Genomic DNA, 57671 nt, shown 5'->3' with positions numbered 1-57671 from the left:
CGGGAAAAGATTGACGCAATTCGTCATTTGCTGCCTGACGATGTAGAACGCATTTTGGTCTTTAAATTCAACACCAACGATATGCCGATTTTCCAATTGCGTGTATCCAGTGAACGCGATTTGTCAAACGCTTACGATTTGCTTGATCGCAACCTAAAGAGGCCGATCGAACGGGTTCAGGGTGTGTCTAAAGTAGAGCTGTATGGCGTATTAAAGAAACACATTGTTATTCGCATTGATCCAGAACGTGTCGCTTCACTCGATGTGAATCCTACCCAATTGTCTGAAACCTTGCAGAACGCGAACTTTTCAATTAATGCAGGGCATTTTTACGACAATGGACAAAAAATAACGCTCATGCCGCAAGGTGATTTTCGTAACCTTGACGATATTCGCAACTTGATGGTGGACAACGGCGTTCGTCTTAGTGATATAGCGACTGTTGGTTACGAAACCCCAGAACGAAATGAAGGCCGTCACCTCGATCGTACTTATGCGGTTGGCTTCAATATCTACCGTGAATCCGGTAGTAATTTAGTTGAAGTATCCGAACGCGTAATGAAAGTTATTGAGAAAGCGAAAACGGATCCCGCCTTCAATGGTATCAGCCTTTTTGTGATGGACGACGTTGCTACCAGCGTAACAGAATCATTAAGTGATTTGATCGCCGCCGGCTTGTTAGGTGCCGCCCTCTCAATCGCAATATTGTTTGTATTTCTTCGACAAATCACGACCACATTGGTTGTTGTGTTGTCTGTGCCTTTTTCAATTTGCATTACCCTTGGCATGATGTACCTATTTGGCTATTCCTTAAACATCTTGTCATTGATGGGACTCATGTTGGCCGTCGGGATGCTAGTCGATAATGCCGTAGTAGTAACAGAAAGCATATTTCAAGAAAAAGCCAACGAATCTGACACAACCAAAGCGACGGAAAAAGGCGTAGGCAAAGTCAGTTTAGCGGTTATCGCGGGTACGACCACTACGGCCATTGTATTTTTGCCTAATATCGTCGGTGTCAAAATTGATGTAACCGTATTTTTAGAGCATGTCGCAATCGCCATTTGTATTTCATTGTTTGCATCGTTGCTTATCGCACAGACGTTGATCCCACTATTAGCGAGTAAAATTAAACATGTGCCGAAAGCCGTCAGCGAGAACAAACCGGGCAAGGCGTTAGCGTTTTATCGTCGTACGTTATCATGGACGTTAACCAACCCAGGTAAAGCGTCATTAGTGGCCATTTTATTATTGGTCAGTACTGCGATCCCAATGCAGTTTGTGACACAAGATGGTGAAGGCAATAATAACCAAGAAAGGATCTGGTTAAACTACCACATTCAAACGAATTATCGCCTTGAAGAAGTCGAAAAGACGGTGAATAAAATGGAAGAATACCTTTATGCAAATAAAGAAGCCTTCCATATTAAACAGGTTTATACCTACTATAATCCGGGCCATGCAGTTTCTGGCATTACGCTGAATGATGACTTGCCGATTTCTGTCAGCGAATTAAAAAAACAGATCCGCGAAGGAATGCCGCAATTTGTGCGCGCACGTCCCTCCTTCCAATGGGACACGGATAACGGTGGTGGTGTGAGATTAACCCTACTCGGCGAATCCTCAGAGCGTTTACTGACGTTGGCCGAGCAAGTGGTGCCGGTACTGAATGCGATTGAGGGATTGTCTGACGTGCGTGCAGATACTGGCTCAATGCGAGAAGAGCTTCAAGTACGTGTAGATCGTGAACAAGCGTTTAAAGCGGGTTTAAGTACTGGTGAAATTGCCGATATCGTAGGCACTGCATTGCGCGGCTCACCACTGAGAACTTTCCGACATGATCCTTCTGGCGAGATCGATATTCGTTTGATGTACGGTGAAGATCTGCAAAATTCTCTTAGTCTGCTTAAAGGTCTGGTTATCCGCCGTGATGGCACGCGACAAATAACGCTTGATCAAGTCGCTGATATCAGTGTTAAGCAACAACAATCTCAGATCAGTCGCAGTTACAGACAAACCGCATTAACCATTGGGGCTAATCTTGAAGATGGCTTAACGATAGAACAAGCGCGCGACCGCATAACACAAGTGATGGATCACCTCACCTTCCCTACGGGATACCGTTGGACTTTTGATGGTGCCTTTAATCGTCAGGATGAAGCGGCTGCCGTTATGCAAATGAATATGTTGCTAGCGGTATGCATGATATACATCGTGATGGCAGCCTTGTTTGAATCGCTACTCCTTCCAACTGCGGTAATAACGTCGTTGTTGTTCTCATTTACCGGTGTGTTCTGGGCATTCTTTGTCACCGGCACACCGATGTCCGTCATGGGCATGATCGGTATGCTGATCTTAATGGGAATTGTGGTGAACAACGGTATCGTATTGGTAGATAGGATTAACCAGCTGTTAAAGCAAGGCAATGAGCTGTTTGATGCGGTTGTTGAGGGGTGTAGCTCTCGAGTTCGCCCGATTCTCATGACAGTGGCAACAACTGTGCTTGGTCTGGTTCCACTTGCGTTTGGCACTACGCGTATCGGCGGTGACGGCCCTCCATATTCACCTATGGCCATAGCCATTATCGGTGGCCTGATCTTTTCAACATTGACCAGCCTAGTATTGGTACCACTAGCGTATGTACTATTACTTAAAATGCGTTTCCATTACGCACGACTCTGGCGGCAGTGTCGCGAATACATTAGCCGCTGGGTAGCGGCCTAATAAAAAAGCCTGGCAACGCCAGGCTTTTTTAATGTCGATTTCTGTTATTCGTATTTCCGTTCGACTTTCGTTTCAATTGCGTCAATGTAGGCATGCCAACTAGCATAACCAATCAGTGGCATCAAAAAGATAAAGCCGACGAAACCTGTCACAAATCCCAACGCAACCGCCGAAAATATAATGCCGCCCCAAATAAACATGGGGACTTTATTGACCCACACCGCATTCATACTGGTCAGCACTGCAGTAGCGATATCAACTTTACGTTCCATCAAAATAGGCTGAGTAAATGCGCTGATGAAAAATACCAACATAGTAAAACCCGCACCGACAACAGTACCAAGGGCTAAAAACGGTAACAAATTCTCTAACGTCGTATCGAGGTAAGGTGGATACAGGGCGTGAATGAGAGCTGCAACTCTTAACCAGAAAATCATCATAACCAGCAACAGAATGCCAAACCCCCATTCATTTACTGCGTTACGTGAGATCGCGCGCAACGAGTGACGCAATGAGGGTTTGTGGCCCTTCTCCAATTCCCAACTGACGTCATATAACCCAGCGGCCAGAAAGGGTCCAATCAACATGAAACACACGATGGCCGGCAAAATAATCAAATGCCAACCCGTTAATTGAACGAGATAGGCAATAAACCACGGAATGATGGCGAATATCACCCCATAAAACACACTCAACCCAGGCGTTCTAAAGAAATCACGTAATCCCAGCGATAGCCACTTGATCGGATCACCAACATCCAATTCTTTACACGGTATAACACGCGCTATCTTACTTTCTGTAATGGCATTTTGGGGCGTTTCTTTGAAATGTTGCGACATAGTAAATTCCTTATGAATTCTATCGAACTGCATAAATTTTATGCATACGAACACTTGTACTATCAAAATACGAACCTACCAAGCAGGAAAGTTCACATTCTGTTAACAAAAGTATAGAGGAAGATCAGTGAATTGCTATGTAGCGATAAAAAAATGAATTAAATATCTGCAGGTTGCCAATAGAGGGTTGTGCCATACAGTTCGCATAACTTCTCATTGAGTTCGGCAAAACGGGTTACCGGTTCATCTCGTCCTGACACGCAATGGTGGGTAAACCGGTGACAATTATTCTCAATTAAATCGTATTCAGAGTAATCAAAAACTCGGTCTATCGCGCGTTTTGCCACTACGTCCGAAGACAATGCAGAGCGCGAGTGATCGCAGGCTACATATATACGATTACCACTGCGATCATGGAGAAACCTTTCAGGTGAAATCGCACGGATCAATCCATTCCCGCGCAATTCAACAATCTGGTTATCGACCCAAATGCCGGTATGCTGAAACACTTCATAGATCCCGCAGCACACAACTGCGCCATTTTGTGGCGTGACCAACTGAGCACACTCCCCCGGAAAGTGGTTAATGTGACCCTTGCTGACTTGCATTTCTCGCGTTAATTTAGTGCCAGCATACAAAGCCGCAGCACCGGCGCCTATCCATAAAAGTGGTAATGGCATATCTACTTCTCATTTAACTATGCTCATATGTCAGTCTAGTATTGTTTAAAATCTACACAAGTTGAAAAATGTAACGGTTTTTTACTGGCTTTATCGAATATTCACTTAACACTACCCACTTGCCTGTATTACTCTGTACACCTGAGTTAAGGGCGGTTATCACATGAATAAAGTCGGAAAATCACGTAAGTTAGATAATGTTTGTTATGACATTCGTGGACCTATAGCAGAACGAGCTCGAAAGCTCGAGGACGAAGGGCATCGGATCCTTAAATTGAATATCGGTAATCCAGCCCCGTTTGGCTTTGAAGCACCTGATGATATCCTAAAAGACGTGATCCGCAATTTGCCCAATGCGCAAGGCTATTCTGATTCAACTGGAATATACGCCGCTCGCGTAGCGGTCATGCAGTATTACCAATCCAAAGGGATAAAAAATACGGCTATCGAGGACGTGTTTATAGGCAATGGTGTCAGTGAGATGATCATGATGTCGATGCAAGCCTTGCTGAACACTGGGGATGAAGTGTTACTCCCCTCGCCCGATTATCCGCTTTGGACAGCAGCCGTTAGCCTCTCCTCAGGTACGCCGGTTCATTATCGCTGTGATGAAAGCAATCAATGGTTTCCCGACCTTAATGATATCGAAAGTAAAATAAATGAGCGCACCCGAGCCATTGTACTGATCAACCCCAACAATCCTACAGGCGCGGTTTATGACAAAGCGCTTTTACAATCCATAATTGAACTGGCACGTAAGCACAAGCTTGTCATTTTCAGTGATGAGATTTACGACAAAATATTGTATGACGGAGCTCAGCATCATTGCATTGCAGCAATGGCTGATGATTTAGTCATTTGTACCTTCAGTGGACTATCTAAAAATTATCGTGTCGCGGGCTTTCGCGCTGGTTGGTTGATCGTCAGTGGCAATAAGCTTGCTGCACGTGAATATATTGAAGGCTTGACCATATTGTCCTCTATGCGCATGTGTGCCAATGTGCCGTGTCAACATGCGATACAAACGGCACTGGGCGGTTACCAGAGTATTAATGAATTGATCCACGATACCGGCCGTCTAAAGATCCAGCGCGATCTCGCAGTAGAAAAGCTCAATGCAATAGATGGCGTTACCTGCGTTGCCCCTGAAGGTGCGATGTACTGTTTTGCCAAAGTCGATCATGAAAAGTTTGCTATCACCAATGACGAACAAATGATCATGGATCTGCTAGACAATGAGAAAATTTTGCTGGTGCATGGGCGTGCATTTAATTTAAACGAAGGTGTTTATTTCCGCTTAGTCTTTTTACCGCATATCGATGAATTAAGCCTCGCATTAGATAAAATTGCTAACTTCTTCAGTTATTACAAGCAAGGGTAATAGTAGTGAAACAAAGTACCTTTCTCGCATGGATATTGCGTATGCCACTGATCAAACGGTGGGCGCTAATGCATTCCGTTAAGAATGAAAATGTAGCCGAGCATTCCCATCAGGTCGCTGTGATTACTCACCTATTAGCGGTGATCAAAAACCACTATTTCAATGGTGACATAAGCCCAGAAAAAGCTGTGACCGTCGCCTTGTACCACGAAATTTCAGAAACCAAGCTGCAAGACATAAATCACGTTACCAAATACCATAATCCAGAATTAACCAAAGAATTCAAAAAGCTAGAAGAGATAGCCGAATTAGAGTGCTTAGAAACATTACCCGAAGCATTACAGGCACAATTCAAGCCTTTAATTGTGCAATCGGCAGTGGATCCTGAGTACAAGCGTATCGTAAAAGCTGCGGACCTGATCGCAGCTTACCTTAAAGCCTGTGACGAAATTGCCTTCGGCAACCGAGAGTTTCACCACGTTAAAAAGCGACTCGAGGCGATGTTAGCAGACTATGTTGATACCATGCCTGAAGTGGAATTTTTTCTAAAAACATTCAAAGATAAATGCCTAGTCAGTGTTGATGAACTTTCCGAGTAAACAAAGTGCGTGCCCTTGCGGTTCAGGCAATACTTTTTCAGCATGCTGTGAACCATTAATAAGCAAACAGGCAAAGGCCACCACACCAGAAGCCCTTATGCGCTCCCGTTATACCGCTTATGCGGTTAAACAGTATGATTACATCTTAGAGACCTACGTAGCCTCAACGCGCCCCTCAATATCTCCTGAGGAACTTGGCGCAGACAACACCAACACCCTATGGCTTACATTAGAGATAACGGATTCCGAGCTGTCTCCTGAGTACGGCTATGTGTCCTTTCGCGCATTTTATAAAGACAAAGCGCATGCCTATTGTCTCGCAGAGAAGTCAAGGTTCGTAAAACAAGACGAAGAATGGTTTTATGTAGATGGTGACATTCTCCCCGCTTCTGGAAAGGTAAAAATAGGTCGAAATGATCCATGTTTATGCGGTAGCCAGCAAAAATCCAAACGCTGCTGTTTCAAATAGTTTGCGAACCCTAAAAGTATTCTTTCTCGTCATCAATGTGGTTGTCATACAGCCAAACCCAGGGTTAACTTTCATTCAATAAACAATTGCCCAGCCTTATAAGGTCTATTATTCTGACACTATCCTGCTATATGAAAGCTAAGGAATTCAATTGACAGACAATCACGCTATTACAAACGGGGTTTGGCACGAGCGTCGTCTGCCCAGAGTTGAAAACAGAGATGGGGACCACCGTAGCCCGTTCCAAAGAGACAAAGCTAGAATATTACATTCAGCAGCCTTTCGCCGATTACAAGCGAAAACACAAGTCTTAGGTGTCGGGTTAAGTGACTTCTATCGTACGCGCCTCACACATTCTCTCGAAGCTGCGCAAATAGGTGTTGGTATTTGTGCGCAACTAAGTTTCAAGTACCCTAATGAAGCACAGTCACTAGGGCTAGACAGTCACTTAATAGAAGCCTTATGCCTTGCCCACGATATCGGTCACCCCCCTTTTGGTCATGGCGGTGAAATAGCCTTAAATTACATGATGAATTCACATGGTGGATTCGAAGGAAATGGCCAAACTTTCAGAATTGTTACTCAGTTGGAGCCCTATACTGAATTTCATGGCATGAACCTCTCAAGACGTACCGTACTTGGGCTAGTGAAGTACCCCAACTTTTTATCGGCGTTACGCGTACCCCAAAAACACACGATTTCTGACAGTCAAAACCTTCGCACTGTACAAGCCAATGAGTGGCACCCTCCTAAAGGGTTATTTGACTGTGATAAGGATATATTTGATTGGTTATTAGCACCGATTAGTGACGCAGACAAAAGTACTTTTATGTCGGCCTCTGCCTATGATAAGAGCCAACATCGTCATGGTAAGACACAATATAAATCGTTGGATTGTTCGATCATGGAACTGGCTGATGATATTGCCTACGGCGTACATGATCTTGAGGATGCAATCGTTATGGGTATGGTCAATGAAAATGATTTTACTGAATTTATGCATGAAAAGGTCATCGCATTAGAAGTCCCCGGACTATCAGATTGTTTTGAAGTTCTGACTCAGAAACTGTTTAGCCATCAGCATTATGAACGAAAAAATGCGATTGGGGCGTTGGTGAATTTATTTATTACTGCTATCACACTAGACAAACAAAACCTGTTTAAAGAACCGCTGTTAGACTTCAATGCGAGGATGCCAAGCCAGTACGCGAAAGCACTTGGTTTATTTAAACAGTTTGTTTATCTCAAAGTGATACAAAAACCAGAAATACAATTACTCGAATATAAAGGCCAACAAACAGTCATGGAGTTGTTTCAAGCCTTTGCGTCGGATCCTGAGCGGCTACTCCCAGACAACACCAAAAAGCGTTGGCTTGAAGCACAAGAAAAAGATCTCGGCTATCGAATATTGGCCGATTATATCAGTGGCATGACGGATGAATTTGCCTCTCGACTGTATTCCAATATGTTTGTGCCCAAGCGCGGTGGTACTCATGATACGTTGTCGTTGTAAAAAGCATGGTGAAATAAATATAGTCAATATGCGGTCAATCTGAGTATAAGTACAAAACCATCATGTTTAATTCCTATGCTGATCAAAAAAACGGACAAAAATGCCGTTACCGAAAATGACGTAACCGATGAAAGCATCTATCATGATCGCCGCAATATTCTGAAAGGTTTAGGCTTCATTGGCGCTGGTAGTTTATTAACACAATCGGCCCATGGTATGGGCTGGTTCGATGACGAAGAATCCACTACATTCAAAACCAGAGCGTTGGAATATGAACAAAACCCAAACTATCGCGCAGTAGATGAACTGACACCAGAGCGAAAAGCTACCAGTTATAACAACTTCTATGAGTTTGGTACGGGTAAAGGGGATCCAGTAGAAAATGCTCAGGCTTTTAAGGTAGAGCCGTGGTCACTGCGCATTGATGGTTTAGTAGAGTCCCCTATTACACTCAGTTACGACGATCTCTTTAAACGCTTTCCACTACAAGAGCGCATCTATCGTTTCCGCTGTGTTGAAGCCTGGTCTATGGTGATCCCCTGGATAGGCTTTGAACTAGGCAAAATCATTGCTCAAGCCAAACCGCTAAGTAAGGCCAAGTTTGTATCCTTTCAAACGCTATACGATCCCGAGCAAATGCCCGGACAACGCAGTCGTTTTGTCGGCGGTGGTGTTGACTACCCCTATGTCGAAGGCTTGAGACTGGATGAAGCACTACATCCTCTGACATTACTATCGGTCGGTGTTTACGGTAAAACCCTACCACCACAAAATGGTGCACCAATAAGGCTCGTCGTGCCTTGGAAGTACGGTTTCAAAAGTATTAAATCGATTGTACGTATATCTTTAACTGACTTTATGCCACCTACGACTTGGAACCGTTTAGCACCTCAGGAATATGGGTTTTATGCGAACGTCAATCCACAGGTTGATCATCCACGCTGGAGTCAAGCCAGAGAGCGTCGCATAACGCGCGGCGGTTTATTTTCGCAAGAGCGTATCGATACGCAATTGTTTAACGGCTATGAAGACGTTGCCCCTCTCTATTCGAATATGGATTTAAGGCAGTTCTATTGAGGCACGAGTAAATGCTTTCAAATGCGTGGGTTAATTCCCCGATAAAAATAAGCCCTAAAGCCATTTTATTAATCAAGGTTGTCATACACACGTTATGCATAGGCCTGCTAAGTAATATATTGTATTTGGCAATAACCGATCAGATCAGCGGTGATCCTGTTGATGCTCTGCTTCACTTTACAGGGATCTCAGCCGTCAATACGTTGTTATTGTGCTTAACATTATCGCCAATGGCACGGCGCCTTAAAATGGCTGCCTTGATCCAATTTCGAAGGCTCTTAGGGCTGTATGCATTCTTCTTTGCATCGTTACATCTCATGAGCTTTGCTTTTTTTGAATTACAATTTGAATGGCGTCTTATTGGTGAAGAAATTATAAAACGACCTTTTATTACTGTCGGTATGGCCGCTTGGATTATTTTACTGGCGTTGGCGGTAACGTCTTTTAAGCGTTCACAAAGAGCACTTAAAAAACGCTGGCAGCTCATTCATAACTGCATATATGTGGCTGCGCCGTTAGTCATTATCCACTTTTATTGGTCTGTAAAATCAGACATTTATGAACCATTACTATACGCGGCTGTTTTAGTGGTCCTGCTGTGGTTACGCCGGGTTCAGTTAAAAAACATCTTTTTTCGTTAACCGTCAATCACACATACCGGTTACGAATACTATTTTGCCAACACGACTTTATTTCGCCCTGTTTCTTTGGCTTTATACAACGCTTGGTCAGCCCTTTTGATAATAGACTCTAAGGTTTCATCTGCTTTTTTATCAGCTACACCAAAACTTGCTGTAAAACGAATAGTATCATTCTCATAACCGATTGAATGTTGCTCAATAATATGTCGAAGTCTTTCAGACATATCCATGGCTTCTTGGCTCGTTATCCCTCCCATAAGAATAATAAACTCTTCTCCCCCTAATCGACAGCAAACATCACTGTCGCGCATGTGAGCTGCGAGTAATTGACCAAAATCACGCAGTACTAGGTCCCCAGCTTCATGACCAAATGTATCGTTAATCGATTTAAAATGATCGATATCTACGGCAACACCATGCATGGTCTTTAACAATGTAAATTCACTCGCATACTTTTGCGCCATACCACGTCGATTATATAAACCGGTTAAGGGATCTTTTATGGTTAGATCCGATAACTTCTGCTGTTCAGCAAACAACAAGCTTGTTGTGATACCTATCCCTAGCATGACGAACCCCAACGCCTGTCCAATAATACTCGCAGCATACAATATTGGAGGATTGATACTGACCGAGACAAAGATGAACTGCAGCACAGCAACGGCAATAATGATCGTCAACGCGATAAAGATAAAACCATTACCATAGTTAAATTCAGTTTTATTTTGTCGTATCAATTGCCAGAGAGTGTAGGGAAACAAAATCAATATGAATAGCGCCTCTAGCATGGCCAGTCCCCGTAAAGATGGGACAATAAAGGTTGCTGTAAAAAACACTGTAACCAAAACATATACCCACCGTTGGGGCTGATACACCGTTTTCTGAAAATTACTTAATGCAACAAAAAGAAAAGCACCAGCGGCAAAGAACGCCAATACAGAAATAGCAACTAGATTTTCTACTCCTTCAACAGCGAGCCATATTGCAGAGAACCCGATAGCGCTGGTGATAAAATAATATTTAAAAAAAGGTAGAGAAACGTCTTCTTGGAATGTTTTTGCCACGTAACCGAGCAGAACGGAAATCGTAATGACAAATGTCAAAATCAAAATAAAGAAGCCATAAACATGTATATGGCCAAATGCAGAAACATCCATACGTTTATAGCATTGGTTAATGAATGATAACGTCAGCTTAGACTATAAACACCATTTTACCTACTAATACAAATTTTGATTAAACCCTATAAAACAACAAGATCGACCACATTTACGTCAAAACAAGATTAAAAAAACGTCATTTTTTTTAAATTAACACTTGCATGTTGTTTTATACAGTACTACTGTATACCTATACACTGTATAAATATCAGGTAAACGTAATGAAAACAGCAACACCTATTAATGCCAATAATATTGTTCCTCTACATCAACCTCGCACGCAGCCAGGTTGGCATTACCTCATTGCCGATAACGTGGTATTTGATAAGTCCTTTGGTCACCAATATGGGCATGGGATCCGCATCCAAAAGCCAGATGATGCCAATGTTCCAACATGGATTAAGCGCTTAATTACATCGGGTAAATGTGAGGCAATTTACGTAGAAAACCTCAACCTTAACGATGATGACAAACTGGTTATACAGGCACTGTGCTCACAATACTCTGTATCGCTTATTGGACTCACAGTGAATGATGGTCACGCGAATAATGTAATCCAAGGGCCTTGGTAAGGTTGACTAAGGTATTACGGGAGTGGCGCGCCACTGTGTGCTGGATTTTCGATATAGTGTTCGGTCTTGTGGGTTGCCTTTTAAATTGAGGTAGTCCACGGATCTAACATCGACAACAATCAAGCCAAAATGGTCAGGCGGCCCTGCGTTTAATAAATGTTTATCTACCTGCAGATTATCGCCAGGCTCGCGCTTCGATTTAGGCTCACCCCACAAAAACTGGCGTTTTGCCGGTGCTGAGAGTTGTTGCCAATGATGTACGCGTTGATGCTCATATTCATGTTCAGGATCAATGATCAGCTCTGCTCGCCCCTCAATGCGATATTGTTCTCGCGTCGTACTAAAATACCAACACAACGCGATCCATTTATTCTGGCTAATCTCGTTCCATTTATCCATTCTAGAGTCACTGATAATGATGATGCGGTGCATATCATCGAAACCGCGAAAAACGACAGTTCTGTTTTTAGGCATCCCGTCTTTTGTCACAGTCGCCAACTGCATATACCGACATTCAGGCACATTCTTTGTTTTATATAAACTGCGTGCCAAAGGCTGACGCCATAGAGGTAATGCATCACGATCATCCTGAGCCTTAACAGTTTGGGACATTTATGGTTAAGCCATTGAGTGCCGTTCGATGCGATCAAACAGTGTGAAAAAATTATCTGAAGTAGCTTTGGCAATTGTATCTACGGAAACCCCACGCAGCTTCGCAATGCATTCTGCCACCTCAACTACGTAGCCCGGCTGATTCTGTTTCCCTCTATGAGGAACAGGTGCTAACCAAGGAGAGTCAGTTTCTATAAGCATGCGTTCTAACGGTATTTGTTTAGCCACCTCACGCAGTTCTTTTGCACTATTGAACGTTACAATGCCTGAAAACGAAATATAGAAACCTAAGTCGATTGCCGCCAATGCCATGTCTAAAGATTCGGTAAAACAGTGCAAAACACCTCTAGTGCCTTCTGCTAGGTGTTGACGCAACGTATCGAGAGTATCTTGGCGTGCATCACGGGTGTGGATGATCAGCGGCTTTTTAACGGCATTTGCGACATGGATATGGTCAATAAATGACGCCATCTGCACGTCACGTGTATCTTCACTGTAATAATAATCAAGCCCCGTCTCACCAACCGCGACTACACGTGGATGTGAACAAGCCTCTAACAATATGTCCCGCTCACAACGATCGTCTTGATGTAAAGGATGCACACCACATGAAGCAGAGACGTTGTCAAAGCCATCAATTGCCTGCAACATTGGCTCAAAGTCTTTAACGGAAACTGCGACACATAAAAAATGTTCCACACCACGTTGTCTCGCAAACGCTAAGGTTTGCCCTAACTCATCTTTCGATTGTCCCAGCCTGTCTAGATGGCAATGTGAATCAATAAACATGTAGAACTAAAATTCCTGTAAAAGTGTAAAGGTTTGCACTAGCAGTAGAACCTTGTTAACCCCTGCATGGCGCGCTGTTTCAGACAGCGTATTGAGCTGATTCAGTACGTCCCAGCGAGCCTGATCGAGGGTTAAACCGTCGCGCTTAATCTTATCTTGTAGATATCGCTGCGCCCATGCAATAACTTGCTGATAAGTTGAGTGCCACTCCTCTGCTGCCGACAATGCGTCGACTCTACCGCTGCACAATGATTCAACCAGCACATTAAAATCATCGAAGGCTTTCGAATCTTTGTCGCGCAAACTGCGAAGCACCGCAAACGGCGCATTACCGTATCCTTTGAGCAACGCTGGCGTTAATGCATGCTCAGAACTCTCGCCATTCAAAGTATGTGTCAACCATTCGATACTGTCCTCTACCGCAGGAGTCGGCAGCAAACATTTCTCACATCTCGATAAGATCGTAGGTAGTAAACGATTTGGCTGATCAGTAACCAACAACAAATAGGTCGATTGTGTCGGTTCCTCCAACGTTTTCAACAAGGCGTTCGCAGCTGACTCACTAAGCAAGTCTGCATCTGCAATAATTAAAACTTTATTATGGTTTAACTGTGCCGTTTGACTCAGCGACTGAATAGCGCTGCGAATAAGATCAACACCGATTTGAGATTTATCTGTTTCCAGCCAGTAATAGTCAGGATGACTGCCCGCTTCAAATAATTGACATGATTGGCATTCACCACACGCCTCACCATTAACTAACGACTTACACAGTAAACTACGTCCAAGCGCTTTGGCATATTGGTGTTTACCGATATCCTTAGCACCACTTAGCAACAACCCATGGTGAAGACGTTTCTCTTCTGCCCTTAAGGCATGTTGATGCAAAATCGCTTTAAACCATGGCAAATTCATGATGAAAAATACTGCTGCAATGATTGCGTAACTTGTTCGTGAACATCTGACATAGATTGCATAGCATTTATCGTGACTACACGTTCATTGTTTAAGGCTTCTTGTTGATAAGCTGTTCGCACTCGCTCAAAGAAATCGAGCCCCTCAAGTTCAATGCGATCTAATTCTCCACGCCCGCGCGCGCGTTCTAATCCTACTTTAGGATCAACATCTAAATATAACGTCAGATCGGGAGTAAACCCTTTTAACGTTACGTCACGGATCACATCTAATAATTTACGGTCAATCCCTCTACCGCCGCCTTGATAGGCTAACGAAGACATATCATGTCGGTCGCCAACCACCCAATCGCCCGAGTCTAAAGCAGGAGTAATCACATTAGCGATAAGCTGTGAGCGCGCCGCGTACATGAGCATCAATTCAGTTTCAATTGTGACGGCTTCCTGCCATTGCTGCTTAACACAATCACGTAATGCCTCGGCCATCGGCGTTCCACCGGGTTCACGCGTTTGTGTAACGCTGTGTCCGTGTTGTTTTAGGAACTCGACTATGGTTGCTATAACTGAGCTTTTCCCTGCTCCTTCAAGACCTTCAACAACAATAAATTTACCTGATTTCAATGCTGCCCCTTTAAATGCGACGGGTTTCTACTTCTTTAGTTGGTATTGTCGCACAGCTTCATTGTGTTGTTCGAGTGTTGCAGAGAAAAAATGCGTTCCATCTCCTTTAGATACGAAATACAAGTCCTCTGTCATCATTGGATTAAATGCAGCCTCAAGTGCAGCTTCACTGGCCATGGCAATGGGAGTTGGAGGAAGTCCCTTAATAACGTAGGTATTATAGGGTGTTGGGGTTCGCAGGTGTTTACGGGTAATATTGCCATCGAAGGCTTCTCCTATCCCGTATATAACCGTTGGATCCGTTTGTAAACGCATATTGAGATTTAACCGATTCACAAACACCCCCGCAATATGCGAGCGTTCATGCGCTACACCCGTTTCCTTTTCTATGATTGATGCCATTATCAAGGCCTCATAAGCATTTTCATAGGGTAGTCCTGGGTATCGCGAATCCCAAAACTCTGTTAACCGCTCATGCAAGGCATCATGGGCACGTTGTAGGATCTCGATAGCTCTGGTGCCATGGGTGAACGCATAGGTATCCGGCATCAACCAACCTTCGGCTGAATTGCCCGTAAGTTGATTGTCTGCTATCCATTGTTTCACCTGAGCTTCAGACACGGGTTCGATTAAATTGGGATGCTCATTGATTTGTGCTAACCATTGCTTAAAGGTAAGCCCCTCTATCAACGTAATGCTAAATTGCTTTTCTTCACCTTGATAAATTTTTTGTAATAATTCAGGCAAAGGCGTTTGTGGGCTTATTTCGTATGTGCCAGCCTTTATCGTGGCAACATTAGACTGTAACTTTAGCGCTAGCTTTAACCAATCACTTTGCTTATACAACGCTAATTGATCAAACTGCGCCATTAACTGATACAAACTAGTACCCGGCGACAAGGTAAATAAAACAGCTTCGCTATTCTGGGAAACTTGGTTCATTGCCTGATTAGACTTGTGCAACACAAAAAGACCGCTAAAAACGGTTATCGCCAGCAAAATCGCGACAATGGGGAAAATCTTACGCATTCAGCTCAATCGCCTTTTTAACTTTTTCGCCAAGCATGATGATAGGTTTTATATCCAATGTACGTTTATTGCCATCACCCATCCTAAGTGATTTAACTGGCATAATCTGCATTAACGCATTGCATATAAACGCACTCTCTATGCTGTTTAAACGCTCTACAGTGAAGTTATCTACCTCCACTGGAATTTCTTGAGCTCTAAAATATTCAAGCATAAATTGGCGAAAAACGCCGTTTACCCCCGCATGAGAGAGCGCAGGTGTACACCAGCGATTATCCTCATCCAACCAAAATACATTTGCAGCAGAGGCTTCTATCACACAATCATCTTGGTCACACACGAGATAATCATCAACGTCACTTTCAAGACTTAACTCTTGCTTTATCAACACCTGCTCTAGTCGGTTAAGGTGTTTTATACCGGCTAAATAAGGCTGCCTTGCCAACTTGAACTGCGCGACGGCAATATCTATCCCGCGTGCGCACATCTGCTTATATTCTGCGGGAAATGAATGAACGGTTAGCATGATTGATGTTGAATCACAGCCGACAGGCGAATAACCGCGGCCACCGCGTCCTCTCGATATTAACGCCTTAACCACTAGGTCTTTGGTCGCATGCACCGAAAGCACTTGTTTAATCATTGCTACGAGCGACTCTTTCCAATTCGTTGTTTGTATTGTTTTTACATCGTGTTGATATTGCGGTACGACGACAGATACGTTTTTGAGACTGATGTTTAATTTATCAGCATCATGTGCCAAACGTTGGAAATGTTGGGTAAGTAATTCAGGTTTAGCATCAATAACAGCGATGGTTGTAAAACAACCATCGCCATAATTTAACGCTCTATCGGCAAAACCGAAAGGTAAGTCTGATTCACTCAAAGTCGATCGATCATATTAATTGGGATGAACCCAGTTTAATCATCTAATCGTTTAAACACCAGAGAACCATTCGTGCCACCGAAGCCGAATGAATTACATAATGCATAGGCCTGTTCGAACGGTTTAGCATGGTTCGCTACCAAATCTAAATCACATTCTTCATCTGGCTCATCTAGGTTAATTGTCGGCGGAGCTAATTTATCGCGTAGCGCCAGCAACGTGAAAATTGCTTCTACAGAACCGGCAGCGCCCAATAAATGGCCGACCATTGACTTAGTAGAGCTAACCATCACTTTGCTGTCATTACCAAACACGCTTTTCACCGCACGTAGTTCGGCAATATCACCGGCAGGCGTGGAAGTACCGTGAGCATTAACATAGCCAATAACACTTGCATCAATGCCAGCATCTTTGATCGCATTGTCCATCGACATTGCTGCACCTTCACCGTTTTCCGGTGGAGACGTCATGTGGTATGCGTCGCCACTCATACCAAAGCCAACAAGTTCGCCGTATATCTTGGCGCCTCGCGCCTGCGCGTGCTCAAGCGACTCAAGAACAATAACACCAGCGCCCTCGCCCATGACAAACCCGTCACGGCCTTTATCCCAAGGACGGCTTGCCTTTTGCGGATCGTCGTTACGAGAACTCAACGCTCTTGCCGCAGCAAACCCAGCCATACCTAAAGGGGTAATTGAGGCTTCAGCACCGCCAGCAACCATCACATCTGCATCATGATATGCAATCGTGCGCGCAGCAATACCAATATTGTGTACACCCGTTGTACAGGCGGTAACAACATTCAAATTCGGCCCTTTTAATCCTTCCATTATCGACAGGAAGCCTGAAATCATGTTGGTGATCGTCGAGGGTACGAAAAACGGCGATACGCGCTTAGGACCACTGTTTTCTAGCTTTGTGTGGTTCTCTTCAATAAGTTTCAAACCACCAATACCAGAACCAATGGATACACCCACGCGATTAGCATTTGAGTCGTCCACAACCAAGCCAGAATCTTGAATAGCTTGTTTCGCAGCAGCGATACCTAACTGGATAAATCGGTCCATTTTTTTGACATCTTTGGCCGGAATATATTCAGTTGGGTCAAAATCTTTAACTTCACCCGCAAAACGGGTTGAAAGCTGTTCAGGATCGAAGTGCGTGATGGGACCGATCCCACTCTTTCCTTCTAGGACTGCACTCCAAGTATCATCTACGGTATTGCCAAGCGGTGAAAGCATGCCCATACCGGTTACAACAACGCGCCGTTTGGTCACTTTGCCCCCGATATAATCTTGATACGAATAGGTTGAAACAGAAACGGCTCTGAGCAGAGCCGTTTTGAAGATAAGGACTTAAGCGTCTTTATTTGCGTTGATGTAATCAATCGCAGACTGAACAGTGGTGATCTTTTCTGCTTCTTCATCTGGAATTTCAGTGTCGAATTCTTCTTCCAACGCCATAACCAGTTCAACAGTGTCAAGTGAATCAGCACCAAGGTCGTCAACAAAAGAGGCTTCTGATTTTACTTCTTCTTCTTTTACGCCAAGTTGCTCAACAATGATTTTCTTAACGCGTTCTTCAATGTTACTCATAATTCTAGATTTCCCTTAACGTCACTAGATAAAAATTGCGGCTAGTTTATTCAGCCTCAAGACACCTTGCAAGCTTCAATCGCTCAAATCGGTGAGGTCGAACCAGCTAACCAAGAAAGTGTATCAACAAATAGTTAACAATCAAGTCGGTGATTACTTTAATCACCGCTTATTGCATGAACATGCCACCATTAACATGCAGCGTTTCACCGGTGATATAAGCTGCAGCATCACTCGCTAGAAAGGCTACCGCCGCTGCAACTTCAGCAGGTTGTCCTAAACGACTGGCCGGAATATCCGCAAAAATAGCGGCTTTTTGATCGTCTGTTAATGACTGTGTCATATCTGTATCGATAAAACCAGGTGCCACTACATTTACCGTTATGCCACGGCTGGCTACTTCACGAGCCATCGACTTAGAAAAACCAATAACGCCTGCTTTTGCTGCAGCGTAGTTGGCCTGCCCTGCATTACCTGCACTGCCGACCACTGAGCCAATACTGATTATACGGCCATTGCGTTTCTTCATCATGCCGCGCATAACCGCTTTGGATAAGGTAAAGATAGACTTAAGGTTGGTGTTAATAATGTCATCCCACTCACTGTCTTTCATACGCATCAGCAAATTGTCACGTGTAATACCCGCATTGTTCACCAACACGTCAATCGCACCATATTGCTCGGTAATCGCAGCCACTACAGTAGTGACAGAATCAGCGTCGGTTACATTTAAGCACATTCCAGTGCCGTTCTCGCCAAGATACTCAGCAATAGCGGCAGCTCCACCGTCTGATGTAGCAGTTCCAATAACAAAGTGATCAGCCGCTAGCGCCTCAGCGATCGCTTTACCGATCCCGCGACTAGCACCTGTTACTAAGGCAATTTTTTTAGTTTCCATCTTAATTCCTAGGCCTGAGTAAAATGCTCAGGTTCGTTTAAAGCTGACGCATCGATAGACTTATCAATACGCTTAATCAGTCCAGTTAATACTTTACCCGGCCCAACTTCATATATTGTTGTCACGTTTTGAGACGCTAGATACTCAATCGATTCAGTCCAACGTACTGGGCAATACAATTGACGTACCAGCGCATCTTTTATTTGTGCAGGGTCTTGAGCAATTGCAACATCAACATTATTCACTACCGGAATGGATGGAGCAGTAATACTTAATGTGTCTAATAAACCCGCTAATTTTTCTGCCGCAGGCTTCATCAGTGCACAATGCGATGGGACGCTTACAGCCAACGGTAACGCGCGCTTAGCCCCCGCTTCTTTACAGGCTGCAGCGGCTAACTCTGCTGCATTTGCAGTACCGGCAATAACCACTTGCCCGGGTGAATTGTAATTGACTGGCGCAACAACTTGACCCGTTTCACTTGCCACTCGTTCACAACAAGCAATGATATTGGCGTCATCTAGCCCAATAATCGCATACATAGCGCCTTCACCTGCAGGCACAGCTTGCTGCATAAATTGCCCGCGCGCCTCTACTAATGCAACGGCATCTTCTAGCGACATTGCACCAGCACATACCAGCGCTGAGTATTCACCTAAACTGTGGCCTGCCAAGAAATCAATCTTACCGAGGTATTCGTGCGCCACTTGCCACAATGCAACACTCGCTGTTAATAACGCAGGTTGTGTGACATCCGTTTGGTTGAGACGATTTTCAGGATCGTGTTGTACAACATTCCACAAGTCATAGCCTAAACGGCTAGATGCCAAATCGAATGTTTGCTGAATTTGAGGATAAGCGCCTGCCATAGCGGCAAGCATTCCTACGCTTTGTGAGCCCTGACCGGGAAACACGCACGCAATCACTGACATAGCTTTTCCTATTGTTAATATTTGACTAACGCAGAAGCCCAGGCAAAACCACCACCAAACGCTTCCAGTAATAGATTTTGACCGCGTTGAATACGCCCATCACGGATCGCTGTATCCAAAGCCGTTGGAACGGTCGCAGCTGAAGTATTACCATATTGCTCGAGTGTCATAACGACCTGATCGAGGCTCATATCCAACTTCTTGGCTGTTGCTTTAATAATACGGAAATTAGCTTGATGCGGTACTAGCCAGTCTAAATCTGACTTTTGCATATTATTCGCAGCAAGTGTTTGCTCAACCACTTCGCTTAACTTGGTTACCGCGACTTTAAAGACTTCATTGCCTTTCATCACACCCCAGTTTTCATGCACTGAAGCCTCGTCACCACGGGTCGGATTCCCCACATAAAGTAGGTCACCATAGCTACCTGCGGCATTAATGTGGGTTGAAAGGATCCCAGGTTCGTCACTGGCTTCAATAATAGTCGCGCCAGCGGCATCGCCAAATAAAATCACCATACTGCGATCAGCGGGGTCAATCAGTCGACTTAAACAATCAGTACCGATAACCAATATACGTTTTGCCATCCCAGATTTAATATACTGATCTGCGACACTTAGCGCGTAACAATAACCTGCACACGCAGCTGCCACATCAAACGCTGGAATCCCATCAAGGCCCAATATACGCTGGATTTCGCACGCAGTAGAAGGTAACGCGTAACGCCCGCTAGTGGTTGCGCATACAATCATATCGATGGTTTTGGGATCTATGTCTGCAGCTTCAAATGCTTTTAAGCTTGCCTCGGCCCCCATAGTAGCAGCCGTTTCTTCTGCGCCGATAATACGACGCTCTTTAATACCCGTACGGTCTGTAATCCACTCATCTGATGTATCTACCATCAGTTCTAGATCTGCATTACTACGGACTTCTTGCGGATAATAACTACCCGTACCAATAAATCGTGAATACATGCTTAATGATGCTCCAACAATACCTGTTCTATTTTGTTTTTTATTCTCTCAGGAACTTGCATCCGCGCTTCATTAATAGCCTGTGTAATTGCATAGTAAAAGGCATCCGCTGAGGCGTTCCCGTGGCTCTTAACCACAATGCCGCGCAATCCTAACAGACTCGCACCGTTATACTGGTCGGGGTTCACACGATTATAAATAGATTTTAATAAAGGAAGGGCAATTTTGGCGACCAATCGGGTATACCAATTTTGCTTTGATAGACGTTTAACTTCATTTACCACTAATTTGGCAAGGCCTTCACTGCTCTTTAATGCAACGTTACCAGTAAATCCATCCGTTACGACGACATCAGCAACGTCGGTGAAAATGTCGTCACCTTCAACGTAGCCGATATAATTAATTGATGCTGCATCCTTAAATAGCTGATCAGCATATTTAACCTGTGCATTACCTTTTATGTCTTCTTCACCCACGTTAAGCAAAGCGACTCTAGGCGATTCAATTCCTGCACACTGTTGCGCAAGTACTGTCCCCATCACGCCATATTGGAACAATGCTTCAGAATTACAGTTTACGTTTGCGCCCAGATCTAATAAAAAAACGCGGTGATGGCTGGCTGTTGGCATTGCGGTGACCAATGCTGGACGATCGATGCCGGGCAATGTTTTCAACACGTAAAACGCCATGGCCATTAGCGCCCCCGTGTTACCCGCACTAACACAGGCACTAGCTCGTCCATCTTCAACACATTCGAGTACACGGCGCATGGACGACTGCTTTTTATTACGCAATGCTTGGGTTGGTTTTTCATCCATACCCACGACCTGATCGCAGTGCTCTATTTGCACACGTTCACGCTCTGATGGATCGAGGGATGATAAAGATGTGGAAATAAGCGATTCGTCACCACAAAGAATAAAGTGACATTCGGTATGCGTTTTGATGGCGCGGATTGCTGCGGTAAGAATAACTGGGGGGCCATGATCGCCCCCCATAATATCTAACGCAATGGTTAGCTGTGCCAAGATAATTGACCTGCGTTACGCAGTAATCTTATGCACCAACAACTTTTTTACCACGGTAGTAACCGTCAGCGGTTACGTGGTGGCGGCGGTGAGTTTCACCAGATGTTGAATCGACAGACAAAGTCGCGCCTGTCAATGCATCGTGTGAACGACGCATACCACGCTTAGAACGTGTCTTACGATTTTGTTGTACTGCCATAAATTACTCCTGATCTCGCTTAAGTTCTTTCAAAACCGCAAATGGGTTTTCGCGCGTAGGTTCCTCTGCTATCTGACCAAATGTCATATCTTCAGGCTTTACTGAACACTGCTCCTCTGCATGAAGCGGCACCAGCGGTAGACCTAAGATCAACTCGTCTTCTAGCAACTGAAATAAATCGATTTCTCCATATTCGTTTACTTCAATTGGTTCATACGCTTCGGGTATCTCGTCTGCCTGTTCTACCCCCTGCACCGGGCTAAAACAAAACGACAAATCAAGAGAGTGAGCAAGCTCACCGTTACACCGTTGACAGCTAAGTGACACATCGACACTGACACTTCCGTGGAAGATGACAAGACCCTGCGCGTCTTTTTCAAACTTCACTTTAACGTTGGCGTACTCATCGCATCGAATGACTGCATCCAAAAGACGGACCATATCCTTAGTGGCGATCACACCAACGTAGTCGGAGCGTTTTATCGCACTTTTAACAGGATCAATATTCTGGGGCAGTTTCACTTTCTGCATAGCGCGCGCATAATATAGAGAATATGCCCTATAGTCAAAGTTTTAATTAAATATCCATGTCTAAACAAAGCCCTGACATCTCTTCACATCAAAACTTAATTCTAGCGTCTACGTCAAAGTATCGCGCGTCTCTTTTAAGACGGCTCCATTTAACCTTTGACACAATTGCTCCTGACGTCGATGAAAAACCTTTAATTAATGAAGCCCCTGACACATTAGCCATTCGGTTAGCAAAGGCCAAAGCCTTAGCCGTCGCCAAACATCACAAAGGTTTGGTTATTGGTTCCGATCAGGTAGCTGCAGTCACCACATCAACAGGACAACAAGTGTTACTGGGTAAACCTGGCAATAGAAAGGCCGCGATTGAACAGCTGTCTATGTGCAGTGGACAAACGGTCCACTTTTATACTGCCGTTGCGCTCGTAGACTCCGAATCGATGACCGCAAGTTATCACCTTGAACCCGTTACTGTTCAATTCAGGGGACTAACAGCACAACAAATAGCGCGCTACGTTGATATCGAACAACCCTATGATTGTGCCGGTAGCTTCAAATCTGAAGGATTGGGGATCAGGCTTTTTACAGCCATATCGACAACCGATCCAAACTGTATTATCGGTCTTCCCATGATTGGCCTTATAAACTTGTTGCTAGAACGTGGCATAGATCCACTCTTTGCACCACATTGAACAACTTAATGGATCAAGAATTGATGCAGCTGAGCAACACTTTCTGCCACCAGTAGTGGCTTGTGTTGCAATAATTTGGATTCATCATGTACGCCGTAGTTGACCCCTATCCTTGCCATGCCAATACTTTCTGCCATTTGCATGTCGTAGGTCGTGTCTCCAATCATGACCGCTTCTTCTGCAGAATATCCACTATTAGCTAAGATCTGTTTAAGCATATCGGGTGAAGGTTTCGATTCAGCTTCGTCAGCACAACAGGAAAAACTGAAAAATGCCCCCGTCTGCGTCTGCTCCCAGGCTCGATTCAAACCACGACGCGCCTTACCTGTTGCCACGGCTAACGTTGTACCTTGTTGTTGAAGTGCACTAAACAGTGGCATTACGCCAGGAAATAAAGGACAGGGCGTTGTATCCATATTGAGGTAATTAAATTTGTATCGTTCAACCAATTGATTGATCAGTTTTTCATCACTGATCTTAAACAGCTGTGCAATTGCCGGTCCCAACGAAATACCAATAATGTGTTCAACCGCTTTTTGTTCTGGTGCAGGCAATCCGCAATCTAGTGCGGCCAGTTGCATACACTTTGAAATCTTGGCAGCAGAATCCATAACTGTGCCGTCCCAGTCGAATATAACCAGAGGAAACTTCATCGTAATACCTTACTCTTCTAGTTTTGCTAATACTTGAGTCAACGCGGCATCCAGAGGTGCTTCGAACCTTACTTGCTTCTCAGTTTGGGGGTGAATAAACGCAATTGAGCGAGCGTGCAAAAAAAGCCGATCTAAACCCAGTGATTTCATATGTTGATCAAAAACAGGATCACCATATTTAGGATCGCACGCAATAGAGTGACCCGCATGCTGACAGTGCACTCGGATCTGATGAGTACGCCCTGTAATAGGTGATGCTTCTACTAACGTACATTTTTCAAACGCAGATAAAATACGGTAACGTGTTTCTGAAGGTTTGCCCTGTGGGTTCACAAACACCATTCGTTCACCTGATTGCAAGACATTCTTATGCAGCGGTGCTTTTACCTTAAATCGATTGTCTGGCCATTGACCGGAGACCAACGCCCAATAACGCTTATCAACGTGCTTATCTCTAAGTTGTTGATGTAAATGTTTCAATGCAGAGCGTTTTTTGGCAACCAAAATACATCCAGACGTTTCTCTATCCAGACGGTGCACTAATTCCATAAACTTGGCCTGCGGGCGCAACGCTCTTAACCCTTCAATAAGGCCAAAACTTAAACCGCTACCGCCATGTACAGCGAGTCCACTGGGCTTATTTATCACCATCAATCGATCATCTTCATACAAAATAAAACTTTCGAGATTAGCGACTTTATCTAATTTTACTGAAGGTAACGCATTGGGCTCAGATTGTCTTACCGGTGGAATACGTAACGTATCACCTGCCTGCAATTTATACTCTGGTTTAACCCGCTTTTTATTTACCCGTACCTCGCCTTTACGCACAATGCGATAGACCAAACTCTTAGGCACACCTTTCAGCTTAGCCAGTAAATAATTGTCCACGCGTTGTCCTTGATGATCTTCATCAATTTCATGAAACTGGACTTGGTTGTTAGGATTTGAGTCTGCTTGCATGGCGCGCAGTTTACCTCAATTCCGCAGCAAACCCATTATTATTTTGATTGCTTGCTACTCAGGGTAAAAAAAGCGATAATACGCCGTCCGAAGCAAGCGTCCATACAATACAAACGCTCAGACTTCATACGGACCGAGTATCGCGTAGCGATAATATTAACGCACGCTAGAGATACAAATTTCAGCAAATGTAATTGAGAATACACCCCGGCCACGGCTAATACAGGGGGCATTTGCTAGCGATAAACATAGAATATCGCCGATAAATACAAATACAGAATTGGATAAGTACTAAGCACGTAACCAACGCTTAGTATTAGAAAATAAAGAACTTAAGGGACTCGCCTCCCCGACACTCAGATTAGGTGAAATACACGGCCTGCCTGAATATTAGGTCGCACCTCAGAGTTAATTGGCTTCTCGCGCTAGCGCTCGTCGTGATGACGTCCCGTACAGTCGTGCGGTCCTGCTGTGTGTCTTTATCGGTGAAGAACTGAGAAAGATGAAATGAAAAGAATGTTGATCAATGCAACTCAGCAAGAAGAGTTGCGGGTCGCCCTTGTAGATGGGCAAAAACTCTACGATCTCGATATTGAAAGCCCTGGGCACGAACAAAAAAAGGCCAACATTTACAAGGGAACCATTACCCGCGTTGAGCCAAGTTTAGAAGCTGCATTTGTCGATTACGGCGCAGAACGCCACGGTTTTCTTCCCCTCAAAGAAATTGCCAAAACTTATTTCCCTGAAGGTTACAAGTTCGATGGCCGCCCTAGCATCAAAGATGTGATCAAGGAAGGCCAAGAAGTCATCATCCAAATTGATAAAGAAGAGCGTGGCCAAAAGGGTGCGGCGCTAACGACCTTTATCTCACTTGCAGGTAGTTACTTAGTACTGATGCCGAATAACCCCCGTGCAGGCGGTATATCTCGTCGTATCGAGGGTGATGAACGTACAGAGTTAAAACAAGCACTTAACCAGTTAGATTTACCAACCGGTATGGGTCTAATTGTACGCACAGCGGGTGTTGGAAAGTCCTATGAAGAGCTAGCATGGGATTTAAGTGTGCTGATCACGCACTGGAATGCCATCAGTAAAGTCGCTGAAGAGCGCCCTGCTCCATTCCTTATCCACCAAGAAAGTAATGTCATTGTACGTGCTATCCGTGACTATTTACGTCGCGACATTGGTGAAATACTAATCGACAAGCAAAGCGTATACGAACAGGCCTTGCAACACATTCAGTTGGTTCGTCCTGATTTTGTGAACCGGGTTAAGCTATATAAAGGCGAAGTACCGTTATTTAGCCATTATCAAATTGAAAGCCAAATCGAGTCAGCTTTCCAACGTGAAGTGCGTCTGCCATCTGGTGGTTCAATCGTGATTGACCCAACTGAAGCATTGACCTCAATCGATATTAACTCAGCCCGTGCTACTAAAGGCGGTGATATTGAAGAAACAGCACTAAATACCAATTTAGAAGCTGCTGATGAAATTGCCCGTCAACTTCGCTTACGCGATTTAGGTGGTCTCGTGGTTATCGACTTTATCGATATGACACCTGTACGCAATCAGCGCGAAGTAGAAAACCGTATGCAGAATGCGGTAGGTCCTGACAGAGCGCGTGTACAAATTGGTCGAATTTCTCGATTTGGGCTACTGGAAATGTCTCGCCAGCGTTTGCGCCCTTCACTGGGTGACTCGGCATATAACGTATGTCCTCGTTGTAGCGGTCACGGCACGGTTCGTGGTACAGAATCTTTAGCATTGTCTATTCTTCGTATTCTTGAAGAAGAAAGCATCAAAGAGAACACACATCAGTTGGAAGCTCAGCTCCCTGTCAGTGTTGCAACATACTTATTGAATGAAAAACGCAAAGCGATCCAATCAATCGAAAAGCGCCACAATGTTCAATTACTGTTGTTGCCAAATCCGAATTTGGAAACGCCACATTATAAGATCGAGCGTAGACGCGTTGATGATCAGATCACGGATGCCAGCTATTCTGTTGAATTAATCGAAGTTGCCTCAGAGGTAAATGATAAAGCAGCAGCGCCTGTAGTTAAGCGTGAAGAACCAGCATTGCAAGGTCTTATTGCACCACCGCAACCGGCTCCTGCGCCAGTGGCTAACGAGAAAAAAGAACCAGGTGTAATAAGCAAACTGTTCGGTTGGTTGAAGTCATTGTTCGAAGAAGAGCAAAAGCCAACCAAACAAACGCGCAGAAAAGGCGGTCGTCCACAGCAGAAACGTAACAACCGTTCACGTAATGCGAAAGGAAACCAACGCCGTAATAGCGATAATAGAAATGCCAAGACGCAACGTTCAAGTGATGATAGCAATGCGGTAGAAAGTAAAAATTCTGAAAAGCAGCGCCGTAATCAAAATGATAAGCGTACACGTGGACGTAATAGACGCAACAACGCGAATGAAGAGGTCGTTGACCAGAATTCTACAGATCAAGTTTCTGGACAGAGTTCTGAGCAAGAATCCGGCAACGTTAAAGAGCGCCGTACACGTCGTAATAACAGAAAGAGTGTTCGAGCCAACAAACCAGAAGTAGCGGAAGTGGCAGCCGATAGTGTCAACGATGTTGCTGTTGATAGCGTTGAAACAACTAGCGAAGCGCCAAAGGCCCCTAAATCGACCAAGCCAAAAGCGCGTAAGCCTGCCAAACAAGAAACGCCTGCTGAAGTTGATGTTGCTTCGGTAGAGCCAGCGTCTGATGATTCGACTAACAGCGAAGATAAATCTGAAGAGAAATCATCCCGAGGCAATAGTCGTAATCGTAGAACGCCACGTCACACTCGTGCGGCTGGTCAAAAACGTAAAAAGCAAACAGATGAAGCTGAAGTAACGCAAGATGAGCTTAATTTTGATGCGCCTGTTGAAGCGAAGGCTGACACAGCAGCAACAAACGACACAGACGCCGCAGAGCAATCAAATGAGTCAGAAGCAGTAAGTGCAAACACGACGGCCGATGAGGTTAAACTAGACGGTAATCCTGACGCCCAACAAGAAGCGCCTGTGGCACTTGAAGCTGCAGCTCCTGAAGCCGAGGCCAATTCTGCTGAAACCACCTCTGACGAGAAGCCAGTAGTTGCTGATATGTTTACACAGGCCAATCGTGATGAAACCACTGAGGCGTCACCAGAAGTTAAGATTAGTGCACCTAAGCTTGCGGTCATACAAATTAAACGTGCCAGCCACCCTATGGCGAAGCCGGCAACTGTAGACTATGAGTTTGGTCAACTGTCAATTTCAGAACTTGATAACCAACGCCGTCCAGAGCTTATTACTTCAGGTAAGTTTGCAGCCATGGCATCGGTTAAATCGTCTGCTAAAGCGCCAATGGCCTCGCCAGCGTCAGCTGACTAAATAACGCCAATCAAGAAAAAGCCCGGTCATTACCGGGCTTTTTTATATCTACAATTGGTGCATTTTCCCTTGCAAGTAACGCGTACGAAAGTAATTAAAATAGTGTTCCAGGCTCTCAGCCGCATGAGTATCTCCAGCCAACCGTAACACCGCTACTCCTACTTCAGCCGTGCACAACTGATGTTTATGTGCAGACTCTCTCAGTACGTAAGCCGAAGATTTTTCTGGATTGATACCCAATACGGGAAAATCATTTAAATATGGGCTTTTGGTAAACATTTTTTGTGCTTCTCGCCATGTGCCATCGAGCATAACGAACAACGGGATCCGTCCGTCTTGATTGGGAACCTCAGAAATGCAACGCTCAGCACTGGCGTACTGGTGCGGAAAAATCACCACTGGCATATAGCGTGGGTCACGCAACAACGCTAATAATGCGTCATTGGGTTGCGTTCGATTCCATACGAAAGCGAAGTTTTCGCGCGCGACATCGGCAATAAGACGACCAGTATTGCTCGGTTTATAATACTCTCCGTGGTACATCAAAAAAACAAATGCACTTCTCGCAACGGGCTTTGGTTTTACATCACAGATACACGCCCTCTTCGGCAAAATGCAATCTTCACAGCGCTTAATTTTAGCACCACGTGCAAGAAATGGACGTTGCGCCGTCAGCATTTCATGTTTGCGTAACGCCATCACCGAATTTGTCATGGGAATTCTTTCGTTAGGAAAAGCTGAATAGTAGCTGAGATAGCATAGCTGCGCAGCTGTTAGTTCAGAATTAAATGAATGGAAACGGGAGCGTTAACCAGAAATGCCTGCCGTAACAAACCGAGCCAACTTTTCAGTAATACTTTGAATGTGGGTCGTGGCTTTAAAGTCGGCTTCAGCAATGTCCATCAGGGCTTCACTTGATGCCATTGAAAACACGAAACTGCCCAGTGCAAAATGTAGACGCCAAAATAATTCCTCAGCATCAACATTTGGCACACTGCGTTTAAACTGATGCATAAGGCCAGACATCGTCTGCCCATAGTGCCCCAAGATAAAGCTACGTAAATGGCCTTGAGACTCACTATAACCTCTACCCAGCAATTGCACGAAACGCGCGGTGCCGTTACTACGGTGCTCTTCAATACTGTTAAGGGGTATGATTATGCATTGAATAACATCCTCAACACTCACATTATTGGCTGACTGCAATAATGCTAATTGCTCGTCGATCTGTGGGGATACAATATCAAAGTAATACTTAAGCACAGCCTGAATAAGGTTCTTTTTACTGCCAAAGTGATAGTTTACAGCAGATAAATTCACGCCCGCCTGCCGCGTAATCATACGCATAGAGGTGTGCGTGAACCCATGGCTGGCGAACAAAGTCTCAGCCGCACTGATTATTTTACGTTTAGTTGCCTGACTCATTTAAAAATTGATTGAGAACGTTCCCACAATTTCATCAAAACGTGCTCTGCGCCACTGGCCACACTCAAACCTAATTTTTCTGCCACTGTCTTTTTGGCAGCATAGGCAACTTTAAAGACTTTCGTTTCCTCGTTCGCTTTTAAAATAAAATCGTCAGAGGTTTGGATCTCATCGACAAGGCCTAATGCTAACGCTCTTTCACCATACCAATATTCACCTGTAGCGACATTATCAATATCCAAATCAGGGCGATTATCTTTTACATACCCCTTAAACATCACGTGAACTTCTTCGAGTTCTTCGCGGAATTTTTGACGACCGGCATCATTGTTTTCCCCAAACATTGTTAACGTACGCTTAAATTCGCCTGCCGTATGCTGTTCAAATTCGATATCATTTTTCTTCAGGATCTTATTAAAGTTGGGTAATTGGGCTATTACGCCAATAGACCCAATAATCGCGAATCGAGAGGCAATAATTTTGTCGGCAACACACGCCATCATATAGCCACCACTTGCAGCCACTTTGTCAACTGATACAACAAGTTCCAAGCCTTTGTCTTTAATGCGCTGTAGTTGTGACGCAGCGAGTCCATAGCCGTGAACCACACCACCGCCACTTTCCACATTGACTAAAACCCGGTCTTTTTCACTCGCAATACTCAATACCGCCGTGACTTCTTTGCGCAAGTTTTCTACTTCATGAGCATCCATTGAACCTTTGAAATCAATGACAAATAAGTGGTTCTCTTTGTCTTGCTCTTTGTGTTCTTTTTTCTGTTTTTTTTGTTCTTTCTTAAGTGCCTTAAGCTGGTCTTTCGACAGCAATTTTTCACGTGCGTGTTGAATAAGATCGTCAAGCTTTTCTGACATTGAATCAATTGATAACTCACCACTGTCCCGTGCTTGTTTACTAGCCTGTGCAGCGATGCTTGCGATGATTACGATAATGGCAATTACTATGGTGACTACTTTGGCCAGAAAAACGCCGTATTGATAAAGAAATTCCAATTTAACCTCGTCACTTTGATGGTAGATAAAACAAAGGACCCATAAGGTCCTTTGTTAATAACGCTATAGAATCAGTAATATTACTGTGAAGATAGGTTCAACTCCATGATTTTATTTGATTCTATGTCTTCATTAGTAAACAATAACGGGCGTAACTGAGGCTGTGATGAATACAGTTCAGTTTGGTCTAGGAAATGTTCACTGTCTCTGTTTGAGCTCTGTGAATAACTCAGTATCCCTTTGCCCTGCGGGCCGGCATCAGTAAAGTTCATGACAATCATCCAACTACTGCCATAATTAATGTGGTAACCGCCAGCATCGGCACTTAAACGCGTCGAGGGATCAACAGGTGAATATTCATGACGAGGCAATAACGTTGGATCGTTGACGCGGGTATCAAACACATTAAAACCGCCTTCAATATTATGCGCTCCCCCCCAAGGTAACTTGTAACCTGACGGTAAGCCTGCAACGGTGCTACGTTCAACGAATTGCACTTCGCCTAACGTTGCATCTAGTTCAATACCAGCAGCTTGCATATTCACTACTGCTCTCGCCAAATGTTCAAGCGTTGTTTGATTGGCTGCAAGGCCACTTGGGGTATTTAACGGATCCTCTGCATCGAACGGCACGCTCCACTGAGGCGAACGGTTAAATTGAAATGCGAATTCTCTGAACAACGGCGCACCTGCACTCATTAAATTCATCGTACCATCCCATACACTGAGTGCCGCACAAGCATCAGTAAGAACCACATCATTACCGTCTACGCTAACTGGATCACTCCCCTGCTGCTCGCAAGTAGCGATCAAGTCGTCTAGCACAGCCTCACCTAAATAGTTGCGATTACCCAGTAACGCACTTTCAACTTCACTGGTCGAGAACAAACCATCAGCGCCGCGTTCATCAGCCAGAAGTTGATGTGCCATACGCGACCGTAAGGATTGTTGATTGCCCACTTGACCATACAGAGGTGATACCCCGGTAATAGGACTCGCTGGATTCGTTAACCAAAAGCTGTCGTTACTATTTTGTACGTAATCAGTCCCTTCATATTTAGGCGCTTCTTCATACGGAACGGGGCGTTCAAAATCAAATGCCGATAAGAAACCGGGTAAAACGGTAAACCCTGCTAGTTGGCGAATTTGCATGAGCAATGGATTGGTTGTTAACTCATTAATAGCAGTTGCCGTTAAGTGAGGCACTGTAGAGTCGTCGATGTAAAACACTTCACCCTCTGCGGAGGTTGCCATCGTATTGTTAAAAATAACCCCATCATAGTCTTTAAACGCTTGTTTAAATTCATCCATACTGGTTGCCAAGTTCATGGCTAGCCAATGATCAATAACGTCAAAGTTTGGCAAGTTGGCATCTTTAACAGCAAATGCATTACCACCGGGTCCCCACTCAAAATTACCAGGCACAACCACCATTGGGCCATAGTTAGTTGAGTAACTGGTTTTCTTTAAACGAATGGTCTGCCCTGGCCCCACGGCTACATCTATTTCTAACTCTTTTGCATTAATGGAGCGCGGACTTCCATCAACACTATGAGTTAAATTTGATGCATCTTCAGCATCTAGCGACAATTGGTACACAACAAAATGCTCAGCCGTACTGAACGTATGTGTCCAGGCTACATCTTTATTAAAACCAATATTGATCGCACCTGGCAGCCCCATCAATGATCCACCGATAACATCAAGATGCCCTGGAATTGTTACGTGTGACTGCCAAAAACGCAGTGCTCCCGTATGCGGGAAATGTGGATTTGCAAGCAGTATTCCTTTGCCATTTTCAGTTGCATCACTGCCCAACCCCCAGCCGTTTGAACCTAAATCAAGACCATTGACCTCTGGCACCGCTACACTGGGCGACATATCAAACGTTATACTAGTGTCCGCATTTGCTGGCGTAGGTAAGAAACTCTCTCCAGGCGGCGCTGCAATGAACATCGCGCCTAGGAAATTAGCAGCACCGGGCAGCAGCGCTACACCAAGTGAATATGTCAGCATATCAATACTGTCGATCGGCTGAACCCATGGCATATTGGCACATCGACCATCAATATTCGCCGTGCCGGTTTCAGCCAAATAGCGATTGTAACCTTGGGTATAACCTGAAAGCATAGCGCGTGTATTGGCTGAAAGGCTGGCAAAATTTTGCTCAGCGATTTCGCGAATACCTAAGGTTAAAAAGCCAAAGTCATTAATAAGATGCTCAGAGTCACCTGAGCCCGGTACCCTATCCGGACCTAAATATTTTGCACGTTCAGAGTTATAGCGCGTGATTTGATCGGCTAATACGCAAATATTGTCTTTGGCAAACGCATAACCTATACCGTATGACATGCTTTCTAGGTTGTCAGCCGTCACATGTGGCACGCCATAGGTGGTCCAACGAATATTCGCTTCCAATACGCCGTCATCGTCGAAATTAGGCAAAGGCACTGCGGGTGTTGGGGTTTCTGGCGTTGTGGGGGGAGCACGGTCTGGAACATTACTAAACGTATTGTTATCCCCACCACAGGCAATAACGCCTGCCAGAGCTAAAGGCAATATCGCCCATTTTAACTGAGTTTTTGAGATTCTATTCATGGTTGGCACGTGTCCTTTTTATTGTCCAACTACGATGATAGACCTCAACATAATATTTACAAATAAATTACATTTATGTAACTCAAGAGTCTGACTTATAAATAATTTTTAATGATTTTAAAACGCTTGTTTGACGGTGTTTGGAGATAAAAAAGCCGGCAATGACGCCGGCTTTTGTTGATGTCAATGTTACTGATTAATTTGCAATAACATCTTCATTAGTGATTGGGATCATCAAAGCGTCACTTGCAACGAACCCGGCAACTTGACGTTGCATTTCCGTCGTAACCGCTGCACTTGAGGCTGGGCTTAAGCTCGATGCGTGCGCACCAGCATTAAACCAAACATGACCGCTAACAGGATCCGCTCCCACTAACGTGCTCACAACTTGCTCTAAACCAATCTGTTTCGCCAATGGAATTTGGCCAGCCAAAGGCAATGCTGTTGAGACAGGGATAACTTGGTCAGGCAAGTTTTCACCACCGTCACCCACAACTGTCATCATATGCACTGGTGTGTTTGAGCCAAGGCGCGCAGCATAGTTAATCGGATCTGCAGAATCCAACATAGTCTGTGCGGCAAAGGCAAACTGTGCAAACACAGCATTTACTGCGGCCGCTTGCTCATCCGTTAATGCACCGAGGAATGCATTTACAGCACCCACTAACTGAGCCTCGGAAACATCTGTTGTGCCGTATAGTTGCATAAGCAAACCTTGGAAATCTTCAGAAGATTGGCTCAACAACAGACCCTTAATAAGACCACCAAACGCATTACTTTCAAGTAGGAATGACGCTACACCGCCGCCTGGAGATTCAAGCGATGCCGCTTTAATTCCAAACATCGCGTCTATGGCCGGATTACCTAGTGTAGTGTTCGCAACGGCCGCAAAGTTACCGCCCGTAATCGCACCAAGTGAAACGCCCATAATCGATACGTCTTGAGCATTAATTTTACCTAATTGGCTCGCTGAAACGTCAACAAATGCATTTAAGCCTAAGCGCAAGCCGAGTAGATCAGCGACCGATTGACGCAAATTGTCGCGAGCAGTAGGTAAGCTTGCTAAGTTCATATAGTGCGTTGCTGACACTTCAGTCGCATTCAAATCATCAATGCCATCACCGGTCAAATCGAAACCACGACTGCCGTGTAATGGTTGATCAATTGCCACCGTTGCATAACCCGCTAGCGCTAGTGTACCAGTGATTGCCAGCATATCTTCTTTCTTAGACGTTATACCGTGCGCCAACATAACAACTGGCCAACCTTCAGCTGGTTGCTCGATAGAGAATCCCATCGCAGCGGCAAATGTTGGATTAGGTATAGTAATCTGAACATCTAGTGTTTCATCCCCATCATTACCACCTTTAGGCTGAGGTACTGGGTTAAATTTAGTGATGTTTCGTGCCTTATCCAGCTTTTCACCGTTGATGCGTAAATCAGCCAAGCCCACCTGTTGGCAGAACGCCGCATTTGGACCTGGCGTTGCCGCAGCTAACACCTCTGCAGGCGCACCGGCCAATACGATACCGCTGTCACAGGCTGCTTCCCAAAATTGGTTAACAGGCGCCAAAGGATTTTCCGCTGAAGGAATCGCAAGGTAGTATGGAAGAGAAATAGTACCTTCCATGCGTGTTGCTGCACAGAAAGGGCCTACCTGTTGAAGGATACCCGTTGCAACACCTGCCGCGAAGTCATTCACCGCCCCCCAAACTGGAGCCAATTGACCACCCACAGTGCCAAACAGGCCATTACAGGTTTGCAAGGCAGAGAAGTCTGTAGCTTCAATCGCTGGGATAAGCGGCGCAGCTTCTGGTGGTAACTGACTAATACCAAATTGTACTGCACCCGCCACAGCCTCAGCTGTCACTAAACCCAATGTTTCCATGGAGTTTTGAGGGCCAGTCGCATCAGTGACTACAATTGCCGGTAATGCTTGCCCAGCGGTAGGGTCTCCTGCCTGTGCCCTAGCCGCGAATTCAGCGATCATGACTTGCTTCAATGTATCCATAGTTGACACAGTCGATTGCGTCGTAAAGGCAGAAACGTAAGTGATCTCGTCACGCGTAAATCCAGCATTTGATAATGCCAAGATGTGTGAATTGATTAGGTTTTGTAGATCAAGTTGAGATTGGCTTGATAAAGGCAAAACGGCAGGGTCTTGCTTAACCAAGTCCCACGTTGTTGAACCAGCAACTGAAGTACCTGTCGTATCTTTTAGCCCGTCAGTCATAACCAGTACGTGCCCAGAACCAGCCTTCAATGGACGCAATGGAACCACGTTAATGGTGCCAGGCCCCGCTAATGTCATGACAAAATCTTGACCGAATACTAGCTCGTCACCAATCTTACAACCAGCACTCGGAATTTGGATTGCTGCACACGTTGGGTCACTCTGATCAAGACCCAAAGTAGCTTCAAACAAGTGAACACCCGCGGCCAAAGTACTTTCATCAAGTGAAACACCCTCTGGTGTATCTACATTGATCACAAACGGATGACTTGTCGCCCATCCGTCTAACACATTTAATGCATTTTGCGGATCACCGAAATTAGTTGGATCAGCTACGGGGATATTTAGCGTGTAATCAAAAAATCCGTCAGCGCTTGGCAACATCAGTAAGTCGTTAGGGATATTTAGATCGCCATTAGCTGGATCAAAGACGATGCGTGATAACGGTTGCTGCACCGGTACTTCAGCTTCGATGTCAGCGATTGTTTCGCCACCACCACAACCCGCCAAGCCTAATGCCACGGCGATGCTGCTGCTGATTAATAGTTTTCTCATTTCTACTCCCTACAATTCTATTGTTATTCTTGTTCATGAATAGAGACTGTGCATACTTGGGTGCACTGTTCACATGAATGAACAAATTTTAAACAAGTAAGACCAGTTAACTTTCGCTAATATTATGGGCTTTGTAGCAACATTGCAAAGGTTTGTTAATACTTTGTAATTATGTTGCTTATTTTAGTCTTTATGCAGGAATACGGGGCGATTTTTGTCCTCATGAAAGAGTATTTCGTTTATCATCAGCAAAATTTTTGCTTACGTATCTAACTACACCACAACTCAAACGCTTAAAAGGCCTATATTTTCTATGCTTAATAACCGAACTTTCACGCGCGAGATTAATATCGCAAATGAATTCTCACCATCTCCACTAGCGCTTAAAGATAAAACAATATTGATTACCGGTGCGGGTGACGGGATCGGCAAAGCACTTGCAATTTCTTTCGCGAATTTGGGCGCCACTATCATTTTATTGGGCAAGACCGTATCTAAATTAGAAGCCGTCTACGATGAAATTATCGCCAATGGTGGTCAAGAGCCTGCCATAGTGCCACTCGATTTGCGCGGCGCCTCGCCGCAACATTATATTGATATGGGAAATACAATCGTAGACCAGTTCGGCCATCTCGATGGATTAGTACTCAATGCAGGGATTTTGGGTGCTTTATGCCCGTTCACAGAGATATCCCAGGAAGAATATGCTGACGTTATGCAGGTTAATGTGCATTCATCCTTTTCATTACTACAAGGTGTTATACCTGCACTCAAACGCTCTCCTACATCTGCTTCGGTAATTCTAACCACTTCAACAGTAGGCCGCGAAGGTCGTAAGTTTTGGGGAACCTATAGTATTTCTAAGTTCGCCACCGAAGGCATGATGGAAGTATTGGCTGACGAATACAAAGCGAGTGATATCCGCTTTAATTGCGTGAACCCGGGTGGAACACGCACGGATATGCGCTCAAAGGCGTTTCCGGCAGAAGATGCAATGAAGCTCAAGACGCCAGCGGAAATAGTGGCAACCTATAATTATCTTATGACTGAGGAGAGTGCTCAAATCACGGGTAAAATATTCGATTGCCAACCAAAATAATCGGAAGCCCAATTCAGTGGTACTAATAAACAAGTTGGCATTTCGTGCTACCAACAAAAAAGCCAGTCTATAACAAGACTGGCTTTTTTAATGAACGAGCGTAAAAGCTTAATTAGCTTCTATTTTACTCCACGTGTCACGCAAACCGACCGTGCGGTTGAAAATTAGTCCGTCTTTAGTCGAATCCTTGTCGGCACAGAAATAACCCGTACGTTCAAACTGATACGCATGCCCGACTTGTGCATCTATTAGCGATTGCTCAACATAACCACTGACAACTTCAAGTGAATCTGGGTTTATTGTATCAACAAACTGTTCAGCTGCTGCAGGGTTTGCCTGATTGAATAAGCGATCATATAAGTTGAATTGAGCCGGTGCTGCCGTTTTGGCATCTACCCAATGAATAACGCCTTTAACTTTGCGCCCATCGGCAGGATCTTTACCCAGCGTATCTGCATCATAAGTACAATAGACGGTCGTAATGTTACCATCAGGGTCTTTATCAACCCGCTCAGCTTTTACTACATAGGCATTGCGCAAGCGTACTTCCTTACCCAATACCAAGCGCTTAAATTTCTTGTTTGCTTCTTCCCTAAAATCTTCAGCTTCAATCCAAAGCTCAGCACCAAAAGGCAATTGTCTTACGCCTTTACTTTCGTCACTTGGGTGGTTTGGCGCTTCCAATATCTCACCGTCTGAAGTGTAATTTTCAATAACTAGTTTAATCGGGTCCAATACCGCCATTGCACGTGGTGCATTTACGTTCAAATCATCACGAATACAGGCTTCTAGCATGCCCATTTCAACAAGGTTATCCATTTTGGTTACGCCAATGCGTAAACAAAATTCCCTTATAGATGCTGGCGTATAACCTCTGCGACGCAATCCAGCGATTGTTGGCATACGAGGATCGTCCCAACCGTTGACATGATTGTCTTCGACCAACTGAATCAATTTACGCTTACTTAATACTGTATATTCCAAGTTTAAGCGTGAAAACTCATACTGTCTGGGTACAGCAGGCGCACTAATATTTTCGATGACCCAATCGTATAAACGACGATTATCTTGAAACTCAAGCGTACATAGAGAATGCGTAATATGCTCAATCGCATCCGAAATACAATGAGTGAAATCGTACATCGGATATATGCACCACGCATCACCCGTTTGATGATGATGGGCAAACTTAATTCGGTATATGACAGGGTCGCGCATACACATGAATGCTGATGTCATGTCGATCTTAGCGCGCAAACAACACTCCCCTTCCTTATACTTACCGGCTCGCATTGCTTCAAAATGCTTCAGGTTTTCTTCTGCCGAGGTATCACGGTATGGGCTATTAACACCCGGCGCAGTCAGTGTACCGCGCATTTCACGAATGACATCTTGGGTTGAAAAGTCAACGTAAGCTAATCCCTTTTGGATTAATTCCACCGCATAGCCATATAACGCGTCAAAATAATCAGACGAGTAACGAGCGTCACCGTCCCAATTAAATCCTAGCCAATGCACGTCTTCCTTAATCGCATTAACATAGTCAATGTTTTCTTTGTCGGGATTAGTGTCGTCAAAGCGTAAGTTGCACGTACCCTGATAATCATTTGCAAGACCAAAATTTAAGCAAATAGATTTTGCGTGGCCAATGTGAAGAAAGCCGTTTGGTTCAGGCGGGAAGCGTGTTTTAACCGTTTGATGCAGACCTGCTTTCAAGTCTTTATCAATTATTTGACGAACAAAATTGGTCGGACGATGCTCAGTCTCGGCCATTTAGGTAATCCTCAATGTGTAATAGTTAGTTTTCGACCGAGCAGTATACCATTGCGTAGCGTTTACGATAGCGATTTATAACATTTCTATTAAAGTCATTGCACAGCCGATTTATGCTGTTGTATAAAATGCTAACGATTGGCATTTCAGGTAGGTATTTTGGCTATCAAGGATAAAGCGACATCATTTGATATTGCCCACAAGGCAGGTGTGTCTCAGTCCACCGTATCAAGAGCACTAAGCAATAGTCCATTAGTGAATCAAGAAACACGTGAGCGTGTGCAACGTATTGCGCGGGAGATGAACTATAAAGTCGATAAAAATGCCAGTAATTTGCGCAAACAGCGTAGCTCTACCATCGCACTACTATTGTTTGAAGATCCTTCGCCTGACGATTCGTTAATCAATCCATTTTTCATGTCTATGCTAGGCAGCATCACGCGCGCGTGCGCAGCAATCAATTACGATTTGTTAGTGTCATTCCAAAATATGAACAGTGATTGGCACGCCGAGTACGAGGATACGAATAAAGCAGACGGCCTCATTCTGTTAGGTTATGGCGACTACCTAGATTACCGCGATAGACTAAACCAACTGCAAGAGCAAGGTACCCACTTTGTGCGCTGGGGAGCGTATGACAGCGAATACCCAGGCATTTCAGTCGGCTGTGACAATTATCAGGGTGGCGCGATTGTTACCCAACACCTTATTGAGCAAGGTGCCAAAACATTCGCTTTTATCGGTACGGCTGGCGAACGTGCCCCCGAATTTATGGCCCGATTCCAGGGCTTCCACGATTCAATCACCAAAGCAGGTTTACTCGACGGTGAGCCCTATCAATATAATGCTGTATCAACCGAGGATGCAGGTTTTTCCGCCACACAAAGAATGCTAGAAGCTGGCATCAAACCCGATGCGCTAGTGTGTGCCAGTGATTTAATCGCGGTTGGCGCAATCAAATGCTTAAAAGAACACGGCCTGCAAGTACCCAAAGATATGTTGGTATCAGGCTATGACAATATCCCGATATCGGCCTTTACCACACCCACATTGACGACAGTTCAACAAAACACCAAACGAGCCGGTGAACTGTTAGTGAGTAATTTATTGCAACTAATCAATAATCAATCAGTAGCTGATCATTTAATGCCGGCTGATTTAATCGTTAGACAGTCTAGCGTGAGAGGCTGAATAGCCCCCCTTTTACATTACAGTTGCAGACATAAAAAAGGCCAGATTTCACTGGCCTTTTTTACATAAGGTTATTTGCACTAGGCTTCTTGCGCATGACCTTCTTTTACCAAGAATACTGATGCAGCGGCAATCATCATGGCAACACCCGCGAGAATAATGATGTATTTAGCTTCATTCTCAAACACCGCACTTAAAATCCACCCTGAGAGTAAACCCGACACTATCTGCGGAGCTGCAATGGTGAAATTAAAGATCCCCATATATACCCCGGTTTTATTGGCGGGTAACGAGCCCGCTAAAATGGCATAAGGCATCGCTAAAATTGCCGCCCATGCAATACCCACTCCGACCATAGGAAGCAAAAGATTAACAGCGCCTGCTGGCACTTCCACCTGGGTTATCAATAAATTCACATGTACTGGCGTTAAGTCTTGGAAGAACATAAAGCTGATATAGCTGATCCCACCGAGTGCGAGTGAAGCAGAATATACAGTCTTACGCCCAATTTTATCAGCGAGTTTAGCTAAGAATACTGAAAACACTGCGGCAAATAACGAATACGCAGCAAACATGATCCCAACCCAATCACCTGCTGCACCTTTGGCTTGAACAACAAAATCTGGAATAACCTCAACGGAATTCAAATAGCTAGGGTCAAACCATTTGGTTTCGAGCCCCCAAATATGTTGGGTTATGGCCGGCATGGTGTAAACCCACATAATAAACAAGGCAAACCATGAGAAAAATTGTACAACCGCAAGTTGCTTCATTGTGGTCGGCATGGTCAACATGAGCTGCCAAAAATTAGCCAGCTTCTGACCTAATGACGTTTTCACCGCCAACTCTTTTTCAATCTCAGCGTGATCCATGCCTTTATAGCTATAGTAATCTTTGGGTGCATATTCTTTGGTACGGATAACCGTCCAAATGACTGACCCCAGCAATACCGTAGCGCCAATATAGAATGCCCAAACGACCGACGGTGCAACCTCACCTGCTTGTGCGGTGTTTTCTAATCCCACCACATTGGTTAACACAAACGGTAAAATCGACCCTACAACGGCACCAATATTGATCAATAGCGATTGCACCGAGTACCCGATGTTGCGCTGCTTCGCAGGCACCATATCCGACACCAGAGCCCTGAACGGTTGGAAACAGACATTAAACGACGCATCCATTAGCGCTAGCATCAACGCACCGAAAATCATGGGGGCCATAAACGCGACAAACAATGGCGCATTGGGCATTAAGAACATGCCTATCGCAGCGGCAATCGCACCAGCCAAAATGAACGGGCGCCTTCTACCTAAACGGTTCCAGGTTCTATCTGATGCCGCGCCCACAATCGGTTGAACAATCAAGCCCATAATAGGCGCTACAAGCCAAAACAAGCTCAGTGAATGTAAGTCGGCGCCTAAATCAGACAAAATGCGGCTAACGTTGGCATTTTGTAATGCAAAGCCAAACTGCACACCGAGAAAACCGAAACTAACATTCCATATTTGCCAGAATGATAATTGCGGTTGATTTGATTGACTCATGTTTGGATCCCTTACCTTGTTCAGGTGTATGTACCGCTCTTGTGCAATGTGAACCAATTGTTCGCATGCCAGCGTTACGGTTTAACATCAAATTAACAATGGAGTCTAACCATGTCCTGTGTAAATTACTATTCAGCTGCATACGTATTCAGTTTAAGAGCTTGATAGCCTTTTTATGCACCTCGATGTAGATTAGTGCAGAAGGTGTGCAGTTATTTTGGTCAAAAGTGTTCGAAAACAAGCAAACGTTAGTCGTTGTAGGAGGTGGCACAGCAGGTTGGATGACAGCCGCGCTGCTAAATCATCATTTACCCGCAAACCTTTTTAATATTATGTTAATAGAGTCACCTGATGTGAGCATTATTGGCGTTGGTGAAGGCTCTACCCCACAACTACGTAACTTCTTTAATCTGCTTGGTATCGACGAATCCGACTGGATGCCTGCGTGTCATGCAACCTTTAAAAATGGAATACGTTTTTCAAACTGGACATCAGGAAAAAGCAAAAACAGTTATTTTCATCCCTTCCCTTCTATCACGGATCGACAAACAGCCGCCGAGTTTTTAATTAATTGCCACAAACGTCAAAACGGCAGCATTGCTCATACCGACCCAGATAGTTATTTTTTGGCTGCTCAGCTAGCCAGCAACGGTCAGGGACCGAAAACAAGCTCTAATGAACACAAGATTGCGATTAACTATGCTTACCATTTTGACTCTGGATTGGTCGGTAAATTTATCCAAGCACACTGCAGTAAAAAAGGCGTACAACACATTAAGGCGCATGTGACTGAGGTTAAGCAACACCCAAATGGGTCAATATCTTCGTTGACTTTATCTGATGCGCGTGAAATACAAGCAGATTGGTTCTTCGATTGCACAGGCTTTCAAGGTCTGCTGATTCAAAAAACCTTAAACACGCCTTTTATTCCGTTTAAACAAAACCTATTCAATGATCGGGCTATTGCCATACCAAGCCTGCGTTGCGATACATTTGAAGCGCAAACTACCTCAACCGCATTGGATTATGGATGGGCATGGCGTATTCCTCTGACTCATAGAACCGGAAACGGCTACGTGTACAGTAGCGATTATTGCTCCCCTGACGATGCAGAAAGGGAATTACGGCAACATTTGGGTTTATTGGATAGCACGGTCGAAGCCCGACACCTCAAAATGAACGTAGGCCGCTGTGAAAATACTTGGGTTAATAACTGTATTGCCGTTGGTTTATCACAAGGGTTCATTGAACCGCTTGAAGCAACAGCATTGCATATTGTGCATGAAACCGTGGAGAAGTTTATTAGCGCGTTTGCTGCTGGTGGTTACAGTACGCAACATCAAAACCAATACAATGAGGTAATAAACGCAAGGATCGAAGGAATACGCGATTACATAGTGTGTCATTTTCAAGTTAGCAATCGAAAGGATACACAATATTGGCGAGATAACAGTGAAAACTGTGTGCGTTCAGATTCATTAAAACACATCTTAGATGTGTGGGTAAAAGGTGGCGATCTAACCGCCGAAATCAATCGCCAACAAATTGCGCATTATTATCCATCGGTTTCCTGGCATTGTTTACTCGCCGGTTACGACTTTTTTAACCACCGTCAACGTGATAAAACGTCGCCTAGCGAGCAAGTTCAACAACACATTGCTCAACTCACTCGCTATTTCAAGCCTCACAACTCAATTCTTAATGCCAATTGACGAGCAAACGGTGTTTTAATCATCAACTGCTTCGAATGTTGATCCCACGTCATATTTTCAGATTGCTCAACATCGAAGCGTTGTCCGTCAATCCATATAATCGATGGGGATTTGTTTACACCGTGTATATGCCATGTGACGGTTCTAGACGCAGGCTTTCCAGCAAAATCACCTTCACTCACTAAATTCAAGAGTAACCCGTCTGTAAACGAGGCTTGCATCGAGAGTTTTTCGAACTTTTGTTGTGCTATAGCATTAGCACTTTTACCATCATCATCATACATAATGTAACGCGATGTTTGCTTAGCCGGATCAAGATAATAATGAATAGCCAATGTAGATGTGGAATAGTCATCTAAGGAACTTACCGGCTCAACCATTGGTACAAAACCGCCCGCTTTTACGAAAACGGGCATTTGATTGATGGGTGTATCAACGTGTACAGATTGGCCTCCCTTGGATAACGCATCTGTCCAATAGTGATACCAATGCCCTGAGGGCAAGAGAACGCTTTGCTGAGTAACACCGGCATCCACAACCGGCTGTACCAATAAGTTCTCACCGAATAGGTAACTTTGCGTGTGCTCAATTGGCATATCAGGATAGTCCATAAACAGCGGGCGCATTATTGGCACACCCGACAAACTGTTTTGATAGGCCATTGAGTAAATATAGGGCATCAATGCATAGCGCAGTTTTATAAACTCGCGTGCGTGTTGTTTGACAGGATCCGCATGGAAGACGGGCTCTGGCGCAATGTGTTCCTGTGCGTGAGGTCTAAATACAGGTGTAAATACGCCAAACTGTAGCCAGCGTGTATACAACTCAGGATCGAAGGTTTCGCCACCGGCAAAGCCGCCTAAATCAGAGTGGGTATAGGCCAACCCAAATAGACCCATTTGTAAGGCTAGCTCCACTTGTGATTGTAGCCCTCCCCACTCACGGCTCACATCTCCAGTCCACGGGATCATGCCGTATCGTTGTGAACCGGCAAAACCAGAACGCATCATCACAAAGGGTCTAAGATCTGGCGCACGCGATAGTTGACGTTCATAAACCATTTTGGCCCACTGATGACCATAAGCATTGTGGATTTCGTCTCCTGTAGCAACTTTCCCGTCAACGAAATGAAGACTATCCGCTGGATGCACTTCAGGCTCTCCTAAATCGCCCCACCAACCTGCAACACCTTGATCGGCTAATGCATCGTAATAACGCCAAAACCAGTCTTGCGCGTTAGCATCGAACACGTCCACTAGACCAGTGTTACCAAAATAAAAATCAAAGCGTTTCGGCTTGCCGGAAAAGTCCTTTGCCAGCGCTTGATTATCTACCGCACTTTGCCATTGAGTCGATGTGGTTAGGATAAAAGGCTCAGTGATAAGCACGGTTTTTACACCGTGGTCACGCAGCTCAGCAATCATATTTTCGGGCTCTGGCCAAGCATCTCTATCCCATTCTAAATTGCCCATATGCCCTTTAATGTCGGGGCCAAACCAATACAAGTCGAGCACAATGGCATCGACTGGAATATCTTGCTGCTTAAACGCGCTAATAGTATCGAGCGTTTCTTGTGCTGTACGATAACCAAAGCGTGAAGCGAAGTTACCCAATGCCCAACGTGGTGGTAGTGGCTGACGACCGGTCACGTGGGTGATCTCAGAGACCAGATCTGCATAGTGCTTCGCAGCCGAGAATATATAAGCTGTTCGACCCGCTACGGCTTCAAACTGCAGAATATCCGTTTGTGTATGGCCAATATCAAGGAAACCGCTCGCTGAGTTATCAAACACTATGGCGTACAGATTCGAAGACATGACCGCCGATAGACCATAGTACATTTGATTTGATTCTGTGGTGTAGCCATAGTGCGCGCGGTTGTATAACGGCATGCGATGACCACGTCTATCCATGCCCAATACACGCTGACCGCCGCCCATGATTTTTTCATCAGGTGTCAGCGCAAAGCGAAACCCTTTCATTGTGGCTTGATTGATCAACCCGACTTCTTCAGTCAGTATTAATTTGTCTCCTTGCCAATAACTCAAACGTACAGGGTCGCGTTGGACCTTAACGGTTAAATCCGGTAATTTAAACAGCCACCCATTTTCATCCGACACGAGCGATGTATTGATACGGTCCTGGAGATTTGGATCTAACGCAAACGATGGTAATTGTCGCACTTGGTTTGGCTGATACCAAACGTATACAGACTGGCGGGTTAACGCTTTAATCGATACAACACCATCCGTTGTCGATATGGTTAAGGTTTGCCCTGAAAGTTGAGCATCAGTCGCGATGCTTGCATATGCGGAGGTATTTAGCCAAAACCATGAACTGACTAAAACACTCATCCATAGGCGCATATTGATTTTCTTCATTAAGAGTTCTCGTTTTTAAATAACCAAAGCAAAGCATTTAGGTAGTGAGCCGACCAAAACGCTTCGTTGTGCTGTCCATCGGTAACCAACAGGGCTTTATATTGCTTTTCATTAATACCTTGCGCGGTATATAACTGATCCATGCGCTGCCAATTTGGCACCATATTTTCACCTTCTTGCAGCCCCACAATGGAATAGATCCGTTGACCAGGCTGTAAAGGTTTGGCGTCAGCCAATACAAACACTTGTTCTGAATACCAAAACGACGGCGAAAACACGCCTGCTTTTGAAAAGACTTCAGGGTATGTGTGCACAGCATAATAAGACATCAAACCGCCCATAGAACTACCCATTATTGCGGTATTTTGTGGACCTTTTGCAGCCGGGAAATTCGCCTCCACATAGGGTTTAACGACGTCCAGTAGAAAGGCTAAATATTCAGAAGCAAGCGACTCGCCATACTCATCGTGATCCCAAGGCCCAAGCTCCTGAAGGCGCTTATCATTGCCGTGATCAATTGCAACAACAATGGGCACGGCTTTACCACTCTGTGCGTGCTTATCGAGGATTTCATCAACATGCCATTCGCCGACATAGGACGTTGCATCGTCAAATATATTCTGCCCATCATGCATATACACCACTGGATAAGTTTTATCCGGATGTGTTTGGTGTAATTTAGGGACGTAAACCCGGACCGTTCTTTTTGCTCCGTTGTGAGGCATAACGAGGTCTTCAATCACAACGACATTGTCAGACGCCGTTGATGCATTGGTCGGAACATTCGTTGAATCCTCTGGCAAATCGTTATCCGGCTGCGACATCAAGGTAAACGAAACGGTTAACGCCACCAGCACACTGACCGCAAACGCTATAAGCGTTTTTCTCAATCTCATATTGTTATAACTCAAGTGCAACTGAGCTCAATGGCCCGAGTGTAAGAGCAATACGCCCTTCGCCTTGATCGTCAACGCGCAAAGAATAGTGCTCATTGGTTAAGCGATCGGTGACCGAGTACTCTCCACTCTCTATACCCCACTGGCTGATCAAAGATGCCGGGATCTTAAGTTCAAAGCTTTTGCTTTGTTGGGTGAATTGACTCACGACAAGAAGTTGACTATCTGTAGTCCATCGAGCAAAAGAAAAGGTTTTATTGTCATAGTCTTCGTTACTATCAATGTTCATGGCATGAAGACTTTCAAACGCTCCCTGCATAGTCGGGTGCGTAGCTGATAACTGCATGACGTTGATGTAATACTCGCGCAACTGTTTTTCGCTGTCAGACAACATTCCGCCGTCAAACGCGCCGTTATTCATCCAGCGCTGATGGGCAGGAACGCCCGCGTAATCGAAGATTGTCGTTCGTGTGGGATCACCAAAGCCCGTTTCTTCGCTGCCATCTTCGCCCACATCTTGACCGAAATAGAGCATGGTTGGAGAGCGGCTGATTAACGCTGACACAACGAGCGCAGGCTTACCTTTTTCAGCATCCCCAGCAAAGTCTGGACTGGCAATTCGCTGCTCATCATGATTCTCAAGGAAATGCAGCATATGCGACTCAATGTCCGACATACGAGTTTGAATATTGGCTAATTCGGCCGTATCACCGTGGCCTTGCATCACGGCTTTCAACGTATCGTAAAACTCGACTTTGTCATAAAGGAAGTCCATCTTGCCCAAATGGATATAGTCACGATAAAGGTGCGGTTGATAAACTTCCGCTAACAAAAATGCATTCGGGTTTTTCATCTTAATTGATGAGTTTAAAAACGACCAAAACTCCACAGGCACCATTTCAGCCATGTCATAGCGGAAACCATCTACCCCTTTATCCAACCAATAGTGGGTAATGTCGCGGAACTTATACCAGCTATCGGGTAATGATTTGTCTTGCCAAAAGGCTGCATGCTCTTTATATCCTTTATTGACAAAATCATCCGGCAATACCGGAAAATCATAGCTTCCGTCAGGCTTTACCCCATAATTAACTTTGACCGTCTCATACCAGTCATTCGCATCAGGTTGTGCGGCGCGTGCACCATTCCCCGTCCACTTTGCCGGTGATTCGTTAAACTTCCCATCTGCCAATGGATGAGCTTCGCCGCCTAATGGTTGATAACCATTTTTTGATTCTGGCACGATAAAATCTTGTCCGACGACATAATAAAAATTATTGTCTCGCGCATATTCAACGCTGGTATCGTCAGAAGCCCCAAAGTCTTCAATCCCCTCAGGCGCTGACAAGGATTCATACCCACGCGCTACGTGATTCGGGACGATATCAATGATCACTTTCATATCATGTGCATGCGTGCGTGCAATCAATGCCTCAAATTCCGCCAATCGCTTGGCTGGATCATCGGCTAGATCAGGATTAACGTTGTAATAATCTTTTACTGCATAAGGAGAGCCTGCACGCCCTTTAACGACATCAGGATCATCTAAGGAAATACCATACTCTGAATAGTCATGAATAACAGCATGGTGTGGGATACCGGTATACCATAGGTGTGTTGTGCCCAGAGCCTTTATGCCGACAAGCGCTTCATCGGTAAAATCACTGAACTTACCCACAGCGTTGGTTTCAATCGTACCCCACGGTTGATTGGTCGTATTAGTATTGCCAAACAAACGCGTAAAAACTTGGTACACCACAGGTTTACCCTGCTGCTCAACATGCTTTTGTTCGACCATGGGCTTCACCTCAGCGTCATCGTTAACCGTTGTTGCCGGCGAGCACGCAGACAACACACCAACACTCAATGCACACAAGGTAGAGTATAGAAAAGCATTTTTACGCGAGGGGGCCGGTTTATAAATTTCCGCTATCGATGGCGCTTGCACGTTCAACATGAGTAACCCATTTTTGAGGTATAAAGCGCAAGCATACCCGTTAATGAATTGTTAACTCAATCTGCATACGTATGTAACGTATGATGTTTTGTTTCCGTTTACCGGCCAGTTGTTAAAACAAGGTATAGATAAAAGCGGCCAATGAAGACTGTTGCGTTGCAATAACAATTGCACCCAATAACGCCATAATAATCACGATAGGTAATAACCAAATCTTTTTACGTACGCGCAAAAATGCCCATAGATCCTGTAAAAACTCGCGCATGGATTAAAACGGTTCCTTTAAATTTTCAGCTTTGGGTGGTCGCTCTCTTGCTATCCAATAGCTGTCATTGTTTGATTGCTTGTCACGATAACTGAGTTTACCTGTTACACGCAAGACGAGACCTAACGGCAGTATCAATAAAAAGAAAACCAACGCTAGGATCAATTGCGTGTTCATCCAGCCCAAAATACTGGCCACGAATATCCACATCACATACGCAGGGTATAGCAAAACCGGCAGTATTGTTGCTGCGGCGAATAACACAAAGGTTATGGCAAAGGGCCACAACGGAATAGGATCGTCAAACAACCAAGGCAGCACGACTGCAAAGATCACCGGAAACGCGATCCCCATTTGTAACGCGAACTGACGCAGCGCTTTCTTATCGTCAGGCTTTGCCATAGGTAAACGAATTGATAGAAACCAGGTTTTCACGGTATTAGTCCTTTTCAAAAGTGACAGCCTTAGCCCGTTTGATTGATTCTGCCGATTGCGCTCGTTTATCCAAAACCCATTGTCCCATCACTAAAAAATCCATTTCGGTTGCTAAAAAACAGCGAATAGCGTCTGCGGGTGAACACACGGGCGGCTCTCCTCGTACATTAAACGACGTATTGATCAACACTGCTGTGCCTGTGCGTTGCTCGAAAGCCAACAGTAACTCATGTAAAAGCGGATTAGAGTCTGCTGCGACAGTTTGTAATCTGGCGGAATAATCTATATGAGTAATGGCAGGCAAGCTTGAACGGACATCATTGACTTTATCCAAGCCTTCCCGCTTTTCAACACTTTCATCTTGTTCAGCCCACAATGAACGATGAACCGGCGCGGTTAACAACATGTAAGGGCTAGGCCTGTCCGTTTCGAAATATTGCTGCGCCTTTTCTTCAAGCACAACAGGAGCGAATGGGCGAAATGATTCTCGCTGCTTAATTTTAACGTTCATTTGGCGCTGCATATTGACACTTCTGGCGTCACCTAATATAGACCTATTCCCAAGTGCTCTGGGACCAAATTCCATACGCCCTTGGAACCAGCCTATTACCTGATCGCTCGCAAGCCAATCAACCGTATTGTTTATAATATCCGCATGAGAATGACGCTCGGCCGGCACACCTAACTGCGATATCACATTGTGGATGTCGTCATCGCTGTACTCGGGGCCCAAATAAGCACCCTGCATAGTGTCGACGCAATGAGTACTGGCGATATGCCGAGGTTGGTTGAAATAACTGAACCAAGCCTCAAGAGCCGCCCCCAGCGCGCCGCCAGCATCACCTGCTGCGGGCTGTATCCAAATATCTTCGAAACCGGCGTGTGCCATCACCTCAGCATTTGCAACGCAGTTTAATGCCACACCTCCCGCCATGCATAAATATTTGGCCCCCGTGATTGCACGGGCATGACGCGCAATTTTGATCACGATGTCCTGCGTCACTACTTGTATTGAACGAGCCAGATCGCAATAAACCTGACTAGGCGTTTCATCGGCAGGTAACACTGGCACGCCAAATAACTCGCTGAAATGTTTATTCGTCATAACGTCACCAACCGCGTAATCGAAATAACGCATGTTGAGACTGAAACTGCCGTCTTCTTTTACATCAATCAGGTGCTGATAAATTTGTTGAACGAATCTAGGCTCTCCATAAGGCGCTAAGCCCATCAATTTGTATTCACCTGCATTAACACGAAAACCGCAATGGTAAGTAAATGCAGAGTACAAAAGCCCCAAGGAGTGAGGAAAATGAACTTCATGAAGTGGTATTAACCCATTGTCTTTACCGTGCCAAATACTGGTGGTAGTCCACTCTCCTACACCGTCCAAACAAATGACTGCGGCTTCTGAAAACGGGCTAGGATAAAAGGCAGACGCGGCATGGCTTTGATGATGCTCGGTAAACAGTAATTGGGGAACATCAGCTTCGCCATCTGTACGCAGTGCGCGCAATTCTCTGCGCAACACGCTTTTTAAGTAAAGCTTTTCCTTTAACCAAATAGGCATCGCTCGCGCAAAGCTAAAAAAGCCTTTGGGCGCATTCGCTAAATATGTTTCCAATAGCCGTTCGAACTTCAACAATGGCTTGTCATAGAACACCACAACGTCGATAGTGTTGATGTCTAATCTCGCTTCATGTAAACAATATTGGATTGCCTGTCGAGGGAAGCGTGGATCATGCTTTTTTCGCGAAAAACGCTCTTCTTGTGCGGCAGCTACGATCTGACCATCAACCACAATACAGGCTGCACTGTCATGGTAATAGGCAGATATACCGAGAATATTAGGCATTAATAATTTTGAATTAACTTTCCGTGTAAATTTATCATGACCGATAAGGTGTTGTTATTCAATCCCACACCGATTAACCTGACAAAAACTACTCATATTGGAATTACTTCCCTTGTCACAACAACAGGTTAAACGCCGTCCAGTTTTTTACCTGATAACGCTAATACTACCCGTTGCGCTGCTCACGCTGGCAGAGGCAGGTCTTCGCATATCCGGATATGGTCATACCTACCCATTGTTCGTCTCTGTGGGAGATAACCCCGATCTGCTGCAACCTAACCCAGAGATTATTAACCGCTTTTTCCATCACCCCTCGCTAGCCCCTAAGGTCGCACCTGATACCTACATTTTTCCGCGTAACAAACCCGACAATACGCTACGAATAGTGCTAATGGGAGGGTCTTCTGCTGCGGGATTTCCCTATGGTCGTTTTGGTTCACCTGCGGGCATGTTGAAGCAACAATTAAAATCAACCTATCCAGAAAGTGATATAGAGGTTATTTCAGTTGCAATGGCAAGCATTAACAGTTACGCGTTACGTGATTTTAGTGATGAAGTGATAGCCATAGACCCCGACGCAGTATTGATCTATGCCGGTCACAATGAATATTTAGGCGTCATGGGGGTTGGCTCTGTGTATGCCGGCGCCGGTGGTCATTTAGCTAATATACTATTTTTAACGCTCAAAGATTTACGCTTATTCCAATTAATTCAATCTGCGTTTCAACCTAATATTGATGACTCAATGCCGCCCACAGGGCGAACGGTTATGGCCTCTGTAGCGAAAAAGAAAAACATCCCTATCAACTCTGATATTTACTCCGCTGGGATCGCACAATTTAAGTCCAACATGAGCGCTGTTTTGGGGTCATTTGCACAGCACAATATCCCGGTATTTTTAGCTAATTTGGTATCCAATGAAAAAGATCAGCCGCCGTTTGAAAGTGCCGCGGAAGAACAAGGTCTAGCACTTTCAGCCCAACTTAACTATAAAACCGCAAATGAATTGTACCAGGCCGATGAAAAATCGCAGGCGCTTATGCATTATCAACGTGCGCGTGATCTAGATTTATTGCGTTTCAGAGCACCGAGTGAGTTGAATCAGCTTATCGCTGAATTTGCACAACAACCCAATGTGTTCTTAGTTGATGTTGAGTCAGCAATACGTACTGATAGTCCCGATGGAATAGTAGGTTTCAAGCATATGCTTGAGCACCTCCACCCTACTGCGCGTGGCTATTTCCTCATTGGATTACACTTTTTAACCACCATGCAGAACCACGGCATACTGCTTCAACGAGATTTGCCGGCGCTTACTGAAATGTGGCAACGAATTCCTCTGACTGAGACCGATCTGCTCTTTGCAAAATACAAAATTGCTCAGTTAACATCAGACTACCCATTTACGCGTGAACCCATACCGTTTCATCTACCCGAAGCGACAACAAAACCTGATCAAGCGGCTCAAGCACGTTTTAATGGTGGAGATTGGCTACAGCAACAACAGCTATTATTAAGCTACTATCAACAGCAACAACGGCCTGATATTGCAGCAACGATTGCAGGGACGTTGGCCGATGCCCTGTTTAATAATGTCCAAGCTGCGAATGCTGCGAGTCAGTTATACCGCATATCGGGTGATCTCAACCTCAGTCATTACCATGCAAGGCAAGCGGTGCATATACAACCCGAGTCAGTACCTATGCGGCTACATTTAGCGCAAGTTCTCTACCTAAAACAGGATTTTTATAGGGCTCGAGAGCAAATTCAAATGGTACTTCAACTTGAGCCAAATAACGCTAACGCGCAGTATTATTTGACCTTAATTGATCAGGCTAGTGCTTCATGAAACAGCGTAGTAAAAAGAACCAAGTGCTGTTTACCCTGATTGGTTTAAGTATTCCATTGTTATTCTTTGGATTAATCGAAGGCTCATTGCGCCTTGTGGGTGTAGGGCAACCCGCCCCACTGTTTATCGATAACCCTGTGCATCCCGATTATCAACTGCCCAGACCCGATATCTTAACACGCTACTTCCCACCAAGTGCGCAAGCCCCCAACGTCACACTTGAGGCTAACTTTCTTTTAAAAGACAAACCTGACAATGGCTTTAGAGTCTTTGTGCAAGGCGGCTCGACTGCTGCGGGATACCCCTATGGTATGGGAGCTTCATTAGCTGGGATGTTAGATCACCGCCTAAAAGCAAGCTTACCTGGGCGCTATGTTGAAGTCGTCAATACCGCATTGTCCGCAGTTAACTCCTTTACACTGCTGGATATCGCAGATGAAATCATAGAGCAAGCCCCAGATGCGGTTGTTATTTACGCCGGACACAACGAATTCCTAGGTATTTTAGGTGTTGGCTCGAATTATACTTTGGGATCACATTACGCTTTGACACGCAGTATGCTTTGGCTCAAGGATTTCAATACCTATCAGTTATTGCAACGCGCAATATACTCGGGTTTTGAGCAAACCAATGACACGCCCTCTTCCCAACGTCGCACGGTTATGTCACAGGTAGCGAAACACAAAGACATCGCATTAGACAGTGAGATTTTCAGCCAAGGAATAGTGCAATTTGAGCGCAATATGTCGGCACTGCTTAACAAATATCAGGCCGCAGGCATTCCAGTTTTCATATCGACGATAGCCAGCAATCTTCGCGATCAGCCTCCCTTTAGTAGTGAGCCGATCCCCCAAGCGTTCACGCAAGCAATCAAAACTGTCTCTTCGCTTAGTGAAACTAAAACCCTTGCGACTCAATGGAAGACCTCGGATTCTGCTGCGCTGCATTTTCAAATAGCGCAAAAGCTTTATCAATATCAGTCTTTCGAAGACGCAAAGTATCATTTCATTAAAGCCAAAGAGCTTGATTTACTGCGTTTTAGAGCGCCTGAAGCGATTAATCAAGTCATTAAAAGATTGGCTAAAAATAAGGGGGTGTATTTGGTCGACGCCGAACAGCAAATGCTCGCCCGCAGCGAAGGAAATATTGTTGGCAATAATTTAATGCTTGAGCATTTGCACCCAAACGTACCAGGCTACTTCATTATTGCGGATAGTGTTTATCAAGGCCTAATGCAAAGCGGATTATTTAGACCTTGGCAAAACATTTCCACCAATACGGCGTGGAAACGACGCCCTCTATTACCCGCAGAAGAATATTTCGGCTACGCCAGCGTACTGACGTTAATGGCAGACTACCCGTTTACCGACAGTCCTCAGCCAGTATCCTTACCCGCACCTGCAGATTGGCAGCAAGAGCTAGGGCTTCTGCAGTTTAAAAAGCAAATTGATTGGTTAACCATGACTAAGCGCTCAGCCGAACGATACCAGCTAGCGAGAGACACCCATATGCATGTCAAAGCTCTGCAACTTATCGCAGATGCATTACCACACGACCCTATTGCGAATGTAGCGGCGGGCGAAGCGTTGTTTAAGGCAAAACGTCGTGAGGAGTCTATGTTTTATTTGCTCAGGGCTCAGCGTGCGGGAGACGTAACACCGTCTACAAAACAATTGTTAAGACAATTACGCAGTCAGTGAAAAAAGGTGTTAGGCTTTATAAACTTTCATTTTGGTTACAGTATTTTATATTCAGCAACATCAGTACGCTGATAAACTATAGAAAATAATTTGGAACACTATTATGCGCATTGCCGTACTCTCAAGGAATCCTCGTCTTTATTCCACTCGTCGCTTAGTTGAAGCAGGTGAACAACGAGGGCATCGCGTTGATGTCATCGACACCATGCACTGCTATATGGATATAACTAGCAACCGACCTTCGGTTCGCTATAAAGGTAAACCACTACCTAAGTACGATGCGGTTATACCGCGCATTGGTGCATCGGTAACCTTTTATGGCACATCTGTCGTGCGTCAATTCGAAATGATGGGCACCTACTCAATCAACGAGTCAGTTGCCATTAGCCGCTCTCGTGACAAACTACGCTCTCTTCAACTACTGTCCCGAAAAGGGATTGGAATGCCGCGTACGGGCTTTGCCAATCACCCAGACAGAATTGACGATTTAATCAAAAATGTCGGTGGTGCCCCTGTCGTTATTAAGTTGCTAGAAGGCACACAAGGTATCGGTGTTGTATTGGCAGACACCGCTAAAGCCGCTGAAGCCATCATTGAAGCGTTTATGGGAATTGGCGCTAACATTTTGGTACAGGAATACATCAAAGAGGCCGGTGGTGCTGATATACGCTGCTTAGTTGTAGGCGGTAAAGTCATCGCGGCCATGAAGCGACAGGCAGCCCCGGGGGAATTCCGTTCAAACCTTCACCGGGGTGGTTCAGCCAGCATTGTTCGACTCTCACCGACTGAACGCAAAACAGCCGTCGATGCCGCTAAAACCATGGGTTTAAACATGGCCGGTGTTGATATTTTACGCTCTAAGAATGGGCCGGTAGTAATGGAAGTGAATTCATCACCTGGATTGGAAGGAATTGAAACTGCGACGGGGAAAGATGTAGCAGGTATGTTGATGACGCACATCGAAAGTAAACTGTCAGCTAAAACGAGTACTAAAACCCGCGGAAAAGGTTAATACATGAGCGATTTAATTATCGGTGGTGTAAAGATAAGCGTTGGTGAAACCAAACGATTAGAGTTACCGTTGCCGCCGTTATATACCGACACGCACATGTCGATCCCTGTACATGTACAGCGAGGAAAGCGCCCCGGCCCTACTTTGTTTGTCAGTTCCGCCATCCATGGAGATGAGCTCAATGGCATCGAAATTGTAGGGCGTTTACTCAAATCTAAGAGCATTAAGAACCTGCGCGGTACGTTGATTGCCGTGCCAATGGTAAATGTTTATGGGGTACTGAACCAAAGCCGCTATTTACCCGATAGAAGAGATTTAAACCGGAGCTTTCCCGGCACCAAAAAAGGGTCGTTAGCGGGCCGAATCGCAAACCTTTTCCTCAAAGAAATAATCCAAAAATCTGACTACGGCATCGATTTACATACCGGTGCTATTCACCGCAGTAACCTGCCTCAGATAAGGGGAGATTTTGAAGATGAAGAAACCTTTAATATTGCCAGTGCTTTCGGCGTACCGGTAATGTTAAACGCTGATATTCGCGATGGTTCATTGCGTCAGGCCGCGGGGGATGTTGGCGTAAAAGTAATACTCTATGAAGCCGGTCAAGCATTACGCTATGACGAATTCTCTATCCGTGCAGGGGTTAAAGGGATCATAAATGTCATGCGTGAAATTGGTATGCTCAACAAGCGTAAAGCCAAGGGGCGCGATATTAAACGCTTTATCGCCCACGAAAGCGGCTGGGTCAGGGCTTCGGAAAGCGGATTTGTGCATCATGTTGCACAACTTGGCGATCACGTATCAAAGGGTGATGTATTAGCCCGCATTTCTGACCCTTATGGTACTGAATTAGACAGCATAGTCAGTCCTGCTGAAGGAATAGTAATTGGCAAACAAAATATTCCCCTGACACAAGCAGGCGAAGCCATGTACCACATTGCCTACTTTTCTAAGCCTGATTCAGTGGCGCAACATGTAGAACTATTACAAGACGATTTAAACGTGGACGAACCCACTATTGTTTACTAAATGAGAAATGACAATGCGTGTAGTTAATAATAAACACCTTGTTGGTGCACTTGAATTATGTGATTTGCCGGAGTTAGCGATTGAAGGCCTTAATATCCGCGTCGATACTGGCGCTGCAACCTCATCACTCCATGTCGATAACATTGATGAGTTTCAACGTGACGGGGAAGAATGGGTAAGCTTTGATATCCACCCCAATATTCACAACGTCGATGAGATTGTTCGTCGTGAAGCCAAAATCAGTGCGGTCAAAAACATCAAAAGTTCTACGGCAACGCGTGAGCGTCGGTATGTTATTGAAACGGATATTGTGCTTGCCGGTATGCAATGGCAAATCCAATTAACCTTAACGGATCGTTCTGAAATGACCTATTTGATGCTGCTTGGGCGAGAGGCGATGAGTGGCCGTCTGATTGTCGACCCAGAACATGAGTACATTCTGACCGAACCCAATGAGTGAGCCGCTAATTCAACAGCGACGCTAGCACTTCTTTTACCCAATCTAAATCGAGCTGCTTTAAGTAGCTCGCGTATACAATGAGTGGGTCGGCATCTAATGTCGCTACCTTGACCCATTTTTCAATGCCCTGCTGTTTTACCCAAGACTCAGGCAATACAACTAAGCTCCCTACTCTGTTAGCCTGCAAGCAGGCCACTCGGAGGGAGTTCGTTTGGAAGTGTGGCTTTCTCGCCGGCGTAAATTGAATTTGAATAGCGTCTAACAGTTTCCCTGGATATTGTACTTGAACAATCAACTCGTTAGCTTCGGGAAATAAGATGGGTCTGTACAGAGCTAAACACTCTTCT

General features: G+C 44.9%; 51 protein-coding genes (2 of these 51 only partly in view). 18 read left to right on the top strand and 33 right to left on the bottom strand.

Translation table 11 applies throughout. The features are described from left to right. On the top strand, positions 1-2724 hold the 3' portion of the coding sequence (locus CSH93_RS01270) for an efflux RND transporter permease subunit (RefSeq protein ID WP_100641145.1). The gene continues 348 nt to the left of window position 1, outside the view; 2724 of the gene's 3072 nt are visible here — the last part of the coding sequence; the start codon falls outside the window, past its left edge; it ends in the stop codon at positions 2722-2724. Positions 2725-2768: 44 nt separating this feature from the next. Here CSH93_RS01270 and CSH93_RS01265 read toward each other — a convergent pair whose 3' ends face one another. Both CSH93_RS01265 and CSH93_RS01260 read right to left on the bottom strand, forming a co-directional pair. Then, positions 2769-3563: a DUF2189 domain-containing protein gene (locus CSH93_RS01265; RefSeq protein WP_100641143.1), complete on the bottom strand. Its 795-nt coding sequence runs from the start codon at positions 3561-3563 to the stop codon at positions 2769-2771. A gap of 158 nt (positions 3564-3721) precedes the next feature. Continuing rightward, positions 3722-4243 (bottom strand): C40 family peptidase, encoded by a 522-nt coding sequence (locus CSH93_RS01260; protein ID WP_100641141.1) that lies wholly within the window; start codon positions 4241-4243, stop codon positions 3722-3724. Positions 4244-4406: 163 nt separating this feature from the next. Between CSH93_RS01260 and CSH93_RS01255 the strand changes: the two genes are divergently transcribed. The 6 genes from CSH93_RS01255 to msrQ all read left to right on the top strand — a co-directional run bounded on the left by CSH93_RS01255 (position 4407) and on the right by msrQ (position 9923). Then, positions 4407-5624: a pyridoxal phosphate-dependent aminotransferase gene (locus tag CSH93_RS01255; RefSeq protein ID WP_100641139.1), complete on the top strand. Its 1218-nt coding sequence runs from the start codon at positions 4407-4409 to the stop codon at positions 5622-5624. Positions 5625-5629: 5 nt separating this feature from the next. Continuing rightward, positions 5630-6223: a 5'-deoxynucleotidase gene (gene yfbR / locus CSH93_RS01250; RefSeq protein WP_100641137.1), complete on the top strand. Its 594-nt coding sequence runs from the start codon at positions 5630-5632 to the stop codon at positions 6221-6223. Then, entirely contained in the window at positions 6207-6692 is a 486-nt protein-coding gene (locus CSH93_RS01245; protein ID WP_100641135.1) for a YchJ family protein, read from the top strand. The genes yfbR and CSH93_RS01245 overlap by 17 nt, the downstream gene beginning before the upstream one ends. A gap of 151 nt (positions 6693-6843) precedes the next feature. After that, positions 6844-8205: an anti-phage deoxyguanosine triphosphatase gene (locus CSH93_RS01240; protein ID WP_420807231.1), complete on the top strand. Its 1362-nt coding sequence runs from the start codon at positions 6844-6846 to the stop codon at positions 8203-8205. A gap of 75 nt (positions 8206-8280) precedes the next feature. Further along, complete coding sequence (msrP, locus tag CSH93_RS01235; protein ID WP_100641133.1) at positions 8281-9282, top strand: protein-methionine-sulfoxide reductase catalytic subunit MsrP; 1002 nt, start codon at positions 8281-8283, stop codon at positions 9280-9282. Positions 9283-9293: 11 nt separating this feature from the next. Further along, complete coding sequence (msrQ, locus tag CSH93_RS01230; protein ID WP_100641131.1) at positions 9294-9923, top strand: protein-methionine-sulfoxide reductase heme-binding subunit MsrQ; 630 nt, start codon at positions 9294-9296, stop codon at positions 9921-9923. A gap of 29 nt (positions 9924-9952) precedes the next feature. On the opposite strand, the gene CSH93_RS01225 is transcribed toward msrQ, so the two are convergent. Further along, positions 9953-11080 carry a GGDEF domain-containing protein gene (locus CSH93_RS01225; RefSeq protein WP_100641128.1) on the bottom strand — a complete coding sequence of 376 codons (1128 nt, stop codon included), beginning with the start codon at positions 11078-11080 and terminating at the stop codon, positions 9953-9955. Positions 11081-11304: 224 nt separating this feature from the next. On the opposite strand from CSH93_RS01225, the gene CSH93_RS01220 reads away from it, so the two are divergent. Beyond that, the gene (locus CSH93_RS01220; RefSeq protein WP_100641126.1) at positions 11305-11655 is read left to right on the top strand and encodes a hypothetical protein; all 351 of its coding nucleotides are present in this window, start codon (positions 11305-11307) and stop codon (positions 11653-11655) included. Positions 11656-11661: 6 nt separating this feature from the next. Here the strand turns inward: CSH93_RS01220 and CSH93_RS01215 are convergent, their stop codons facing one another. The 14 genes from CSH93_RS01215 to yceD all read right to left on the bottom strand — a co-directional run bounded on the left by CSH93_RS01215 (position 11662) and on the right by yceD (position 22663). After that, positions 11662-12267, bottom strand: a complete 606-nt coding sequence (locus CSH93_RS01215; protein ID WP_100641124.1) for a pyridoxamine 5'-phosphate oxidase family protein — start codon at positions 12265-12267, stop codon at positions 11662-11664. A gap of 6 nt (positions 12268-12273) precedes the next feature. Continuing rightward, positions 12274-13056, bottom strand: a complete 783-nt coding sequence (locus tag CSH93_RS01210; RefSeq protein WP_100641122.1) for a TatD family hydrolase — start codon at positions 13054-13056, stop codon at positions 12274-12276. 6 nt (positions 13057-13062) lie between these two features. Further along, positions 13063-13971: a DNA polymerase III subunit delta' gene (holB, locus tag CSH93_RS01205; protein WP_100641120.1), complete on the bottom strand. Its 909-nt coding sequence runs from the start codon at positions 13969-13971 to the stop codon at positions 13063-13065. Then, positions 13968-14591: a dTMP kinase gene (tmk, locus tag CSH93_RS01200; protein WP_100641118.1), complete on the bottom strand. Its 624-nt coding sequence runs from the start codon at positions 14589-14591 to the stop codon at positions 13968-13970. Before tmk ends, holB begins: the two co-directional genes overlap by 4 nt. Before the next feature lie 27 nt (positions 14592-14618). Beyond that, on the bottom strand, positions 14619-15620 hold the full coding sequence (mltG, locus tag CSH93_RS01195; RefSeq protein ID WP_100641116.1) for an endolytic transglycosylase MltG: 1002 nt from the start codon (positions 15618-15620) through the stop codon (positions 14619-14621). Next, on the bottom strand, positions 15613-16506 hold the full coding sequence (gene pabC, locus CSH93_RS01190; protein WP_100641114.1) for an aminodeoxychorismate lyase: 894 nt from the start codon (positions 16504-16506) through the stop codon (positions 15613-15615). Before pabC ends, mltG begins: the two co-directional genes overlap by 8 nt. Before the next feature lie 35 nt (positions 16507-16541). Continuing rightward, on the bottom strand, positions 16542-17783 hold the full coding sequence (gene fabF / locus CSH93_RS01185) for a beta-ketoacyl-ACP synthase II (protein WP_100641112.1): 1242 nt from the start codon (positions 17781-17783) through the stop codon (positions 16542-16544). Between the two features lie 78 nt (positions 17784-17861). Continuing rightward, positions 17862-18101 carry an acyl carrier protein gene (gene acpP, locus CSH93_RS01180; protein WP_018981476.1) on the bottom strand — a complete coding sequence of 80 codons (240 nt, stop codon included), beginning with the start codon at positions 18099-18101 and terminating at the stop codon, positions 17862-17864. Positions 18102-18270: 169 nt separating this feature from the next. Then, complete coding sequence (gene fabG / locus CSH93_RS01175; RefSeq protein ID WP_100641110.1) at positions 18271-18999, bottom strand: 3-oxoacyl-ACP reductase FabG; 729 nt, start codon at positions 18997-18999, stop codon at positions 18271-18273. 8 nt (positions 19000-19007) lie between these two features. Continuing rightward, a complete protein-coding gene (fabD, locus tag CSH93_RS01170; protein ID WP_100641108.1) occupies positions 19008-19931 on the bottom strand; it encodes an ACP S-malonyltransferase in 924 nt (307 codons plus the stop codon). Between the two features lie 14 nt (positions 19932-19945). Next, positions 19946-20905, bottom strand: coding sequence for a beta-ketoacyl-ACP synthase III (locus CSH93_RS01165; RefSeq protein WP_100641106.1), 960 nt, complete (start codon positions 20903-20905; stop codon positions 19946-19948). Between the two features lie 2 nt (positions 20906-20907). Beyond that, entirely contained in the window at positions 20908-21933 is a 1026-nt protein-coding gene (plsX, locus tag CSH93_RS01160) for a phosphate acyltransferase PlsX (protein WP_100641104.1), read from the bottom strand. A gap of 28 nt (positions 21934-21961) precedes the next feature. Beyond that, positions 21962-22132 carry a 50S ribosomal protein L32 gene (gene rpmF / locus CSH93_RS01155; RefSeq protein WP_100641102.1) on the bottom strand — a complete coding sequence of 57 codons (171 nt, stop codon included), beginning with the start codon at positions 22130-22132 and terminating at the stop codon, positions 21962-21964. Positions 22133-22135: 3 nt separating this feature from the next. Next, a complete protein-coding gene (yceD, locus tag CSH93_RS01150; protein ID WP_100641100.1) occupies positions 22136-22663 on the bottom strand; it encodes a 23S rRNA accumulation protein YceD in 528 nt (175 codons plus the stop codon). A 56-nt stretch (positions 22664-22719) separates the two neighbouring features. On the opposite strand from yceD, the gene CSH93_RS01145 reads away from it, so the two are divergent. Next, complete coding sequence (locus tag CSH93_RS01145; protein WP_100641098.1) at positions 22720-23352, top strand: Maf family protein; 633 nt, start codon at positions 22720-22722, stop codon at positions 23350-23352. A gap of 5 nt (positions 23353-23357) precedes the next feature. On the opposite strand, the gene CSH93_RS01140 is transcribed toward CSH93_RS01145, so the two are convergent. Then, entirely contained in the window at positions 23358-24005 is a 648-nt protein-coding gene (locus CSH93_RS01140) for an HAD family hydrolase (RefSeq protein ID WP_100641096.1), read from the bottom strand. A gap of 9 nt (positions 24006-24014) precedes the next feature. Beyond that, positions 24015-24968, bottom strand: coding sequence for a 23S rRNA pseudouridine(955/2504/2580) synthase RluC (gene rluC, locus CSH93_RS01135; RefSeq protein WP_100641094.1), 954 nt, complete (start codon positions 24966-24968; stop codon positions 24015-24017). A 507-nt stretch (positions 24969-25475) separates the two neighbouring features. Between rluC and rne the strand changes: the two genes are divergently transcribed. After that, the gene (gene rne, locus CSH93_RS01130) at positions 25476-28343 is read left to right on the top strand and encodes a ribonuclease E (RefSeq protein ID WP_205663170.1); all 2868 of its coding nucleotides are present in this window, start codon (positions 25476-25478) and stop codon (positions 28341-28343) included. Between the two features lie 48 nt (positions 28344-28391). Here the strand turns inward: rne and CSH93_RS01125 are convergent, their stop codons facing one another. The 5 genes from CSH93_RS01125 to CSH93_RS01105 form a co-directional block, all read right to left on the bottom strand. Further along, positions 28392-29057, bottom strand: a complete 666-nt coding sequence (locus CSH93_RS01125; protein ID WP_240615459.1) for a tRNA-uridine aminocarboxypropyltransferase — start codon at positions 29055-29057, stop codon at positions 28392-28394. A gap of 93 nt (positions 29058-29150) precedes the next feature. Further along, a complete protein-coding gene (locus tag CSH93_RS01120; RefSeq protein ID WP_100641090.1) occupies positions 29151-29768 on the bottom strand; it encodes a TetR/AcrR family transcriptional regulator in 618 nt (205 codons plus the stop codon). Further along, positions 29765-30778 (bottom strand): protease SohB, encoded by a 1014-nt coding sequence (gene sohB / locus CSH93_RS01115; RefSeq protein WP_100641088.1) that lies wholly within the window; start codon positions 30776-30778, stop codon positions 29765-29767. The genes CSH93_RS01120 and sohB overlap by 4 nt, the downstream gene beginning before the upstream one ends. Positions 30779-30858: 80 nt before the next feature. Then, the gene (locus CSH93_RS01110) at positions 30859-33375 is read right to left on the bottom strand and encodes an acylase (protein WP_100641086.1); all 2517 of its coding nucleotides are present in this window, start codon (positions 33373-33375) and stop codon (positions 30859-30861) included. Between the two features lie 196 nt (positions 33376-33571). Beyond that, the gene (locus tag CSH93_RS01105; RefSeq protein ID WP_100641084.1) at positions 33572-36163 is read right to left on the bottom strand and encodes a VolA/Pla-1 family phospholipase; all 2592 of its coding nucleotides are present in this window, start codon (positions 36161-36163) and stop codon (positions 33572-33574) included. A 313-nt stretch (positions 36164-36476) separates the two neighbouring features. Between CSH93_RS01105 and CSH93_RS01100 the strand changes: the two genes are divergently transcribed. Beyond that, the gene (locus CSH93_RS01100) at positions 36477-37262 is read left to right on the top strand and encodes a YciK family oxidoreductase (RefSeq protein WP_100641082.1); all 786 of its coding nucleotides are present in this window, start codon (positions 36477-36479) and stop codon (positions 37260-37262) included. Between the two features lie 108 nt (positions 37263-37370). On the opposite strand, the gene glnS is transcribed toward CSH93_RS01100, so the two are convergent. After that, positions 37371-39035, bottom strand: a complete 1665-nt coding sequence (gene glnS / locus CSH93_RS01095) for a glutamine--tRNA ligase (RefSeq protein WP_100641080.1) — start codon at positions 39033-39035, stop codon at positions 37371-37373. A 165-nt stretch (positions 39036-39200) separates the two neighbouring features. Between glnS and CSH93_RS01090 the strand changes: the two genes are divergently transcribed. Beyond that, the gene (locus tag CSH93_RS01090) at positions 39201-40226 is read left to right on the top strand and encodes a LacI family DNA-binding transcriptional regulator (RefSeq protein WP_100642299.1); all 1026 of its coding nucleotides are present in this window, start codon (positions 39201-39203) and stop codon (positions 40224-40226) included. Positions 40227-40306: 80 nt separating this feature from the next. On the opposite strand, the gene CSH93_RS01085 is transcribed toward CSH93_RS01090, so the two are convergent. Continuing rightward, complete coding sequence (locus CSH93_RS01085) at positions 40307-41773, bottom strand: MFS transporter (RefSeq protein ID WP_100641078.1); 1467 nt, start codon at positions 41771-41773, stop codon at positions 40307-40309. 206 nt (positions 41774-41979) lie between these two features. Between CSH93_RS01085 and CSH93_RS01080 the strand changes: the two genes are divergently transcribed. Beyond that, positions 41980-43485, top strand: coding sequence for a tryptophan halogenase family protein (locus CSH93_RS01080; RefSeq protein WP_100641076.1), 1506 nt, complete (start codon positions 41980-41982; stop codon positions 43483-43485). On the opposite strand, the gene CSH93_RS01075 is transcribed toward CSH93_RS01080, so the two are convergent. The 6 genes from CSH93_RS01075 to CSH93_RS01055 form a co-directional block, all read right to left on the bottom strand. Further along, positions 43458-45866, bottom strand: a complete 2409-nt coding sequence (locus CSH93_RS01075; RefSeq protein WP_100641074.1) for a TIM-barrel domain-containing protein — start codon at positions 45864-45866, stop codon at positions 43458-43460. The two genes, CSH93_RS01080 and CSH93_RS01075, sit on opposite strands and share 28 nt — an antisense overlap. Then, positions 45866-46762 (bottom strand): alpha/beta hydrolase, encoded by an 897-nt coding sequence (locus CSH93_RS01070; protein WP_124748920.1) that lies wholly within the window; start codon positions 46760-46762, stop codon positions 45866-45868. The genes CSH93_RS01075 and CSH93_RS01070 overlap by 1 nt, the downstream gene beginning before the upstream one ends. Before the next feature lie 4 nt (positions 46763-46766). Further along, positions 46767-48719 carry an alpha-amylase family protein gene (locus CSH93_RS01065; RefSeq protein ID WP_100641070.1) on the bottom strand — a complete coding sequence of 651 codons (1953 nt, stop codon included), beginning with the start codon at positions 48717-48719 and terminating at the stop codon, positions 46767-46769. A gap of 112 nt (positions 48720-48831) precedes the next feature. Further along, the gene (locus CSH93_RS17885) at positions 48832-48984 is read right to left on the bottom strand and encodes a DUF5989 family protein (RefSeq protein WP_164078266.1); all 153 of its coding nucleotides are present in this window, start codon (positions 48982-48984) and stop codon (positions 48832-48834) included. Between the two features lie 3 nt (positions 48985-48987). Beyond that, entirely contained in the window at positions 48988-49419 is a 432-nt protein-coding gene (locus tag CSH93_RS01060; RefSeq protein ID WP_100641068.1) for an SxtJ family membrane protein, read from the bottom strand. Positions 49420-49423: 4 nt separating this feature from the next. After that, the gene (locus CSH93_RS01055) at positions 49424-51274 is read right to left on the bottom strand and encodes a carbamoyltransferase family protein (protein WP_100641066.1); all 1851 of its coding nucleotides are present in this window, start codon (positions 51272-51274) and stop codon (positions 49424-49426) included. Positions 51275-51386: 112 nt separating this feature from the next. On the opposite strand from CSH93_RS01055, the gene CSH93_RS01050 reads away from it, so the two are divergent. The 5 genes from CSH93_RS01050 (at position 51387) to CSH93_RS01030 (ending at position 57324) form a co-directional block, all read left to right on the top strand. Then, on the top strand, positions 51387-53123 hold the full coding sequence (locus CSH93_RS01050; RefSeq protein WP_240615458.1) for an SGNH/GDSL hydrolase family protein: 1737 nt from the start codon (positions 51387-51389) through the stop codon (positions 53121-53123). Continuing rightward, positions 53120-54823, top strand: a complete 1704-nt coding sequence (locus CSH93_RS01045) for an SGNH/GDSL hydrolase family protein (protein WP_100641062.1) — start codon at positions 53120-53122, stop codon at positions 54821-54823. The genes CSH93_RS01050 and CSH93_RS01045 overlap by 4 nt, the downstream gene beginning before the upstream one ends. Before the next feature lie 103 nt (positions 54824-54926). Further along, complete coding sequence (rimK, locus tag CSH93_RS01040) at positions 54927-55835, top strand: 30S ribosomal protein S6--L-glutamate ligase (RefSeq protein WP_100641060.1); 909 nt, start codon at positions 54927-54929, stop codon at positions 55833-55835. 3 nt (positions 55836-55838) lie between these two features. After that, positions 55839-56864, top strand: coding sequence for a succinylglutamate desuccinylase/aspartoacylase family protein (locus CSH93_RS01035; protein WP_100641058.1), 1026 nt, complete (start codon positions 55839-55841; stop codon positions 56862-56864). 13 nt (positions 56865-56877) lie between these two features. Beyond that, complete coding sequence (locus CSH93_RS01030) at positions 56878-57324, top strand: ATP-dependent zinc protease family protein (protein ID WP_100641056.1); 447 nt, start codon at positions 56878-56880, stop codon at positions 57322-57324. Positions 57325-57328: 4 nt separating this feature from the next. On the opposite strand, the gene CSH93_RS01025 is transcribed toward CSH93_RS01030, so the two are convergent. Then, positions 57329-57671 carry the final stretch of a LysR family transcriptional regulator gene (locus CSH93_RS01025; protein WP_164078265.1) on the bottom strand. It continues 473 nt past the right edge of the window, so 343 of the gene's 816 nt are visible here — the last part of the coding sequence; its start codon lies beyond the right edge, outside the window; its stop codon occupies positions 57329-57331.

The sequence above is a fragment of the Neoalteromonas facilis genome, from assembly GCF_002807665.1.
Lineage (GTDB): Bacteria > Pseudomonadota > Gammaproteobacteria > Enterobacterales > Alteromonadaceae > Alteromonas_E > Alteromonas_E facilis.
Note: the sequence above shows the minus strand (reverse complement) of the source record. Positions and strands in the feature narration are given on the sequence as shown.

Coding starts and splice junctions, on each gene's coding strand:
- CSH93_RS01075 (WP_100641074.1), bottom strand. CDS start 45,866: ATGAAGAAAATCAATATGCGCCTATGGATGAGTGTTTTAGTCAGTTCA.
- CSH93_RS01120 (WP_100641090.1), bottom strand. CDS start 29,768: ATGAGTCAGGCAACTAAACGTAAAATAATCAGTGCGGCTGAGACTTTG.
- CSH93_RS01125 (WP_240615459.1), bottom strand. CDS start 29,057: ATGACAAATTCGGTGATGGCGTTACGCAAACATGAAATGCTGACGGCG.
- mltG (WP_100641116.1), bottom strand. CDS start 15,620: ATGCGTAAGATTTTCCCCATTGTCGCGATTTTGCTGGCGATAACCGTT.
- CSH93_RS01070 (WP_124748920.1), bottom strand. CDS start 46,762: ATGAGATTGAGAAAAACGCTTATAGCGTTTGCGGTCAGTGTGCTGGTG.
- CSH93_RS01100 (WP_100641082.1), top strand. CDS start 36,477: ATGCTTAATAACCGAACTTTCACGCGCGAGATTAATATCGCAAATGAA.
- CSH93_RS01210 (WP_100641122.1), bottom strand. CDS start 13,056: ATGTTTATTGATTCACATTGCCATCTAGACAGGCTGGGACAATCGAAA.
- yceD (WP_100641100.1), bottom strand. CDS start 22,663: ATGCAGAAAGTGAAACTGCCCCAGAATATTGATCCTGTTAAAAGTGCG.
- fabD (WP_100641108.1), bottom strand. CDS start 19,931: ATGTCAGTGATTGCGTGCGTGTTTCCCGGTCAGGGCTCACAAAGCGTA.
- holB (WP_100641120.1), bottom strand. CDS start 13,971: ATGAATTTGCCATGGTTTAAAGCGATTTTGCATCAACATGCCTTAAGG.
- rne (WP_205663170.1), top strand. CDS start 25,476: ATGAAAAGAATGTTGATCAATGCAACTCAGCAAGAAGAGTTGCGGGTC.
- CSH93_RS01165 (WP_100641106.1), bottom strand. CDS start 20,905: ATGTATTCACGATTTATTGGTACGGGTAGTTATTATCCGCAAGAAGTC.
- CSH93_RS01140 (WP_100641096.1), bottom strand. CDS start 24,005: ATGAAGTTTCCTCTGGTTATATTCGACTGGGACGGCACAGTTATGGAT.
- CSH93_RS01035 (WP_100641058.1), top strand. CDS start 55,839: ATGAGCGATTTAATTATCGGTGGTGTAAAGATAAGCGTTGGTGAAACC.
- rpmF (WP_100641102.1), bottom strand. CDS start 22,132: ATGGCAGTACAACAAAATCGTAAGACACGTTCTAAGCGTGGTATGCGT.
- CSH93_RS01260 (WP_100641141.1), bottom strand. CDS start 4,243: ATGCCATTACCACTTTTATGGATAGGCGCCGGTGCTGCGGCTTTGTAT.
- CSH93_RS01245 (WP_100641135.1), top strand. CDS start 6,207: ATGAACTTTCCGAGTAAACAAAGTGCGTGCCCTTGCGGTTCAGGCAAT.
- CSH93_RS01105 (WP_100641084.1), bottom strand. CDS start 36,163: ATGAGAAAACTATTAATCAGCAGCAGCATCGCCGTGGCATTAGGCTTG.
- msrP (WP_100641133.1), top strand. CDS start 8,281: ATGCTGATCAAAAAAACGGACAAAAATGCCGTTACCGAAAATGACGTA.
- CSH93_RS01110 (WP_100641086.1), bottom strand. CDS start 33,375: ATGAATAGAATCTCAAAAACTCAGTTAAAATGGGCGATATTGCCTTTA.
- CSH93_RS01145 (WP_100641098.1), top strand. CDS start 22,720: ATGTCTAAACAAAGCCCTGACATCTCTTCACATCAAAACTTAATTCTA.
- CSH93_RS17885 (WP_164078266.1), bottom strand. CDS start 48,984: ATGCGCGAGTTTTTACAGGATCTATGGGCATTTTTGCGCGTACGTAAA.
- msrQ (WP_100641131.1), top strand. CDS start 9,294: ATGCTTTCAAATGCGTGGGTTAATTCCCCGATAAAAATAAGCCCTAAA.
- rimK (WP_100641060.1), top strand. CDS start 54,927: ATGCGCATTGCCGTACTCTCAAGGAATCCTCGTCTTTATTCCACTCGT.
- CSH93_RS01045 (WP_100641062.1), top strand. CDS start 53,120: ATGAAACAGCGTAGTAAAAAGAACCAAGTGCTGTTTACCCTGATTGGT.
- CSH93_RS01065 (WP_100641070.1), bottom strand. CDS start 48,719: ATGTTGAACGTGCAAGCGCCATCGATAGCGGAAATTTATAAACCGGCC.
- CSH93_RS01255 (WP_100641139.1), top strand. CDS start 4,407: ATGAATAAAGTCGGAAAATCACGTAAGTTAGATAATGTTTGTTATGAC.
- CSH93_RS01030 (WP_100641056.1), top strand. CDS start 56,878: ATGCGTGTAGTTAATAATAAACACCTTGTTGGTGCACTTGAATTATGT.
- CSH93_RS01265 (WP_100641143.1), bottom strand. CDS start 3,563: ATGTCGCAACATTTCAAAGAAACGCCCCAAAATGCCATTACAGAAAGT.
- CSH93_RS01220 (WP_100641126.1), top strand. CDS start 11,305: ATGAAAACAGCAACACCTATTAATGCCAATAATATTGTTCCTCTACAT.
- CSH93_RS01225 (WP_100641128.1), bottom strand. CDS start 11,080: ATGGATGTTTCTGCATTTGGCCATATACATGTTTATGGCTTCTTTATT.
- rluC (WP_100641094.1), bottom strand. CDS start 24,968: ATGCAAGCAGACTCAAATCCTAACAACCAAGTCCAGTTTCATGAAATT.
- CSH93_RS01085 (WP_100641078.1), bottom strand. CDS start 41,773: ATGAGTCAATCAAATCAACCGCAATTATCATTCTGGCAAATATGGAAT.
- CSH93_RS01055 (WP_100641066.1), bottom strand. CDS start 51,274: ATGCCTAATATTCTCGGTATATCTGCCTATTACCATGACAGTGCAGCC.
- CSH93_RS01215 (WP_100641124.1), bottom strand. CDS start 12,267: ATGTCCCAAACTGTTAAGGCTCAGGATGATCGTGATGCATTACCTCTA.
- glnS (WP_100641080.1), bottom strand. CDS start 39,035: ATGGCCGAGACTGAGCATCGTCCGACCAATTTTGTTCGTCAAATAATT.
- fabG (WP_100641110.1), bottom strand. CDS start 18,999: ATGGAAACTAAAAAAATTGCCTTAGTAACAGGTGCTAGTCGCGGGATC.
- acpP (WP_018981476.1), bottom strand. CDS start 18,101: ATGAGTAACATTGAAGAACGCGTTAAGAAAATCATTGTTGAGCAACTT.